Source organism: Saccharothrix sp. AJ9571, assembly GCF_021725495.1.
GTDB lineage: Bacteria > Actinomycetota > Actinomycetes > Mycobacteriales > Pseudonocardiaceae > Amycolatopsis > Amycolatopsis magusensis.
Map to the genome: position 1 here is coordinate 6,981,759 of NZ_CP091382.1, position 57,671 is coordinate 7,039,429.

General features: G+C 69.6%; 51 protein-coding genes and 1 pseudogene (2 of these 52 cut by a window edge). 23 read left to right on the forward strand and 29 right to left on the reverse strand.

Annotated features, from left to right (window positions below; all coding sequences use genetic code 11):
* The 6 genes from L3Q67_RS31960 to L3Q67_RS31985 form a co-directional block, all read left to right on the forward strand.
* On the forward strand, positions 1–108 hold the 3' end of the coding sequence (locus L3Q67_RS31960; protein WP_499185152.1) for a hypothetical protein. Its footprint begins 366 nt before the window's first position; 108 of the gene's 474 nt are visible here — the last part of the coding sequence; the start codon falls outside the window, past its left edge; its stop codon occupies positions 106–108.
* A 111-nt stretch (positions 109–219) separates the two neighbouring features.
* Complete coding sequence (locus L3Q67_RS31965) at positions 220–633, forward strand: ArsR/SmtB family transcription factor (protein ID WP_499191689.1); 414 nt, start codon at positions 220–222, stop codon at positions 631–633.
* Positions 630–1,274: an SRPBCC family protein gene (locus L3Q67_RS31970; RefSeq protein WP_499185153.1), complete on the forward strand. Its 645-nt coding sequence runs from the start codon at positions 630–632 to the stop codon at positions 1,272–1,274. Before L3Q67_RS31965 ends, L3Q67_RS31970 begins: the two co-directional genes overlap by 4 nt.
* A 25-nt stretch (positions 1,275–1,299) precedes the next feature.
* Positions 1,300–1,800: an SRPBCC family protein gene (locus L3Q67_RS31975; RefSeq protein ID WP_499185154.1), complete on the forward strand. Its 501-nt coding sequence runs from the start codon at positions 1,300–1,302 to the stop codon at positions 1,798–1,800.
* A gap of 39 nt (positions 1,801–1,839) precedes the next feature.
* On the forward strand, positions 1,840–2,076 hold the full coding sequence (locus L3Q67_RS31980; protein WP_499185155.1) for a hypothetical protein: 237 nt from the start codon (positions 1,840–1,842) through the stop codon (positions 2,074–2,076).
* Positions 2,070–2,369 carry a response regulator gene (locus L3Q67_RS31985; protein WP_499185156.1) on the forward strand — a complete coding sequence of 100 codons (300 nt, stop codon included), beginning with the start codon at positions 2,070–2,072 and terminating at the stop codon, positions 2,367–2,369. Before L3Q67_RS31980 ends, L3Q67_RS31985 begins: the two co-directional genes overlap by 7 nt.
* A 25-nt stretch (positions 2,370–2,394) precedes the next feature.
* On the opposite strand, the gene L3Q67_RS31990 is transcribed toward L3Q67_RS31985, so the two are convergent.
* The 3 genes from L3Q67_RS31990 to L3Q67_RS32000 form a co-directional block, all read right to left on the reverse strand.
* A complete protein-coding gene (locus L3Q67_RS31990) occupies positions 2,395–2,703 on the reverse strand; it encodes a hypothetical protein (protein WP_499185157.1) in 309 nt (102 codons plus the stop codon).
* Positions 2,700–3,026, reverse strand: a complete 327-nt coding sequence (locus tag L3Q67_RS31995; RefSeq protein ID WP_499185158.1) for a hypothetical protein — start codon at positions 3,024–3,026, stop codon at positions 2,700–2,702. The genes L3Q67_RS31990 and L3Q67_RS31995 overlap by 4 nt, the downstream gene beginning before the upstream one ends.
* A gap of 242 nt (positions 3,027–3,268) precedes the next feature.
* On the reverse strand, positions 3,269–3,409 hold the full coding sequence (locus L3Q67_RS32000; protein ID WP_499185159.1) for a hypothetical protein: 141 nt from the start codon (positions 3,407–3,409) through the stop codon (positions 3,269–3,271).
* A gap of 59 nt (positions 3,410–3,468) precedes the next feature.
* Between L3Q67_RS32000 and L3Q67_RS32005 the strand changes: the two genes are divergently transcribed.
* Positions 3,469–3,750 carry an MDR/zinc-dependent alcohol dehydrogenase-like family protein gene (locus L3Q67_RS32005; RefSeq protein ID WP_499191690.1) on the forward strand — a complete coding sequence of 94 codons (282 nt, stop codon included), beginning with the start codon at positions 3,469–3,471 and terminating at the stop codon, positions 3,748–3,750.
* A gap of 367 nt (positions 3,751–4,117) precedes the next feature.
* Here L3Q67_RS32005 and L3Q67_RS32010 read toward each other — a convergent pair whose 3' ends face one another.
* The 10 genes from L3Q67_RS32010 to L3Q67_RS32055 are packed head-to-tail and all read right to left on the reverse strand — an operon-like array spanning position 4,118 to position 14,491.
* Positions 4,118–5,287, reverse strand: a complete 1,170-nt coding sequence (locus L3Q67_RS32010) for an ATP-grasp domain-containing protein (RefSeq protein WP_499185160.1) — start codon at positions 5,285–5,287, stop codon at positions 4,118–4,120.
* Complete coding sequence (locus tag L3Q67_RS32015) at positions 5,287–6,465, reverse strand: condensation domain-containing protein (protein ID WP_499185161.1); 1,179 nt, start codon at positions 6,463–6,465, stop codon at positions 5,287–5,289. The genes L3Q67_RS32010 and L3Q67_RS32015 overlap by 1 nt, the downstream gene beginning before the upstream one ends.
* On the reverse strand, positions 6,462–7,682 hold the full coding sequence (locus L3Q67_RS32020; protein WP_499185162.1) for an MFS transporter: 1,221 nt from the start codon (positions 7,680–7,682) through the stop codon (positions 6,462–6,464). Before L3Q67_RS32020 ends, L3Q67_RS32015 begins: the two co-directional genes overlap by 4 nt.
* Positions 7,679–8,869 (reverse strand): LLM class flavin-dependent oxidoreductase, encoded by a 1,191-nt coding sequence (locus L3Q67_RS32025; protein WP_499185163.1) that lies wholly within the window; start codon positions 8,867–8,869, stop codon positions 7,679–7,681. The genes L3Q67_RS32020 and L3Q67_RS32025 overlap by 4 nt, the downstream gene beginning before the upstream one ends.
* A gap of 18 nt (positions 8,870–8,887) precedes the next feature.
* Positions 8,888–10,054, reverse strand: coding sequence for an acyl-CoA dehydrogenase family protein (locus tag L3Q67_RS32030; RefSeq protein ID WP_499185164.1), 1,167 nt, complete (start codon positions 10,052–10,054; stop codon positions 8,888–8,890).
* Complete coding sequence (locus L3Q67_RS32035) at positions 9,988–10,758, reverse strand: class II aldolase/adducin family protein (RefSeq protein ID WP_499185165.1); 771 nt, start codon at positions 10,756–10,758, stop codon at positions 9,988–9,990. The genes L3Q67_RS32030 and L3Q67_RS32035 overlap by 67 nt, the downstream gene beginning before the upstream one ends.
* Positions 10,755–11,450 carry a dihydrodipicolinate reductase C-terminal domain-containing protein gene (locus tag L3Q67_RS32040; RefSeq protein WP_499185166.1) on the reverse strand — a complete coding sequence of 232 codons (696 nt, stop codon included), beginning with the start codon at positions 11,448–11,450 and terminating at the stop codon, positions 10,755–10,757. The genes L3Q67_RS32035 and L3Q67_RS32040 overlap by 4 nt, the downstream gene beginning before the upstream one ends.
* Complete coding sequence (locus L3Q67_RS32045; RefSeq protein WP_499185167.1) at positions 11,443–11,703, reverse strand: acyl carrier protein; 261 nt, start codon at positions 11,701–11,703, stop codon at positions 11,443–11,445. The genes L3Q67_RS32040 and L3Q67_RS32045 overlap by 8 nt, the downstream gene beginning before the upstream one ends.
* 2 nt (positions 11,704–11,705) lie before the next feature.
* On the reverse strand, positions 11,706–13,163 hold the full coding sequence (locus tag L3Q67_RS32050) for a class I adenylate-forming enzyme family protein (RefSeq protein WP_499185168.1): 1,458 nt from the start codon (positions 13,161–13,163) through the stop codon (positions 11,706–11,708).
* Positions 13,160–14,491, reverse strand: a complete 1,332-nt coding sequence (locus L3Q67_RS32055; RefSeq protein ID WP_499185169.1) for a nitroreductase family protein — start codon at positions 14,489–14,491, stop codon at positions 13,160–13,162. The genes L3Q67_RS32050 and L3Q67_RS32055 overlap by 4 nt, the downstream gene beginning before the upstream one ends.
* 300 nt (positions 14,492–14,791) lie before the next feature.
* Here L3Q67_RS32055 and L3Q67_RS32060 point away from each other — a divergent pair, with 300 nt between their 5' ends.
* Positions 14,792–14,929, forward strand: coding sequence for a hypothetical protein (locus L3Q67_RS32060; protein WP_499185170.1), 138 nt, complete (start codon positions 14,792–14,794; stop codon positions 14,927–14,929).
* Complete coding sequence (locus tag L3Q67_RS32065; protein WP_499185171.1) at positions 14,929–17,613, forward strand: type 2 lanthipeptide synthetase LanM family protein; 2,685 nt, start codon at positions 14,929–14,931, stop codon at positions 17,611–17,613. Before L3Q67_RS32060 ends, L3Q67_RS32065 begins: the two co-directional genes overlap by 1 nt.
* Here the strand turns inward: L3Q67_RS32065 and L3Q67_RS32070 are convergent.
* Positions 17,567–18,715, reverse strand: coding sequence for a helix-turn-helix transcriptional regulator (locus L3Q67_RS32070; RefSeq protein ID WP_499185172.1), 1,149 nt, complete (start codon positions 18,713–18,715; stop codon positions 17,567–17,569). The genes L3Q67_RS32065 and L3Q67_RS32070 overlap by 47 nt on opposite strands.
* 1,031 nt (positions 18,716–19,746) lie before the next feature.
* Here L3Q67_RS32070 and L3Q67_RS32075 point away from each other — a divergent pair.
* The 5 genes from L3Q67_RS32075 to L3Q67_RS32095 all read left to right on the forward strand — a co-directional run bounded on the left by L3Q67_RS32075 (position 19,747) and on the right by L3Q67_RS32095 (position 26,218).
* Entirely contained in the window at positions 19,747–20,253 is a 507-nt protein-coding gene (locus L3Q67_RS32075; RefSeq protein WP_499191691.1) for a DNA methyltransferase family protein, read from the forward strand.
* A 744-nt stretch (positions 20,254–20,997) separates the two neighbouring features.
* Positions 20,998–23,529 carry an excinuclease ABC subunit UvrA gene (locus tag L3Q67_RS32080; protein WP_499185173.1) on the forward strand — a complete coding sequence of 844 codons (2,532 nt, stop codon included), beginning with the start codon at positions 20,998–21,000 and terminating at the stop codon, positions 23,527–23,529.
* A 704-nt stretch (positions 23,530–24,233) separates the two neighbouring features.
* Positions 24,234–25,103, forward strand: a complete 870-nt coding sequence (locus L3Q67_RS32085; RefSeq protein WP_499185174.1) for a DNA ligase-like domain-containing protein — start codon at positions 24,234–24,236, stop codon at positions 25,101–25,103.
* Positions 25,104–25,169: 66 nt separating this feature from the next.
* Positions 25,170–25,712, forward strand: a complete 543-nt coding sequence (locus L3Q67_RS32090; protein WP_499185175.1) for an RICIN domain-containing protein — start codon at positions 25,170–25,172, stop codon at positions 25,710–25,712.
* 275 nt (positions 25,713–25,987) lie between these two features.
* Complete coding sequence (locus L3Q67_RS32095) at positions 25,988–26,218, forward strand: hypothetical protein (protein ID WP_499191801.1); 231 nt, start codon at positions 25,988–25,990, stop codon at positions 26,216–26,218.
* A 36-nt stretch (positions 26,219–26,254) separates the two neighbouring features.
* Here L3Q67_RS32095 and L3Q67_RS32100 read toward each other — a convergent pair.
* The 6 genes and pseudogenes from L3Q67_RS32100 to L3Q67_RS32125 all read right to left on the reverse strand — a co-directional run.
* Positions 26,255–27,019 (reverse strand): annotated as a pseudogene (locus L3Q67_RS32100) (IS630 family transposase); the annotation flags it as partial.
* 319 nt (positions 27,020–27,338) lie between these two features.
* On the reverse strand, positions 27,339–27,626 hold the full coding sequence (locus L3Q67_RS32105) for a hypothetical protein (RefSeq protein WP_499185176.1): 288 nt from the start codon (positions 27,624–27,626) through the stop codon (positions 27,339–27,341).
* A 114-nt stretch (positions 27,627–27,740) separates the two neighbouring features.
* Complete coding sequence (locus tag L3Q67_RS32110) at positions 27,741–28,625, reverse strand: helix-turn-helix domain-containing protein (protein ID WP_499185177.1); 885 nt, start codon at positions 28,623–28,625, stop codon at positions 27,741–27,743.
* Between the two features lie 9 nt (positions 28,626–28,634).
* The gene (locus L3Q67_RS32115) at positions 28,635–29,477 is read right to left on the reverse strand and encodes an alpha/beta fold hydrolase (protein ID WP_499185178.1); all 843 of its coding nucleotides are present in this window, start codon (positions 29,475–29,477) and stop codon (positions 28,635–28,637) included.
* A 279-nt stretch (positions 29,478–29,756) separates the two neighbouring features.
* A complete protein-coding gene (locus L3Q67_RS32120) occupies positions 29,757–30,038 on the reverse strand; it encodes an iron-sulfur cluster biosynthesis protein (protein ID WP_499185179.1) in 282 nt (93 codons plus the stop codon).
* Positions 30,039–30,109: 71 nt separating this feature from the next.
* A complete protein-coding gene (locus L3Q67_RS32125) occupies positions 30,110–30,310 on the reverse strand; it encodes a hypothetical protein (RefSeq protein ID WP_499185180.1) in 201 nt (66 codons plus the stop codon).
* Between the two features lie 555 nt (positions 30,311–30,865).
* Between L3Q67_RS32125 and L3Q67_RS32130 the strand changes: the two genes are divergently transcribed.
* A complete protein-coding gene (locus tag L3Q67_RS32130) occupies positions 30,866–31,534 on the forward strand; it encodes an alpha/beta fold hydrolase (protein ID WP_499185181.1) in 669 nt (222 codons plus the stop codon).
* Positions 31,535–32,388: 854 nt separating this feature from the next.
* Here the strand turns inward: L3Q67_RS32130 and L3Q67_RS32135 are convergent.
* Positions 32,389–35,295, reverse strand: coding sequence for an ATP-binding protein (locus L3Q67_RS32135; protein ID WP_499185182.1), 2,907 nt, complete (start codon positions 35,293–35,295; stop codon positions 32,389–32,391).
* Between the two features lie 118 nt (positions 35,296–35,413).
* Between L3Q67_RS32135 and L3Q67_RS32140 the strand changes: the two genes are divergently transcribed.
* Entirely contained in the window at positions 35,414–36,583 is a 1,170-nt protein-coding gene (locus L3Q67_RS32140) for an MFS transporter (RefSeq protein ID WP_499185183.1), read from the forward strand.
* A gap of 533 nt (positions 36,584–37,116) precedes the next feature.
* Here L3Q67_RS32140 and L3Q67_RS32145 read toward each other — a convergent pair.
* Positions 37,117–40,737: a S8/S53 family peptidase gene (locus tag L3Q67_RS32145; RefSeq protein WP_499185184.1), complete on the reverse strand. Its 3,621-nt coding sequence runs from the start codon at positions 40,735–40,737 to the stop codon at positions 37,117–37,119.
* A gap of 453 nt (positions 40,738–41,190) precedes the next feature.
* On the reverse strand, positions 41,191–41,508 hold the full coding sequence (locus L3Q67_RS32150) for a hypothetical protein (protein ID WP_499185185.1): 318 nt from the start codon (positions 41,506–41,508) through the stop codon (positions 41,191–41,193).
* Between the two features lie 239 nt (positions 41,509–41,747).
* On the opposite strand from L3Q67_RS32150, the gene L3Q67_RS32155 reads away from it, so the two are divergent.
* From L3Q67_RS32155 to L3Q67_RS32175, 5 genes are all read left to right on the forward strand, one after another.
* Positions 41,748–42,023 (forward strand): HAD family hydrolase, encoded by a 276-nt coding sequence (locus L3Q67_RS32155; protein ID WP_499185186.1) that lies wholly within the window; start codon positions 41,748–41,750, stop codon positions 42,021–42,023.
* Between the two features lie 357 nt (positions 42,024–42,380).
* Entirely contained in the window at positions 42,381–42,647 is a 267-nt protein-coding gene (locus L3Q67_RS32160) for a hypothetical protein (RefSeq protein ID WP_499185187.1), read from the forward strand.
* Between the two features lie 41 nt (positions 42,648–42,688).
* Positions 42,689–43,183, forward strand: a complete 495-nt coding sequence (locus L3Q67_RS32165; protein ID WP_499185188.1) for a DUF2690 domain-containing protein — start codon at positions 42,689–42,691, stop codon at positions 43,181–43,183.
* Between the two features lie 307 nt (positions 43,184–43,490).
* Complete coding sequence (locus tag L3Q67_RS32170) at positions 43,491–47,417, forward strand: golvesin C-terminal-like domain-containing protein (protein WP_499191692.1); 3,927 nt, start codon at positions 43,491–43,493, stop codon at positions 47,415–47,417.
* Positions 47,418–47,482: 65 nt separating this feature from the next.
* Entirely contained in the window at positions 47,483–49,966 is a 2,484-nt protein-coding gene (locus tag L3Q67_RS32175; RefSeq protein ID WP_499185189.1) for an ATP-binding protein, read from the forward strand.
* A 486-nt stretch (positions 49,967–50,452) separates the two neighbouring features.
* Here L3Q67_RS32175 and L3Q67_RS32180 read toward each other — a convergent pair whose 3' ends face one another.
* The 6 genes from L3Q67_RS32180 to L3Q67_RS32205 all read right to left on the reverse strand — a co-directional run bounded on the left by L3Q67_RS32180 (position 50,453) and on the right by L3Q67_RS32205 (position 53,885).
* Positions 50,453–50,977, reverse strand: coding sequence for a hypothetical protein (locus L3Q67_RS32180; protein WP_499185190.1), 525 nt, complete (start codon positions 50,975–50,977; stop codon positions 50,453–50,455).
* Between the two features lie 210 nt (positions 50,978–51,187).
* On the reverse strand, positions 51,188–52,021 hold the full coding sequence (locus L3Q67_RS32185) for a class I SAM-dependent methyltransferase (RefSeq protein WP_499185191.1): 834 nt from the start codon (positions 52,019–52,021) through the stop codon (positions 51,188–51,190).
* 130 nt (positions 52,022–52,151) lie between these two features.
* Positions 52,152–52,355 (reverse strand): hypothetical protein, encoded by a 204-nt coding sequence (locus L3Q67_RS32190; RefSeq protein ID WP_499185192.1) that lies wholly within the window; start codon positions 52,353–52,355, stop codon positions 52,152–52,154.
* A gap of 255 nt (positions 52,356–52,610) precedes the next feature.
* Complete coding sequence (locus L3Q67_RS32195) at positions 52,611–52,817, reverse strand: hypothetical protein (protein ID WP_499185193.1); 207 nt, start codon at positions 52,815–52,817, stop codon at positions 52,611–52,613.
* Positions 52,814–53,446 carry a helix-turn-helix domain-containing protein gene (locus L3Q67_RS32200; protein WP_499185194.1) on the reverse strand — a complete coding sequence of 211 codons (633 nt, stop codon included), beginning with the start codon at positions 53,444–53,446 and terminating at the stop codon, positions 52,814–52,816. The genes L3Q67_RS32195 and L3Q67_RS32200 overlap by 4 nt, the downstream gene beginning before the upstream one ends.
* A 31-nt stretch (positions 53,447–53,477) precedes the next feature.
* A complete protein-coding gene (locus tag L3Q67_RS32205; RefSeq protein WP_499185195.1) occupies positions 53,478–53,885 on the reverse strand; it encodes a hypothetical protein in 408 nt (135 codons plus the stop codon).
* Positions 53,886–55,735: 1,850 nt separating this feature from the next.
* On the opposite strand from L3Q67_RS32205, the gene L3Q67_RS32210 reads away from it, so the two are divergent.
* Complete coding sequence (locus L3Q67_RS32210; protein ID WP_499185196.1) at positions 55,736–56,989, forward strand: serine hydrolase domain-containing protein; 1,254 nt, start codon at positions 55,736–55,738, stop codon at positions 56,987–56,989.
* A 97-nt stretch (positions 56,990–57,086) separates the two neighbouring features.
* A protein-coding gene (locus L3Q67_RS32215; protein ID WP_499191693.1) for a non-ribosomal peptide synthase/polyketide synthase crosses the window boundary here: on the forward strand, positions 57,087–57,671 show its 5' portion. Its footprint extends 17,361 nt past the window's final position; the window shows 585 of its 17,946 coding nt (coding positions 1–585); the start codon lies at positions 57,087–57,089; the stop codon falls past the right edge of the window.

Here is a 57,671-nt window from a genome sequence, read left to right on the forward strand (position 1 = left end):
TTCGAACCGTTGGGGCCTCAGCACAATCGGGCCGATCACGCCGCATGGACGTCGAGCATCGAGCACATCCGCTCCACGCCGGGCTACCCCGATGGCGACTGGCCTTGAAAGCGCTGGGACTGCTACGGTCGCCGACCCGCTCAACCCTGCGCGCTAGCAGGGTCGGCATCAGGATGCCAGCATTTACTTATATAAGTGAAGGCTGGTAGGTTCGTGTTCGTGCACGCGTTCGACATCCTGGGTGACCCGGTGCGCCGGCGCATTTTGGAGCTGCTCGCCGACGGTGAGCGGACCTCTGGCGCGATCACGGAAGTGATCGGGGCCGAGTTCGGACTGTCCCAGCCGGGTGTCTCCCAGCATCTGCGCGTGCTGCGTGACAGCGGCTTCGCCTCGGTGCGGGCTGAGGGTGCTCGTCGGTTCTACGCCGTCGAGCCCGCGCCGCTGAGCGAGGTCGACGCGTGGTTGGGCCGGTTTCGCCGGTTGTGGGAGCAACGCCTCGACGCCCTGGGAACCGAGCTGGCCCGGGGCAGGCGTGCTGCTCGGACTCCGGCCGGTGGGGAGCCCACCCGATCGGCCGGGCCCGGCACCGATGCGGACACGACCGATCCAGCAGCGAAGGGAACAGGACAATGAAAGACGTCTTGGAGGAACTGGCCGCCGCGCACCGGGCGATGGGCAAGGGCAGCGTGCCCGCCGGCGAGGCTTACACCATCGAGGTGCGGCGCCGATACGAAGCGCAGGTCGAGGACGTCTGGGACGCCGTGACCAACCCCGAGCGGCTGCGTCGCTGGTTGAAGCCGGTGGCCGGGGATCTGCGGCTTGGCGGGAAGTTCGAGTTGGACGGTGGTGAGCACGGCGAGATCCTCCGGTGCGAGCCGCCGCGTCTGCTCAAGGTGTCCTGGCTCTACGGGCCGGACGCCGACGCTTGGCCCGGCACGAGCGAGGTGGAAGTGCGCCTGGCCCCGGGCCCGGCCGGCGATACCGAATTCGCACTGATCCACGCAGCGGTCGTCGAGGAGCCCCTCTTCCCGACCTACGGCCCCGGTGCCGGCGGCGTGGGCTGGGACCTGCATCTCCTCGCCCTGGCCCGGCTGCTGGCCGGTGGCGAGACCGCCGGCCACGAGGGGGTGGAGAAGTCGCCTGAAGGGCGCGAGTTCATCCGGCGCAGCGCCGCGGCCTGGGGTGAGGCTCACCTGGCCGCCGGTGGCGAACCGGAGCACGTCGCGGCCGCGGTCGAGGCCACCACCCAGTTCTACGCACCCGGCCCGGCCTGACAATCCCTTCCCACATCTAGAAGGAATGCGTGTTGTGAAGTACACCAACTCGATCGAGATCGCCCTGCCGCGAGAGAAAGTGGCCCAGTTGCTCGCCGACCCGGCACACCTGCCGAAGTGGCTGCGAGGGATGGTGCTGTACGAGCCGGTGAAGGGGAAGCACGGGCAGCTCGGCACCGAGTCGCGGGTCGTGTTGCAGTCGGGGAAGCGGAAGATCGAGTGCACCGAAACGATCACCCGCCGGGAGCCGGAAGACCTGCACGAGCTCCCCGAAGAAGTGGTCGTTCACTTCGGCCGAGAGACCGTCGGGGCGGGCATGTCGAGCGTCGTGCGCGACCGGCTCACCGAAGCCGATCCGGAGACGACGCTCTGGGAGAGCGAAAGCGAATACCGGTTCAACGGCCTGCTGATGCGGCTGGTGGGGCTCCTCATGCCCAGCGCCTTCCACAAGCAGTCGCAACAGCACATGCAGGATTTCAAGGCGTTCGCCGAACAGGGAAAGGACGTCCGCGAAGGAAACAACTGAGCTCGGCCGAAGCCGAGCGCGTAGATGAGCTGGTACTCGATGACCGGATTCGTGGACCGGGTGACTTTGTCGGTGTCGGTGAACCGCGCGGGCGGCCATTCCGCGACCCACATCAGCAGCATCATCGAGGTGCCGGTCACCGCGGCGATGCGCAGGCCGATGCCAAGCACGAGCGCGGCGCCGATACCGAGCAAGCCGACCATAAACAGCCAGTCGGCATCACCGCCACCGCGCAGATCGCCGCCGCGCGGCCCGCGGTCCGGATACTGGTGCTGACCACCTTCGACGACGACGAGCACGTGTACCCGGCGCTGGCCGCCGGTGCGCACGGCTTCCTGACCAAGGACGCGCCGCCGGAGGAACTGCTCGACGCGATCCGCCGCACCGCCGCGGGGGGAGTCGCCGTTCAGCTTGGATTCCATCGATCCACCTTGGGCAACTGTTCGCACTCGGCCAGCAGCCGTTCCACCAGGACGGCCACCTGGGCCGGCGAGGTCTGGCCGAGTCCGGTCACCACCCCCGGCCACGGACCACCAGGCCCCGGCACCGTCGCGATACGGGCATCGTGAAGGGGGAGAAGCCAGCCGGGATCGGTCAGCCGGGTGAAGAACTGCGGAGGTGATGCTGGCTCGACGTGAGCGTGCGCAGCCGCTCGATCTGCGGCTGCCCGGACCAGGGTTCAGCGGCCAGCGCACGCAGTTCCCGGACTACGGTCTCCGGCGGGGCGAACATGCGGTTGAACCAGGTGATGGTTTTCTCGTCGAGCCCAGATACATCGGTGAGTGTCGCTTCGCCGTGGAGGATGTCGCTGGCGGCGTCGCGGACACGCTGATATTCAGCGGCGGGATCGAGGTCGCCAGAAATCCTGTCGCTACCGTTCTTTTCTTCGAGATACCCAATCAACAGGTTCGTATAGTATTTTTTGCGATCCTGCTTCGTTGATGCCCATCGAAGGCCTGGCGCAGGTTGTACGCGGCGCTTTCCAAATAGCGGAGCCCGGTATCGTCGGCCATGGCCCGGGTGAGCAGAGCGCCCGCGGCGCGCAGGCAGCAGAGCACCTTCTCGCCGTCAGAAACTTCCCCGCGAATGTGCTTCGCGACCTCCTCCGAAATTTCGGGAAGGTACTGGCCAGAGGAACGGCTCGACATCGCTCCATTCTGGGCGGCGAGCCACTTTGAACGGAAGCTGACACGCTCTCTCGCATCCAGTTCCGCCTCGCGGCTCACGTCCGTTTCGCGGACACCGACATCGGTGTCCGCAGACTCCTGGCTACCGGGCTGACGCGCTTCGAACCGCAGTGCCGGGGGCAGCAGCGGGGGACCGGGCCACCGCGATAGCACCCGCCCAGAACTGCGCATCGTCCAACGACGCGCGCTGGGGCGCACACTTCGTCTCACCCGAGCAGCGCCGGGACTCTGCCAGCCCCCTGTCGGCACACGGTTCCCCGTCTACAGGCGATGCGGCCGGATCAGTCGGTGGCGCCGTCGGGGCGGAAGAACACCAGGGCAAGGGTGAGCGGACCGGCGCCGCAGGCGACGCCGGCCAGCGCCATGGACAACGGGTCGACATGCCCGAGGCGCGCCTGGGTGAGCAGGGCGCCGACCAGCATGAAGGCCAGGCCGGTTCATCGACTACACCGCCGAGGACGTCATCGCCGCGGCACGCGAGCTGGTTCCGGACGGCTTCGACGGGATCGTCGACCTGGTCGGCGGCACGTCGCTGCGGACGGTCGCTCCGCTGGCCCGGGATGCCCGCGACATCATCGCCATGGGTGATATGTCCGTGCCCGATCTCGGTGGGCGCTTCGTCGAGCGTCGCCTCGGCCGCGGGAACCTGGAGCGGTCCGCCCGGCTGGCCCTCGACGGAGTCCTCGCACCCGTGATCACCGCGGTCCACCCGCTCTCCGACGCCCCGGCCGACCGACGCCGCCGACCGTCCATTGCGAACTGACGATGACCATCCCCGAAGTGCCTGTGACGAACCGAGCCACCCTCTGATTCAAACGAATAATCTACGTCGAGGCACGGGCACGTCAGGATCACTCATGGTGTCCTCCCGTATTCGACCGAGTGAGTCGCCACCGCGGCTTGACGTCGCAACCCGTTGGGTGTCCGGACAGACCGACGATCATGGCCGCCCGCTGAAGGCGCGGTCGAGATCGGTTACGGCATCGTGGATTCTCGGCGCGGCCGCGGTTACGCCGCCGAGGCCACCCGCGCGCTGGCCGTTCGCGCTCGGCTCGCCCGAGGTCCACACGCGTCACCCGCCGCTGGATCCCTCGCGCCGAGGGGCGTTCCCATGAACGCCCCTCGGCGCTTCACGGCTCGGTGCGGATCTCGAAGGTCTTCCGTGCCTCGGTCATGACGGTCTCCAGATCGGCGGCGGATGGAGCCTGGAACAACAGGTAGCCGACCCGCTGGGCCGACGAAACCAGGCCGGCCACCTGGTCACCCACCGATTTGAGCAGGCGCACGCGGATGATGTGCGGGTGTTCGGCGAGCACGTCGGCTCCTTCGATCGCGGTGACCGTGCCCGGCCGGGCCTCGGGGAACCAGATCGCGCCGTGGGCGACGGGACCAGACGGGAGCGCCACCGGATCACCCATCGCCACGGACACCACGGCTTCGTACGGATCGAAGCCGTGGGTCAGGGCCAGCACGTCCATCAGGCAGTCGCCGGGCGTGCGCACGGCCACCTCGATGGCGACCGGGCCGTCGCCGGTGAGGATGAACTCCAGGTGCACGATCCCGCTCCGCACGCCGATCGCCTCGATCACGCCGTGAACCAGCTCGTCGACCGCCGGGTCCAGGTGGCAGCCCGCGCGGTGGGCGACCTCGACGAACTCGGGCGGGCCGGTGGTCTCCTTCGCCGTGACGTTGCCGAAGAGGATGGTGCCCTCGCGGAGAATGCCCTCCCAGCTGTACTCCGGGCCCACGGCTTGCTGCTCCAGCAGCACCTTTCCCACGGCCAGGCGCTCCGGCAGCAGGCCGGCCAGTTCCGCCGTGCTGCCGACGGCCACCACGCCCCGGCTGCCGCTGAGCGAGAGCGGTTTGACCACGACCGGCAGCCGGGATTCCGCCCAGGCGACCGCGTCTTCCACGTTGTCGACCAGCAGGTGGTCCGGCTGGGGCAGGCACGCCGCGGCGAAGTGCGCCCGTTGCAGCGCCTTGTTCCGCGAGATGACCGCGGCGCGCAGCGAAGGTCCTGGCAGGCCGAGCCGATCCTGCACCAGCGCGGCGGCCATGACCTGGGTCTCGGCGAACGCGAGCACGCCGTCCGGCTCCTCCTCACCGGCTGCGGCCTGCGCCGCGGCTGCCCAGTGCTCCTCGGCGGTGCCGGTGACCGGGATGAACCGGTCCACCTCGCCGGCCAGCCGGTCCTGGTGCGCGGTGGATTCGACCAGGGTCACGCGGAAGCCCAGCCGCCGGGCGGCGGCCAGGTACGGTTCGCCGATCCTGGCCGCGCCGACCATCAGCAAGCCACGCATCAACCGGCCACCTTCGCGTTCGTCAGCACCAGTTCGTGGATGCGGCCGAGCAGTTTCCCGACCACCTCGGTGTCCAGACCGCCCGCGCGCAGGCGGAGCGTGCCGGAGGCAAAGGCGCGCAGGTAGAACCGGTGCCCGAAGAGATTGCCCACGGGCTCCACGCGTACGGTGGGCTCGCCCGCTCCGACGGTCGCCGGGCGGCCGGTGATGAAGTTGAACCCCCACACCGGTTCTTCCCATTTGGGGCGCGACGGCCGGAACGCGGCGACGGCGGCGGGATCGTAGGTGCCGAGCCGGTAGGCCTTGAGCGACCGCGTCTGCAGGTCGGCGAGCGCGGCGCGGAAGTCGCCGTCGACACCCGGCCACCACATGGGCACCCACTGGTTGAGGCTGGTCACCAGATCCTGCGTGACGGCGCTGAACCGGTTCGCCGACATCAGCCGCACCGGCACCTCGTCGACCGGTGCGAACTCCCGGACCGCGGTGAGGTAGGCGGTCAGCAGCACACACGAGGCCGACACTTCGGCGCGCGCGGCGATCCGCTCGGTGGCTGGGATGAGGTCCGCCGTGGTCAGGCTGGCCTGCACCGTGCCGGGGCCGTCCGCCCAGGCGACTTCGGCGGGTTCGGACAGCGATCGCCGCCAGTTGTCGACCGCCGCGGCGTTGCGCGCCCGGCTCGCCGGGGCCTGCTGGCGCGCCGCGAGGTCCAGCGGCCCGGTCGCCTCGCCGAGCGAGCCGTCCAGTGCTTTGGTGATGTCCTCGCGCAACACCACCTGGGCGCCCGCGTCGGCGACGATGTGGTGGTTGACCAGCGACAGGCTGGTGGCGTGGCCGTTGTCGGCGACGATCTTGACCAGCCAGCCGTGGTCCTTCTCGATGTCGAGGCCGCCGACCGGGTCGTCGTCGTGGTCCACCACGGTCACCGGCCAGGTCAGCGGCTCGTGATGTTCGGTCTGCATCGGACCGTCCCACTCGGACAGGTCGTAGGTGGTGCGCAGGGAACCGTGGCGTGCCACCACCTTCCGCAGCGCCCGCTGGACCGACTCGACGGTGGTGCCGGGTGGCAAGGACAGCGAGGTGGCGACGTTCGCGTTCGCCGCGCGTTCCTCAGGCAGCGATCGGACGTCCCGCCAAACGGACAGCTGGCCGAAGGTCAGCGGCCCGGACCGTTCCGTCACGCGGCCTCCTCCCGGGTCAGGGCCGGCCGCACCACGAGGAGCAGCCAGCCGAGCAGCGTCGCGCAGAGCACAACGGCGACCAGGTTGGTCCCGGTCCAGCCGAGCGCGTTGAAGATCCCGGCGGAGGTGAGCGAGCCGAGGACGGTGATCGATCCCGCCGAAGCCTCGATGGCGCCCTGCACACGCCCGCCGCGACCGGCCGGATAGGTGCGGATGGTGAAGTCGCTGCCCGCCACGTAGAGGAAGTTCCAGCCGACCCCCACCAGACCCAGCCCGATCGCGTACCCGAGCGCGGAACTGTCCATCGCGCCCCAGGCGGCCCCGGCGAGCAGCAGGCCGGTGCCCACGGCCGCGGTCGGCGCCGAGCCCCAGCGGCTGACCAGCTTGCCGCTGAACAGCGAGGGCGCGAACATGCCGACCATGTGCCACTGGATGATCAGCGCGGTGTCGGCGCTCGAATGGCCGTGGCTCGAACTCGCGATCGGTCCCATGGCCATGAGCAGCGTCATCAGCCCGGAAGCGGAACCCAGCAGTACCAACGCCCGGCGGAAGTTCGGGGTGGTCGCCGCGTCCCGGATGCGCACCGGTTCCTGCTGCTCGGTTTCCCCTTGCGCGGTGCGCGTTTTCGGATGGACGAAAAGGATCAGCCCGACGACGGCGACCGCCAGGAACGCGACGAGCAGGTACGACCCGGCGTACTGGGCGCCGAGCAGGTCCGCGCTCAGCGTGGCCGCCCAGGGGCCGACCACGGCTCCGGCGACCCCGCCGGTGAGCACGATGCTGAGCGCGCGCGTCCGCCCGCCCTCGGGCGCCCGATCGGCCGCGAGGTAGCGGAAGTAGCCCCCGGTTGCCTTGTAGAGCCCCACGATGGCGGTCCCGAGGCACAGCAGCGCGAAGTTGTGGATGAGCACCGCCCACATGGACACCAGCGCGCCGATCGTGGCCGCGAGCGCGCCGGCCAGCAGGATCGTCCGGTGGCCCAGCTTCGCGGACAGGGTGCCCGCGAAGAACGAGGACACCAGCGACACCCCGCCCATGATGGACAGCGGAACGGTCGCCAGCGCCAGCGTCGAAGCCAGGTGCATGCCGACGATCGCGGTGAGCGTCAGGTCGACCGCGAGGCCGCTGTAGTAGAGGAACTGGCAGAAGGTCAGGATGCTCAGTTCGCGGGACCGCACGCGCGGAACGGTCGCGATGTCCGTCTTGTCGATCGTCATCGCCCGGCCTCCGCTTTCCCCGCGGCGGCGATCGCCTTGTCCCGTGCCGCCGCGCTCGCCGCTTGCAGGCGTTCGCGCTGGGCCGCCGCCCAGGCGTTGGACCCGCGCAACGCGGCGACCGATTCGCGCAGTTCGGGCACCACGTACCTGGCGAACAGGTCCATGCCTTGCCGGACCCGGTCGTGCGGTGCCCAGTCCATGATGGACAGCAGGAGGCCGCCGAAGCCGCCGCTGAGTTCGGCGAGCTTGTGGATCTGTGCCGCGCAGTCCGACGGCGACCCGACGATCATGCCGCCGGAGCCGACGGTCGACTCGAACGCCTTGCGGGCCCCGACGTCGGAGGTCACCACGGGCATGCCCATCGTCGCCGACCACAGCTCTCTGCGCTGCCGGAGCCAGCCGGGATAGACGTCGTCGAGCGCCTGCTCGGTCGTTCCGGCGACGTGAACCGGAACCAGGAGGCGCCACTGGCCCCGGTCGGCGGTGCGACCCGCCTCGGTGGCCGCCGAGGCGTAGTGCTCCCACTGCTCGGCGAGCCGTTCGACCATCAGCGGGTGACCCGCCCGCAGCGCACCCCATGGCGGCGCCACATAGGACAGTGGGATCGCGCCGAGACGGCCGGCGAGGCGCATGCCGAACGGTGACTGCGCACTGGCCACGGCCATCGGCAAACCGTCCCGGCGCACCGGGGACAGCTGCGTGCGCGCGTCGGCGAGCTGGAACCAGTCGGTGCTGGTGTTCACGATCTCCCCGCGCAGCAAGGCGGCGACCACCTCGGCGGCCTCTTCGGTGCGCCGCCGGGTGTCGTCGGGGGGAATGCCGAGCATGTGCATGTCCGTGGGCACCGATCCGGCACCGACGCCGAGGATGAACCGGCCACGGGTGAGCGTGTCCAGCTGGAGCGCGCGTTCGGCGACCATGAACGGGTGGTGGTAGGGAAGCGTCACCACGCCGGTGGCCAGGGTGATCCGCCGGGTGCGCTCGGCCGCGGCGGCGAGCACGATCTCCGGGCTGAGGATCGTGCCCCAGCCGGCGGAATGGTGCTCACCGACCCAGAACTCGTCGTAGCCGAGTTCGTCGGCCAGCTCGATCAACCCGATGTCCCGGCGCAGCCGGAGGCCGGGGTCCTCACCTGGCGGGTGCAACGGGGACAGGAAACACCCGAACCGGAAGGGCGCTTGCGCCATTTCGTCTCTGCCTTTCGCTCACAGCCCGGACGCGATCGCGATTCGCTGGATTTGGTTGGTGCCCTCGATGATCTGGAGCAGTTTCGCCTCGCGCAGCCACCGGCCCACCGGATGCCGGTCGGTGACACCCGCTTCGCCGAGCAGGTCCACCGCGTCGGTGGCGATGCGCATCGCGGTGTCGGTGGCGAAGAGCTTGGCCTGCGCGGCGACCTGCCCGAACGGCTGCGCGGCTTCCTTGCGGGCCACCGCCGTGCCCAGCAGCGCACGGGCCGCGGCGAGCTGGGTGACCATATCCGCCACGCGGAACGCGACCGACTGGTGCTCGGCGAGCGAGCCGTCGGACTTGACCGCCGCCACGATGTGGCTGACCACCGCGTCGGCGAGGCCCACCGCGCAGGCGGCGAGCCCGATCCGGCCGTGCTCGAACACGGTGGCGGCCACGAGCATGCCCCGGTTGAGCCTGCCGAGCACGCGGTCGGCGGGGACCTTCGCGCCGGTGAAGGCGATCTGGGCGTTGGGCAGCGCGTGCACGCCCATCTTCCGCTCCGGTTTGCCCGGCTGCACACCCGGCGTGCCGGCGTCCACGACGATGCAAGACAGGCCACCGATCCCGGCGCCGCCGGTGCGGCAGTAGACGCAGTACACGTCGGCGATCCCGCCATGGGTCACCCACGCCTTGGTGCCGCGCAGCACGAAGCCGTCGCCGTCGCGCGTGGCCGAGGTGGTCACGGCGGCCAGGTCGCTGCCCGCGTCCGGTTCGGACATGCAGTTGGCGGCGAGCAGGTCACCGGAGAGCAGCGCGGGCAGCAGCCGCTCGCGCAGCGGCTCCGAACCGTGGACGGCGATGCCCACCGCGGCCAGCACCTGGACGTGCACCGATTCGGCCACCGCGAGCCAGGCCCCGGCGAGCCGTTCGAGCACGCGCAGGTAGCTCCCGTACGGCAGGCCGAGCCCGCCGTGCTCGCGGGGGAACGCGGCACCGACGACGCCCGCCTTCGCCAGTTTCACCACCAGGTCGTGGGGATAGGTGTGCGACCGCTCCGCTTCGGTGACGCGCGCGCCCATCTCTTCGACGACGTGCTCGACTTCGGCGAGCAGATCTTCTTCGGTGGTGACCGTCACCCGCGAGCCTCGTTCCGCCAGCCCGCGGTAGCCGGCCACGCCCTGCTCACCGCGCCGACGCACCAGTCCCAGTACGAGCGCACCGAGAGGTCGGCGTAGATGAAGTCGCGCTTGAGATCGACATCCTCCACAGTGGACCAGTGGTAGCCACCGGGGACGCGTTCGGCCATCAACTGCAGTTCGCAGGCCCGTTCGAGCAGGTGCGCGAACACGGTCGCGTGCCGGATCGTCCGCCCCGCCACCAGCCCGCCGTGGTTGCGCAGCAGCAACGCCGGCGCGTCACCGAGTTCGCGCGCCACCTCGCGGCCCATGCCGATGTCGAGAATGGTGTTGCTGCTGGTGGTGAACCGGCCCAGCCGCCCGGCGAAGAACGCGCCGTCGTGGGACACGGGCCGGATCGGCAGATCGGTGGCACCGAAGACCAGGGTGTGCCTGGCGTGGCTGTGCACGATCGCGCAGACGTCCGGGCGTGCCTGGTAAACCGCCTGGTGCAGGGCCAGTTCCGGCGGCGCGAGCGGCGGGGCCTGCTCGTCGGGGTCGACCGGTGCTTCGATCACGTCGCCGGGTTCGCATTCGTCGAACCCCCGCAGCGCGCTTTTGATCATCATCAGGTCGGCGCCGGGCAACCGGGCGGAAGCCTGACCCTGGTTGAAATCGTCGTGGCCCCCGAGGGACAGCGAACGAGCGGCGAGCGCGACGCTGACCCGCAACTGCCTGAGGGCGGGCGGGAGTCCGGAGTGGATCTCGGCGGAGGTGTCGATGCTCATGGGCGCTCCCCGAGGAAGTGGGTGGTGAACAGGTCGCCGATGGTGATCAGCCCGGGTTCCGCGTGGTGCGCCCAGTCGGCGGCGGCCAGCGCGCCGCCGACCGCGGCACCGAGGTCGCGCACGTCGTGGCGGATGGTCAGCGTCTCGTGCGCGAAGGTGAGTTCGAGCTGGTGCTCGCTGACCGGCAGGCCCGCGCGGTAGGAGCTGATCTCCGGTTCGCCGCCGCCCGCCGCTGAGGACCACACACCGGCCAGCGCCAGGGCGCTCGCGCTCGGCCGGTCGGCCTTGGCGGTGGTGTGCCGTTCGAAGACCGCCGCGTGCGGGGTCCGGGTCGCGGCGGTGGCCAGCCTGGCCGCACCGGCGACCAGCTGTGCCTGGATCCAGTGCCCGACGGACAGGTTCGCGGCGCGCACCACGGGCACCACTTCGGCGAGTTCGCGCAGCGGCGCCTCATCGCGCAGGCCTGACACGCAGCTCACCAGCCCGGCATTGGTGTCACGGCAGAATTCCACGACCCTGTCCAGCCCCGCCGCGGCTCCGGCGTCGATCACCACCGACGGCGGCGAGTCGACCTGCCAGCTCGTCCGGTTCGCGGTGAAGGTCACCGGCAGGCCCCTGGCTTCGGCCGCCGCGGCGATCCGCGAGCCGAGCCTGCCGGTCACCCCGACGATGCCCAGAGCCTGCTCACGCATCGGGAACACCCTGCTCGCGGACGTACTCGGCGATCTTCTCGACCGTGCCCAGCCTGCCGGTGGCCTCTTCCAGATCGACGTAGATGCCGTACTCGGTCTCGATCGCGTCTATCAGCCGCAGGTAGCTCAGCGAGGTGAGCCCCTGCTGGGTGAGGCTTTCGCTCCCGGTGAGCGCGCCGGAGGCGCTCAGCGTGCCGCCGCTGGCCTCGGCGGTCAGCTCGGCGATGCGGGTCTGCAACGGGGATCCTGCCATGCTCAGTCGACCTTCCTGTGCTCCGGAACCGGTTCGCTCCGCCGCGCGGTGATCAGGCCGCGCAACTCGGTCATCCGCAGCTTGCCCAGCGGCGTCCGGGGCAGCGCGTCGAACACGTGCACCCGTTCGGGGACCTTGTACGCGGCGAGCGAAGAAGCGCAGCGGGAGCGCAGTTCCGCCGGTGGTGGCGCGGCCGGACCGCCGACGGCGGCGACGATCGCGGGATCGCCGTTGGCCTTGTCCTCGGCGTAGACCACGGCGTCCTCCACTCCGGTGCAGCCGAGCAGTACGGTGCGGATCTCGGCGGCGTCGACCTTGCGCCCGCCGATGTTGATCGTTTCGGCCCGGCCGAGCAGGAACAACCTGCCGTCTCGGAACTCGCCGACGTCGCCGGTGCGGTAGTAGCCGTCGTCGATCTTGGCGGCCAGCCCGCCGGGCACGTTGAGGTAGCGCGATCCCTGCGAGGAACTCCGCACCCGCAGGTCCTGCCGCCCTGCCTCGGGGGCGGCGAATTCGACGCCCGGCAGCGGATATCCCAGGCCCGCGTCGGCGCGGGGGTCCGGGTCGAAGGTGAGCGGCCCGGTTTCCGCGATGCCGTAGTAGTTGCACACCGCGAGCCCGAACCGTTCCCGCAGCGCGATGAGCGTGGACACCGGGAGCGGCGCCGCCGAAGACAACGCCACGCGCAGTTCCGCCAGTCCGGGTACCGGCCCGTCGCGGCGCAGCAGCGAGTCGTACAGCGCGGGGAACCCGGTCAGGCGCGTGGGTTCGATCTCCCTCAGGAACCTGGCGACCTGGCCGGAGGTCGGCAGACCGGATGGAAGCCACAGCGAGGCACCGGCCAGGAACACCGGCAGGAGGGACGTGTTGAACGCCAAACCGTTGTACAGCCCGGCGAAGCACAGCACCCGGTCGGTCTGCTCCATCGAAGTGCCCGCGACCCAGGCGCGCGCGGCATTGGCGACCGCCGATCCACTGAACTCGATGCAGTTCGGGCGGCCGGTGGAGCCCGAGGTGAACCGGCACACCTCGGTGTCGCCGAGCAGGTCGGGAGCGGCGTCGTGGCTGGGAAGCAGGGTGAAGTCGATCGATCCGGTCAGCGGTGTCGTTCGTACCACGCGAATCCCGCTCGGGAGCGGACGGTCGTGCGCGACCGCGGTCAGCCCGCAACGGGTGATCATCGCGCTCATTTCGGCGTGACCCCATGCCGGATCCATCAGGAACGGCACCGCCCCGGCACGCAGCACGGCGAGATGGGCCGTGACGTAGTCCGGTGAGTTGCCGGAGTAGATGGCGACCCTGGCCGCGGTGCCCCCCGCGTTCCACAGCACCTGCGCCACATCGGCCGTCCGCTCGGCGAGTTCGCGGTAGGTGAGCTGTTCCTTGGCGGAGCCGATCGCGACCGAACCGGCGTGGTCGGTGCACTGGCGGGCGAAGATTTCGGCGAGCACAGCCGTCACCGATCCCCGTGCGCGAGCGCGCGCTCGTCGCGGTCGGCTTTCGTGGTGGCCGTGCCGCTCGCGCCGAACGCCACGAGGTACGGGATCTCCTCGTGACCGGCGAGACCCGCGAGCGCGCGCACGTGGTCGTCGCGGAACCCGCCGACCGCGGTGACCGCGACGCCCGCCCGGACCGCGCCGAGATAGGCGAGGTGCCCGGCCGCGGAAACGCGGAACAACGCGTCCCGGACCGCCTGCGCCTGGGAGTGGCCCGCCGGTAGCGCGGTCGGGACCACCCGGCACACGAGGAAGGCGCGTGCGTGACCGAGGTGGCGCTGGCCGTTGCAGGCCGCCGCCACGGTCGCCGGATCGCCCAGCCGCGCCGAACCGGCGATGTCGATGCCGATCGCGTCGGCCAGCGGCGCGCACTCCCGCGCTGTCGCCGGATCGGTGAGCAGGGTGAACCGGACCGACCGGGTGGCCGCGACGTCGGTGGTCATCGTGGTCGACAGCGCGGACAGGGCGGCGATCAGCCGTTCGGCGGCCAGGGGACGGTCGGCGAAAGAGGTGCACGATCGGCGCGCGGTGGCCAGTTCGGGCCATTCGGTGCCGGTGATCGCGCCGTCGTCGGCGCCCACGGGCACCGGGGCCGCGTTCGACACCGGCCGCCAGGAGATGCCGCCACTGGCCAGTTGCTCCGGAATCATCGACCAGCCAAGGCGTTCCAGATCGTCGGAGGTCGGTTCGGTCGGCCTCGGCCGGGCGAGCGCGGTCCACGCGCCACGGCCCGGAACCACCGAGGGCACGGTGAACGAGACGACCGAATGCACTTCGCGGTGCCGCAGCGCCGAGCCGATGAGCCCGCCGAGGTCAGCGCGCGGCAGGCCGAGCCGGAGCTGGGCGCCGGGCAGCCCCAGCAACGCCGTCGCGGCGTGGCCGGTGTCGAGCTGCGCGTACAGGTAGCCGCGGGCACCGTACTTGCGCATCGACAGCCACGGCCTGCTGAGCACCAGGATGTGCGCCTGGTCCGCGGCACCGTGGGGGAACAGCCGGGTGACCGATTCGGCGGGCACCGGCAGTCGCAGCCGGGACCGGGTGGTCAGGTCGAGGTGGAACACCCCGGAGATCCCGGCGAGGTCCGGCGGCACGCAGAGGACCAGGTCGTAGGGGAAGATCGCGCCGGCCGAGGGAACGGTGCGCCCGGTCGGGGACGCCGGGTCCAGCAGCACGCGCTCCACGGCGGCGATCAGCCGGTCGACCTTCGGGCACTGCGCCGGATCAGGTTCGGCCCGGTTGTGCGCGCGCAGATCGAACAAGCGGAACCACTCCGCCGCCGGGGAATCGTGCATTGATTCCGATATGCCTGGCAGCACTGCCGTGGCCCCCCAATTGTTCATCGTCCGTACGTTCGAACCGCTCCGGTTCCCGGACGCTCGGCCAAAGATCACGCTCCCGACATTAACCCAGGAAATGCGGTGGCGTTACGGTTTCGTTCCGGCAGTTTCCGGCAGTTCCGGCAGCGTCCGGAACCTCTCGGCGATTGCGGAGAAGCCACCCGCCGATTGTTTGACGGACCTCTCGCGGCTGTATACAAAAGAAAACGCGTGATCACGCCTTTGGCTTCTGCTGAACTCACCATGGAGGTTGAATTGAACAAGTACACGAAGAACGCGGCCGTTCCGGCGGACACCAGCGTGCTCGCCGACACCAGCGTCGCGGACACGAGCCTGCTGGCCGACACCAGCGTCGTGGCCGACACCAGCGTGCTCGCCGACACCAGCGTGTGATGAGCGGCCGGGGCGTGGCGCCCGCGACCGGAGCCGTCACGCCCCGGCCTGCCCCTGGCGCGGACGATCGGATCCTGAGCTGCCTGGACCCGCTGCTGGGCCGGGCGGTGGAATCGCTGCGGCGGCGGACCGGGCTTCCTTCCGCACACCCGCTGCTGCGGCCGGACCGAGCGTACCTGCTCGGCCTGGTGAAACCGGTGGTGGCAGAAGAACTCGCGCTGGCTCGCGCGCACGGACGGCTGCGCGGCCAGACACCCGAGCAGCGGTTCGACACCTTCACCGCCGGACTCACCGCGGCCGAACTCTTCCCGGAGTATCCGGTCCTCGCCGACGAACTGACGCGGCACCTGAGCGACTGGGTGCGCGTGCGTGCCGGGGTCGCGGAACGGCTGACCGCGGACGCCGCCGAGATCGGCGATCTGGCCACTCTGACCGGTGCTGATTTCGGCCGGGGTGATCCGCATCGCGGCGGGCAGTCGGTCGCGGTGCTGAGCTGGCCGGACGGTCGGCGGATCGTGTACAAACCGCGCAGCCTCGCCGTCGAGCGGCACTTCGCCGAGCTGATCGGCGAGCTGGCCCCGTACCTGCGTCATCCGCCGCGCCCCGCGTCCGTGGTCGACCGGGGTGGGTACGGCTGGGCCGAGTTCGTCGCGGCGGCGCCCTGCCCGGACCGCGCCGCGGCGCACCGGTTCCATTGGCGCCAAGGCGCGCTGCTGGCCGTCCTGCACTTGCTGCGCGCCCACGACCTGCACGCCTGGAACGTCATCGCGGCCGGCGAGCACCCGGTCTACATCGACCTGGAAGCCATCCTTCGGCCGAGGCAAGCGGGGGAACCGCCCATCGGATCGCTCGCCCGCGCGCAGGCGGACAGCGTGCTGACCACGCAGATCCTGCCCCGCTGGCTGGCCGAGACCGACGAGCACGGCACACACCACCGCGACACCTCCGGCCTGTGCGGGGGCGTCGGCGTCGAGGGCGCGCCCGTGCGCGGGGTGCTGTCGTACGAGGGCGAGGGCACCGACCTGATGCGCCCGGTGCCGCGGGAGGGCTGGGCCGGTCCGACGGCCAACCGGCCCCGGTTCGAGGACGGCACCGAAGTGCCGCTGGACATCGACGCGGTCACCGGCGGTTTCGAGGAGGCGTACCGGGTGCTGATCGCCCGCCGGTCCGCGTTGACCGGGTTGCTGGAGGCGTTCGGCGGCGACGAAACCCGGGCCGTACTGCGTCCCACCCGCTACTACGCCGGACTGCTGGCGCAGGCCCGGACCCCGGAAGCGTTGCGCGACCGGGAACACCGAGCCGCCGTGTTCGACGACGGCCTCCGGGGCGCGGATTCGCGCATCACGCGCAGCGAGCACGCGCAACTGGCCGGCGGCGACATTCCCCTGTTCCACTTGAAGGCGTCGAGCAAGGCGCTGTGTGGCCCGGTGGGTGTCGTGGACGGCGACTACGCCGAAGTGCCGGGGCTGGACGCGGTGCTGGAACGCGACCTCAGCGAAGCCGATCTCGGCCGCCAGCGCTGGCTGGTACGCGCCGCACTGGCGACGGCGCCGGGCGCGCGGCCCGGCCCACCTCGCGCGCGTGCCTCCGCCGAACTCGACGAGTCGCTGCTGCTCGATGCCGCCTGCCGCTGCGCGGACGAACTCGTCGCCACCGCGTTGCACGATCCCCGGGACGGCACGGTCGAATGGTGGTCGCTGCACGAGGAGAACGGCCGGTGGGTGCTGGGTGCGACCCCGCTGGGCCTGGATTCCGGCGTCTGCGGTGTGGCGCTCTTCCTCGCCGAACTCGGTGCCGTCACCGGTCGTGACGACTACCGCGAACTCGCCGTGGAGACCGTGGCCGGCCTGGTCGATCCGGCCAACGCCGCGCCGGAGAGCGCGCTGCGTGCGATGCCGATCAGCCGGTACCGCGGCCTCGGGTCGGTGGTGCACACGGCGCATCGGCTCGCCGGATTGTTCGAGGTGGACGAACTGTGGTCGGCGGCGAGGCCGCTGGCGGACTTGTTGTTCTCCTGCGCGGAAGAGGCCACCGACCTCACCTACTCCGCCGGCCTCGCCGGGGCTTTGCCGGTGCTGGCGGCGATCCATCGGGCGCCGACCGCACTCGCGGAACGGCTGGCCCGCGCACCGGTACCCGCCGGGGCAGGCGTGGGAACGGGCGCCGCCGGACGGATCCTGGCACTGGCGGAAATCGCGGACTCGGCACCCATCGGCCTCGGTCCACTGCTCGACGCACTGGCCGACGCCCCGGCCGGGATCGACTGGTACCGCGGTGCGGCGGGCATCGGCTCCGCCTGCTTGGCGGTACTCGGCTCGGCGGCACCGCGTCCGTTCCACGACCAGGCCGAGCGGCAGCTTTCCCTGGTACTCGAACAAATCCGCCGCGAGCCGCCGACGGACAACGACTCCCTCGCACACGGTGAACTGGGCGTCGCCGAGTTCCTGCTCGCGGCCGGTGACCGGGAACTCGGCGCCGGGGTGGCCGTCTCGGTGGCCCGCCGGGTGCTTGCGGGCACGGCCCGCTCGGCCGCGCCGACCGGGGTGTGGACCCCCGGCCTGTTCGCCGGTGCGGCCGGTCTCGGGTACGGCCTGGCGCGGGCGGCCCGGCCCGATCAGGTGCCCGGAATCCTGGGGCTCACGCCGAGTGCGAATGCGCCCGCGACAGTGAGCGCACCAGGTTGAGCGCCCGGAACTCGCCGTCGTCGGTCTGGGTGAGCAGGCCGAGCCTGGCGAGCCCGCGCAGCGCCGCCGCGGCGGCGGGCTCGGGCAGGCCGCAGCAGTTGCGCACCATCTCCAGCGACAGGTGCTCGTGCCCGGCCGTCATCGCCAGCACGCCGGATTCCAGCGGGCTCAGCGAATCGATGGTGTGGGCGATGGCACTGGAGAAGTCGGTGTCAGGCCGATGATCGGTGAGGCGGAACGGATCGTGCCTGGCGATCTGGACCAGTCGGTCGGCTGGGTAGATGCCGAACCACTCGGCGGCGGAGACCACCGCGGCCGGGATGCCGTCCAGCGCCCGGCAGATCTCCTCCATCGCGGCGAGCGCGCCATCGGTGAGCGGTTCGTCGAGACGCCGCAGGCGCATCCGGGAAGCGAACAGGTGGAGCGCGTCGTCGATGCCGAGCGGCAGCAGCGGCGCCACGTGCGCGCCGCGTGGGCCGTAGCGGACGCGGGAGATGATGAGCAGGCGCAGCCGGGGGCACTGGAACAGCAGCCGGTCCAGTTCGCGCTCGGCCGACCAGCGCGTTGCCGGTTCGTCGAGCACCAGCAGGGTGCTGTCGTCGCCGATGAGCGCGGCGACCTCGTCCGGGCCGACGTCGTCGTCCGCGCCGACCCACACCACCGGATCGGTCACCCTGGCCGCCACCTCGACGGCGACCGCGGTTTTGCCCACCCCGGCGATGCCCACCAGGGAAAGCCACCGCTGCTCCCGCGCGTTGATCGCCCCGGTCAGCAGTTCGATCACCGATTCGCGCCCGGTCAACGCGGTCTCCGGAACCGGCGGCGCCAGCGAGCCGCTGCCCGCCAGCCGCGACATCCGCAGGCCTTCCCAGCGGGCGCGCTCGGCGGCCTCCACCTCCAGCGCCCGCGAGATCAGCATCAGCGTCTGCCGGCGCGGTTTGCGCACCTTGCCCTGCTCCAGATCCCGGATCGTCCGCTCGCTCACCCCGGATTTGGCGGCCAGCCCGGCCTGCGTCACCCCGCGCCGCGTCCGCGCCACCGCCACCGATTCGCCGAGCCTGCCCAGCGCGTCGGACAACCGGGACTTCGACTTGTGGTGCATGATCCCCCTAAGTCAGGCGGAGACGAATCCGCGAAGCTGCGCTGATGAAGTTGTCAACACGCGGAAATCCGGTCGGTTGACCGGTTTCTCGCGCATGCGCCCACAGTGCACCCCCAGTGCTGGTCCTGCCTCGGCCCGACCTTGAACCTTCCTGAGGCGGGGCGGTGGTGTCAAGGGATTCGCCACGGCCCGCTGGCGGGTTCGGCGGAATGGCCGGACCTCTGCTCCGGCCGGGTGACGCCACGGGATGGATATTCGTCATTTCGGGTGTCTCGCTTGCGGAATGTGGGTGAATCCCGGTCCGAAAATCCATTGCGGACGGCTTGGTTCCTTCGGTGCACCCCCAGTGGTCCATTGTGGACGATGTGCTGCCGCTCCAGCCAACTGAGACGGCATTCTTGCCATCCGCGAGGGTCTGCGCGATCCTGGACCGGCCCGAACGAGCTAGCGGATGCGCGGCTTTCGCATGAGTTCCCGGCGGGAGAGCATGCCCTTGACGTACTTCTCGTGATCCTGGCCCGGCCGTGGCCCAAGACCTGTTTCGGGCTGGAGCGCGTCTGACCGGAAGCGTGGAACGCCTCCAGCAACCGTCCAGCTGTCCGGCGACGCACCCGTAGGACTTTGGGACGGCATCCACGAAGTCATCACCAAGCGCGGCTACACGGTGGACCGTGACGACTGCGGCGACGCCTACGGCCGGACGATCTGGAGTGAACGACGCGTGAGTGTGCGAGCAGACATCGATCCCGCGCAAGCGGCCAAGACGCTCACGCACGAACTCGCTTACATCCTCTGCGACCACGAAACCCGCACCGACGCGCCCGCCGCCTCGGCGAAGTCGAAGCGGAATCGGTGGCCTGCATCGTCGCCGCCGTCTGCGGCCTGGACACGCTGGCGTACTCCGTGCCCTACGTCGCGGGATGGGCTGTCGACCGCGAGACCGCCCGAGCCTCCGCGCAACGGGTGCTCGCCGTCGCCGACACCCACCCGCCGGGCATCCAACACCGCTCACCAACGACGTCGTGGCCTCCATGGGTGCGTGGAACACGGACGAGTTCATCGAATACGCCCGCCACACGTGGCGATCAATAATTCGCGCACGGCCGGAAACCACGCACCTGCTCTACCCCCTGATCGCCTGGCTCTTCGACAACGCCGAAACCGCCGTGCACCCACACGCGCACGCCGTCGCACAGGCCGCCCTGCGTAGCAGCCAACCGGACTTGACCGGCACCGACCGGCGCTTCGACACCGACTTGCTCGGCGACGTCCTCATGACCCTCCGGCTCAAGTCCGCCCTGCAAGCCCGCGGCCAGTTCTACACACCCGGCGACGTCGCCAAGCTGATCGCCCGCATGTCCGACCTGGACGGACGCAGCACCATCCTGGAGCCGATGATGGGCACCGGCGGCATGCTGCGCGCCGCCGCCGAAGTCCTCCGAGAACGCGGCCACAACCCCCGCAGCGTCCAGTGGGTGGGCTGCGACATCGACGAACTCGCGGTCGCCTGCGCCACCGTGAACAGTATGATCCGGTGACTCGGCACCGACATCGTCTTCCACGCGGGAAACGCGCTGGCCCCGGGCTGGCAGAGCCGTGCGCTCGCTCAGCGGGAAGAGCTACGCCGGCTGGGCGCAAATATTGCGCTCGACGTGCATAGGATTGCCCTCGTCCGATCGATCCAGTGGCTTGTCGCAGATCGTCGACCTGGTAATCGATCTTCCGGGTTGACCGGCAGGCTGGTCCCGAGTGCCCGGCGGACCAAGCCGAGCAGCCGATAGACCTGCCGCATCCTGTTCCAGGCAACGGATGCTCCAGCAGCGCCGCGGCGTAGGCGGCGATGTGATCGCCATAGCCCGCGGCGCGGCGGTGCAGCGCGTCGAGGTCGCGCAGGGCGTAGGTGGTCAGCTCCCTGAACAGGTAGGCGATGTCCAGTGAGAGGCGGTGCTAAATCGCCTGGGGCACGGGAAACGCCGTGGAGCTTTATGGTCAGACATCCGAACTCAACAGGTTCGACGCCACGGCACGGGTGGACTCGTTAAGCATCTGAGGTACTCCGTGGGAGGTAAGCAGCACGTTAGGGTCGACGGCTCTCATGCTGATACTGGACCGGTCTCATCTCGTCTGCCTGATGCTGTTCTTGGTCGATCGGACGTCGCGCCCGTGCCTGAATGGCTACGATCAGAGCCGGTTGGTGGGGCTGTTGCAAGCGATGCTAAGATCATTTAGGCTGTAGAATTCGCCAAATTCGCTGAACTTCGATGTGCTGGAGGACCTGCGAAATGGACCTGTACCTCACCCGTGCCGCAGAAGGTGCAGGTCGAGACGATTTCATTGATGTCGTGCGCGCCCGGACCCACAATCTTCGTGACGTCTCGGTCCAAATCCCCAAGGGCTGTTTGGTGGCGTTCACAGGCCTCAGCGGGAGCGGCAAGACTTCGCTGGCGATCGATACGCTGCACACGGAGGCGCAATTGCGCTACCTCGAAGGGCTTTCCCCCTTCGTGCGCCAGTACATTCCGCAGCGGACTCGCCCGCAGGTCGACCAGATACTGGGTCTTAGCGCGACCCTCGCCGTGGACCAACGTCGCGCCAATCACAATCCGCGCTCGACGGTGGCCACGATAACCGGGATCAACAGCCATCTTGGCCTACTCTACTCTCGATTGCCTGAGTTGCGCGGAAAGGGTGACGCGCCGGTGCTCACCGCGGCGCACTTCGACCACCACAGCGCGGAAGGTGCGTGTCCGAGCTGCCACGGTGTCGGTGGGGACTGGAAGTCCGCGCCGGACCTGATCGTCACCCAGCCCGAGCGTCCGCTCTTCGATGGGGCGTCTCCGTGGTTCGCCACGTGGCACTCGACCGAGCACCACTTCGTTCCAGCGCTGGCGGAGAAGCGCGGAGTAGACATCAACCTGCCGTGGCAGGAACTGCCTGAGAGCTTCCGTCACGAGGTGTTGTGGGGTACCGGAACTGAAGTAATCGAAGCGAATTTCACTGCGAAGAGCCGCTCCAAGACCGGGTACTGGTCGTTCAACGACAGCCAGCCCATGATCGGGGCCGTTGCAGAGGTGGAGCGGGTGTTGGCCAACGCGTCCACGCCCAAGGCCAAGCAGCGATACAGGGCCTACGTGCGCAAGACTCCTTGCCCGGAATGCGGTGGTAGCGGCTACGGGCCGGCGGCACGCTCGATCAAGCTTGGGGGTCACACCTACCAAGAACTGGTCGAGCTCGAGGTGAAGCACGTGCGGGAGTGGACACTCGCGATCACCACGGAGCTCGACGACGCCCAGCGCGACGTGGGCGAGCCTCTGCTCGCTGCGCTTACCGCTCGTCTCGACCTGCTCATGCGCCTCGGTGTCGGCCACGTGCAGCTCGGACGCTCTGCCGGATCCCTGTCCGGAGGTGAAGCGCAGCGGACCCGGCTGGCGGCGCAGCTGGCGACAGACCTGACTGGACTGATCTTTGTCCTCGATGAGCCGGGTGCCGGTCTGCATCCGGCCGATAAGGCACACCTGCTCGAGATCGTCCTCGGACTGTGCAAAGCGGGCAACACAGTGTTGCTTGTCGAGCACGATCCCGAGCTGATCGCCCGCGCGGACTGGGTAGTTGACATGGGACCTGGCGCCGGCAGCGAGGGCGGGCGCGTGGTGGTGTCAGGCCCTCCCGTCGAGGTCGCCGCCAGTGCCGAGTCGGTGACCGGTCGTTACCTGCGCCCCCAGTCCGGCGGGCGTGCGGCGCGCACTCAGCGCATGCCAGACGATCGGACCTCCTGGCTTGAACTTCGCGGCGTGCAGGTGAACAACGTGGCCGTTGACACCGTGCGCATTCCGCTCGGGCACCTCGTCTGTTTGACGGGCGTAAGTGGAAGCGGGAAAAGCAGCCTGCTGCGCGATGCCCTCGGCGGCGATGTTAAGCGAGTGATGGACCGCGAACCGGCGCAATACACCGACGCGATACTCGGCGCACGGGAATTGGGCTGGGTGACGGTCATCGACCAGGAACCGATCGGTCGGACGCCGCGTTCGAACCCTGCTACGTACACCAAAGCGTTCGACGCGATCCGCAAGCTTTTCGCAGCAACTGATCGTGCGCGAGAGATCGGCGCTAATGCGTCGTCGTTCTCCTTCAACTCGAATAAGGGACGTTGCCCGGCTTGTGAGGGCTACGGGCAGAAGCTGGTGAATATGCACTTCCTACCCGATATATGGGTACTGTGCGACGTCTGCGAGGGCCGGCGGTTCACCCAGGAGATCCTTGACGTCACCTACCGGGGTATGACGATCAGCGACGTTCTGGAGCTGTCGGTCGCCGAAGCGGTCGACAGCTTCGACGAGCCGCGCCAACTAACCGAGACCCTCGAGGCGCTCCAACGAGTCGGCCTCGGCTACATGCGTCTCGGCCAGAGCGCGACCGAGCTGTCCGGGGGTGAGGCCCAGCGACTGAAACTTGCCACGGCTATCCAACGCGGTGGGCGAGCAAACCGTAACGGTCTGGTGGTAATGGACGAACCGGTCTCGGGTCTGCACCCGGCGGACGTCCAGAAGATCATCGATGCGTTCGACCTGCTCTTGGCCGCTGGAACGAGCGTAGTGATCGCCGAGCACGACCTGCACGTAGCTGCTTGGTCCGATTGGCTGATCGATCTCGGCCCAGGCGCGGGCGCGGACGGTGGCCGTATCGTAGCCGAGGGCCCGCCCGATCAGGTGGCCGAAGGGGAAGGTTCTACTGCAGCTTACCTGTCCCAGGTCATGGCCGGGCGGCCTCTATTCGATTTGAATGAAGGTGAGCTTCCAACTGCAACTGATGGCTGAATTTCAGCTGATCCAGTAGTTGATGGGGTTGCAGAAACGAAGGCGTTACCGCGTAGCGGTTCTATGGCGTGGCCTGCGGATCTTTATCATGATCGTGTGCAAATGCTGATGTGTGGTCGGACGTGGTGAGCTGACGGACAAGGCCCGGGCGAGGATCGCGCCGTTGCTGCCCGCGCAGAGCGGGCAGCAACGGCGGGCGGTGGCGTAGCCACTGCCGAGTAGAGCCATTGCCGAGTAGAGCCTGGAGGACGCGCTGGACGGTGAACGTCGATGACCCCGGTCTGCACGGTTGAGCACCATCCTCCTGATCCTCACCTGGGCCACCAGTGCAGTGTCCGGCGCCGATAGCGTCGAACGCACCCGCCGTTCCTCGTCGATGTCGGCCAGCCACAGGATCAGGGCAGCGTCGACCACCGGATCGTCGGTGAACCTGCCGTGCCCGTGCCTCATGCCAGTTTCATCGCCGCACCTCCGCCCGGTGTCACACCCCGCTCACACAGGCCCCGGCCACTGCCCGGGTGACGCACGGATGGTGCTCGTTGCGGCACGGACTATCCCCTGACCTGCGCTGATCCCGTGTCCGGTCCACTGGACACGACGATGGCGAGGAGGGCCGAGGTGGGCAAGCGCGGGAGCGAGGTGCCGGTGGCGGTGCCGCCGATGCTGGCCGAGGACGCCGCACCCTGCTTGCAGGGCCGGAGCGGGTGTTCGAGTGGAAGTGGGACGGCTGGCGCTGCTGCCTGGCGGTCGCGCCGGACGGCACCACCCGGCTGACCAGCCGTAACGGCAATGACCTGACCAGCTACTTCCCCGAGCTGGCCGGGACGCTGCACGACGCGTTGGCTGGGCAGGCCGGGGTGTTCGACGGGGAGATCGTCGCGCTCAACGAGCACGCCCGCCCCGAGTTCGGCCGCCTGCGGCGCTGCCGCACCAGCACCGGTACCGCCCGGCTCGCCCAGACGGTGCCGGCGCACTTCTTCGCGTTCGACCAGCTGCAGCTCGGCGGCGATTCTCTACTGGCTGCTCCGTACCCGCAGCGGCGCGCTCAGCTGGACGACCTGCCCCTCGCCCCCGGCGGGCGGGTGATGGTCCCGCCGTCCTACGCCGACGTCGACCCCGACGACATGCTCAAAGGCCGCCGCCGACGCACAACTCGAGGGGATCGTCGCGGCAACACGCCACCCCCTCCACCCCTACCGGGATTGTGCACGGTCTGTTGTCCACCGTCCAGGGGTCGACCGTGCACAACCGATCGGCGCTACACATCAATGGCTCGAACCGGTCAGGAGGAATTTCATGACCCAGAGATCCGTGTCACCGACAGCGCGCCACGTCGTTGTCGCGAGTCCGCTCGGCGACTTGAGTCGTTCGGAGCACCAGGAACTCGAACTGGGCGCATTTCGAAGACGCGCTCGCGGACCGCCGCAGGGGTAGCAGCGAAGACGACAGACGACCCACCGACCGAATGCATCCGGCGATCCCGCAACACCTCGACAAGAGGACCATTGGTTCGACCGGGAGCACCGCATCCCCGGTCGCGCATCGAGAACGTTTTAATGATTGTCTTGCCGTAATCCGGAGGCTGTGCGCGTTTCGCTTTGCGCGGCCGGACGACTCACGTCACCAAGGAGCAAATCACCATGAAGCGACTCCCCAAATTGGCACTCGCCACGTGTGGCGCCTTCATCCTCAGTATGATTCCCACCGTCGCGACAGCGCAGGCCGGCACTGTGTCATCACCATTGGAGTCTCCCGCAGAGGTGGTGGCGGCTCCTTCCGCCGCGGCTGCGTACTCTGTGATGAACATCAACAGCGGCAAGTGCCTACTCGTTCGCGGTAACGCCGACCTCGCCCCCGCTGTCCAGTTCACCTGCGCGAACTACGCAGACCAGCACTGGGGTTTTGTCGACAAAGGCGGCGCTCGCTACCAACTGCGCAACGTCAACAGCGGCAAGTGCCTACTCGTTCGCGGCAATGTCGACCTCGCCTCCGCCGTCCAGTTCACCTGCGCGAACTACGCAGACCAATACTGGCAGCTCATCGACAAAGGCGGTGCACGCTACCAACTGCGCAACGTCAACAGCGGCAAGTGCCTACTCGTTCGCGGTAACGCCGACCTCGCCTCCGCCGTCCAGTTCACCTGCGCGAACTACGCAGACCAATACTGGGGATTCGTCGCCTGAACCGGCCCGGCGGTAGCCGGTAGAAGCGCGAACGGGAACGCCTCAGCCCGTTCCGGAGCTACCTGGCCGGATGGGGGTTGTGGTCGGCAAGACCGCCCCCTGCACGGTCATGGCACTGGCGGAGGCGGCCGTGCTCGGTCCTGACCAGCCGGCCGCCGCGGTCGACACCGCTCCTAGCCGGAGCTGACACCGGTGGTGCGGCTCGGTGCGGTTGAGGCCGCACCGAGCCCTCCGCTGAACCGTCGCGGAACGCCAAGAGGATCAGCTCGCGGTACGTGCCCGGCCAGCGGTCGGCGGACTGGCGCAAGCACGCGCTCGTCCGCAGCCACACCGCCCTGATCGGCGCTTGGCGCCCCGGATCCGGGCAGCGCACCGACCGGCTCGGCGCGCTCCTGCTCGGCGCCCACACCCCCGCCGGCGACCTGGTCTACATCGGCGACGTCGGCAGCATCGACGACGCCGGCCTGGCCCACGCCCAGCGCATCCTCCGCGAGCTCTTCACCTGAGCGCCCCTCCCGGGGGACGCGGCTCAGATCGGCCGCGTCCCCCGGGAGATCGGTGAGCGAGCGGTGGACGCCCCGGCGGAGCAGTTTCACGGTGATCTCGGCGAAGAAGCGCTCGACCAGGTTGAGCCAGCTTGAGCCGGTTGGGGTGAAGTGGAGGTGGAAGCGTGGATGTGAGCAGCCATGTTTTCACCGCCGGGGTTTGTGCGTGGACAGGTTGTCCAGGATGACGTGCACGTCCAGCTCGGTGGGCACGGTCTTGTCGATGGTGCGCAGGAACGCGAGGAATTCCTGGTGCCGGTGGCGGCGTTTGACCGCGCTGATCACCTGACCGGTGGCGATTTTGAGGGCGGCGAACAGACTGGTGGTGCCGTGCCGGACGTAATCGAAACTCTGTCGTTCGGGCACGCCGGGCATCGGCAACACCGGTGCGGACCGGTCCAGTGCCTGGATCTGGGACTTCTCGTCCACGCACAGCACCACCGCCTTGCCCGGCGGATCCAGATACAGCCCGACCACGTCGCGGACCTTGTCCACGAACAGCGGGTCCTTGCTGATCTTGAAGGTGTCGACTTTGTGCGGCTCGAGGCCGAACGCCCGCCAGATCCGCGACACCGCCGACTGCGTCATCCCGGTCTGCGCCGCCAGTGACCGGGTCGACCAGTGCGTCGCGTTCACGGGCTTGGTTTCCAGCGTGGTCACGACCACACGCTCGACCTGGTCGTCGGTGATCGTGCGAGGCCGGCCAGGACGCGGTTCGTCGGACAAGCCGTCGAGTCTGTCGCGGACGAACCGCGCCCGCCACACCTGAGCCACGGTGCGGTGCCTGCCTGCCGCTGCCGGCGGCAGAGGCTGTGCCAGTGGCTAGATCGCGGACCAGCAGGTGAGTGGGTAGGTGCAGAGGACGACGGTGGCGATACTCAGCACGGTATCGAGGGCCGAACCAGGCGACCGGTAGGGGTAGGCGATGACGACGCGCAGGGCGTTGTCAGTAAGCGGAGTCTGTGTCGATCGGAGCGCCGCCGCAGTGCAGTGCCACGCTTTCCAGCAGGCTCAGTTCAGTCGGCAGAAGCCGGTTGGACGCGTGCGCCCGGGGCAGGAGCGTTCAGCGGCATGAGCGCGCTCAGATGGGGTGCCAGTTGTGGTCCGCGTCGCGAGGAGGTGGCTGGGCAGCCAACCCGTTCTCGTCCAACGCGTTGAAGACGTGCAGGCCGCCGCTGTCGGTTGCCAACCACAGGCCGGTCGTCAGCCACGCCTCGTGTACGTCACGGGTGTCGGCTACGTTCTCCGTCACGAATCGACATGAGGTCGCCGATATCTGCTGCAACGTCTCATGCTCGATTGCTGCGAGCGCGGGGTGCGCCGCTCGCCGCCATTCCAGCGGCCACTCCACCGAGTTGGGCGTGCCCATTCAGTGGAAGACCGAGATCACCTCACTCGATCAGGATCCGACGGCCGACTGGCTGGTCGGGTGCGACGGTCTCGTCGGAGTGTGGGTGGGGTCGGCTTGTCGGGGGCGGGCTGTTCAACGACGTTGGGGGATGCGTTGGGCGGCTGTTGCAGGTCTGCGGCGGGTTGGTGATGAAGTCGGCCACGCGACGTCGTCGATGGCGAGCCAGGGCGCGACGGCCACGGTCGAGGGTGTGAGCCCGGTGAACGCCTTGACCTCGCGGTGGAGGTGGGACTGGTCGGCGTAGCCGCTCTGGGCGGCGACGCCGGCGGCGGTGTGACCGGCTGCGAGGAGGTGGGCGGCGTGGTCGAACCGCACCAGTCGGATGGCGCGTTTGGGGCTGATTCCGAGCTGGGACCGGAAGCGGGACCACAGGCGCTTGCGGTCCCAGCCGACCTCGCCTGCCAGGCTGTCGACCTGTACCAGTCCTCGGCTGGTGAGCGTCCGCCGCCAGGTGTGGGCGACCTCCGGTTCGACCGGCGTGCGGGCGCGCAGCCGTTGGCCGACGACCTCGGCTGCGATAGTGAACCGTTCGTCCCACGACGCGGCGGCGCGCAACCTGTCCTCGACCCGCCCGGCGTCGCGGCCCCAGACGTCCGCCAGGGGTGCCATCGTCCCGCTGAGATCGGGTGAGGCGTCGAACACCGCGGCCGCCACGTCCGGCTCCAGCCGGATCTGGAGGCATTCGCCCACGCAGCCACCTGCCCGCAGATCGCCGGGCATGAGCCCGATGACGACGCTGCCGCGCTCGTGCCTGTCGCGGCTGCCGCAGACGACGCCTTCTCCCTCGCTCAGGTCGATGAGCAGGGTGACGGATGGGTGCGCGACCATGGTGATGTCCACGGGGACGGGGACACGCTGGCGGAACCCGGCCATGCTGATCCCCGGTAGCCGATCCGACCGGCGCGGGACCGCGATGTCCATGTTTGTCCAGTCCGGCGGTGCCCCGGTAGACAGCATACGACCAGTCTAGGCATCGGGGGCCATCGGCGGGGTGCCAACGGTCCGTTGCCGCGAGGTCCAACCCAGCAGCAGTTCGCTGGTCGTCTCGGGCGCTTCGAACATGGGAAGGTGCCCAACGCCGGACAGCAGCTCGATCCGCGCGTGGGGAACCGCCTCGTACTGGTGCACCGACGACGGGTCCCAGCGGGGGTCGGCAGCCCCGAAGATCGCTAGCACCGGGACGCCGAGGGCGGCGAGACGATCGGGCACGCTGCGCTCGGCGAGGTAGGCGACGTTGCGGCGCGATAGCGTCCTGAACGCGTGGTACGAGGTGCGCTTGAAATCGGCGACCGTGTCGTCGGGTATGTCCACCGGGCGAGCGGTCGTTGCCAGGATTCCCTTGCGGATCATCGCATCCGAACGCCTCGGCCAGATCAGCGGGCCGAATGGCGGTCCCAGCAGGATCCGGAGGATCAACGGTTGAGGAAGCAGCGCGTCGAGATGCGGGCCGCAGCTGATCAGCGCGACCGACCGCACCAGGTCGGGGCGCTGCTCGGCAAGGGCGGTGGTGACGTAGCCGCCACTGGAGTGCCCGACGACGGCGGCGTGACGCAGGCCGAGGTCGTCGAGAACCGCAGCCACCCGGCTCGCCTGCACGGGCACCTCGTAAGACGGTGGGGGCGGGGACTGGCCGCAGCCCGGGAGGTCGACCCGGATGACGTGGTGGTGGCAGGCAAGTGCCGGGACCACCGGGCTCCACGAGGCACCCGAGGCCCCCGATCCGTGAATGAGCACCAGCGGCGGCGCCTGCCGCGGACCGTCGTGCACCACGTGCATCCCCTGCGAATGCTCAACACCGTTCTCACACATGCGAGGATGGTGCACGGCCGCCGACCACCAGTCTTGGACAAATGTCGTCGCACGATTGACGTTGCGGGGTCAGCCACCGCGTGCTCAGCTCCGGCGAGCACCCGAAAGCCTCTGCTACCAACCAACACGGCTAGCCTGGATGCGCGCGGGAACACCACCAACTACCACCGCGTCAGTGGTAACGCGGTGAACTTGACTGGACGCGCCTCCACCCCCTGCGGGCAGTGAGGCTCCACTGTGACGTGCGCGTACCCCGTTCAACGCCTGAGCTCGGGCATCTCAGTGTGGGGAGCTGACCATGAACGTGAAGTGCCCGTCGATGTCCTTGCGGGCGTCGAGGACCTTGTCGGTGAGGCGGACCCGGGTTTCGCGGGCCAGGAACACCTGGGTGCCCGCCGCGTCAACGACGTCGTCGCCAGGGGCCGGGTGAGCGGTGATCTCGACGGACAGCGGGGCGCCGTCCTCGGGAAGACCGTCCAGCGTCATGCGCAGGCCGCCCTCCAGTTGGAGGTTCTGGGCGGTGGTGAGCTGTTTGATGGCTTCGGAGGCGGATTCAGTCATGGTGAACATCGAGGTTTCTCGCTCCCTTCCGCGTAGCCGGCGGAATACCACCGACTGTACGCGGCCCGCGATCAAACCGGGCTGTCCGTCGTCGCCCACGCGGCTGCCTGCTCCTGGACGAATTCGGTGAAGGCGCGGGGCGGGCGGCCGGTCAGGTCGAGCACCGCGGTGCTCGACCTGGTCTTCCAGCCTGCTTTGATGCCGTCTTCCCCGGGCGGCGAGGGCGGTGGCGAACCCGGCGGGTATGCCTGCCGCCGGTACTCGGTCGCCACTCAAGGGAAAGGTCTGGCGACCGCCACACCACCTCGCCGTGCAACCGCCGTTGCGGCGTGATGCTGTCTTGGCTTACCTGCCGAGCTGGCCACTCGGTGCGGCCGGTCAGCTTGATGCTGCGGAATGCCGGCATGGTTTGCCCGCTGAAGCCTGTGGCTCCAGTATTTCCGCGGAGCTTGCCCGGGCCCTATCCGCGGACGACTTCGGCGCACCGGCCGGCAGGTCCATGGCGTCGATGACCATCGCCGCGTCGGTGGCGTTCTTCAGGGCCTGGAGGCAAGGACCACAGAACGTGACCGGCTCCCCGTTCGGTAAAACTCCCCGGCGCCTGTTAGGCGCCCGATTTCTCTTTGCATTTTCCGACGCCACGCCGTCCTGGGACGTCGAATGCGAAGTCGGCTGCTCCGTTTGGGTGGATCCGAGGTGGCGGGCGAAGAAATGGTGCGCACCGGGTCTGGTTGGAGCGTCCATTGAGTAAGGGCACGCAGTGCCGGCGCTCGCCGAGCGGCGGCTTGTCCCCGGGTTACACCCGAGCGCGAATGAGAGGTACCCGCATGGCCGCCGAGCGTATTGAGGTGTGCACCTACGGGGGTTTCACCTATTCCTGCCGGGTGGTCGAGAACACTGGGGCTCTCACGGACCCGATCGTTGTAATTGGCGGCGCCTACCAGGATATGTACGCCTTCCATCGGATTGAACGCCGATGGTGGCAGGCGGCCACCTTGGTCGTTGTCGAACTTCCCGGCGCGGGCACGGCCGATGTCCTGCCCGCGTCCTACGACTTCGGCTTCCTCGCCGCGGCTCTCGGGCACATGCTGGCTGAACTCGACCTCAGGCGGGTCAACCTCGTCGGGGTCTCGTATGGCTGTCCTGTCGCTTACCGCTACGCACAGGTCAATCCCGCGGGCGTGGCTCGGCTGATCCTGTGCGGTTTCAGTCCTTCACTGCCGACCGAGAGTCTCGGCTTGCTGCGGAGCATGGTCGACGCCCTGGAATCCGGTACCCCCGACGAGTGCGCCCACCGCGCTGGTGAATTGCTCGTCCGCCAGGACCTGGCCGTGTTCGTGACCAACCGCGACGAGGTGCTGCCTTTCTGGGTTCCCGCACGGGAATCGGGCCCAGGCTCGAGGGCCACGGCGACCGGCGGTTCTCGTGTGGCCGGTGGTCCTGACGACCACGGATGGGCTCGCACGATCCACTTATCATTACTCCGATCGCAGTAACAGTCGATCGGCTGAAAGGATGATCACGACTACGTCATATTACCCAGTCGCAGTACTTTGGGTAGAACTTCCGCTGCCGAACCACAAAGGCGGATAGTCAAACCCTTGGTGCCCGGAGTCGGATCGACGGGCGTTTGTGCCACTCGGGCGTGGAGGGTGACATGGGAATATGTGAATAATTGCCGAAAGTGCTTCGGAATACGTTGAAACTGACCAGTGTGTTGCACGCGAATCATCGCGAACTGCGGCACGGTCACGACCGGGCGGCACAGTGACGCAAGCGCTGCCGGGCCACGTCCCAGCACGCCGACACGGATGGACAAGCTGAGCGGTGGCCGCTGGAAACGTCGACTCGGAAAGCCGACCTGTGGCCGCCACAGACCGGGCAACAGGGGGAGTTGGACACCTCCCCTCTGGAGACGCCCCAACCTCGCCCTGCCCTGGCCGAACACCTCGGCGAGGACTGCGGCGATCAGTTGATCTTCGGGATCCCCAAGCAGGTGAACTTGTGGTTGTCAGTCGCTTAGAATCCGGGTTATTTGCCACCGCAGGCCTCGCACGCGCAGTGAGCGCCGGATTGTCGGACTGAAGCTGTACGAGGGTGTGGACCCGGACGGGCTCGGGCAGCCCGGACGCGCTCGACCAGCTGGCCGTGCTCATCGAGGTGATACACGGCCTCGGGCCCGTTGCACTGCGCCTGCGGTGCGACAACTGCGTGAACGATCAAGAACGTGCGGTAGCGCGGTCGGGATTTTCGTCTTGACGATGTCACGCCTTCTCGAATTCTTTCACGGAGGACACGAGCGTGGTGAGCAGGCTGATCGGGCGCCGATCAGCAGGTGTGTGACAACTGCTCAAGCGCCTTCGCCCGGCGTGCCGGAGCTGTGCTGAGACGCCGCTGCGGCGTGGTCGCCGCCTTGCTGGGCGAGCAGGCCGAGTTCGACGACAACAGCCGGATGGCCCGGCGCTCGCTCGGCCCGGCGGTACCACTTCTCGGCTTCACGCAGGTGCTCTTCGGCTTCGGCGAGGTCGCCGGTGCGACGGGCGGTCAGGCCTAGGCCGGTGATGGCGACCACCTCGGCGGGCTTGAAACTGTGTTCCACGGCGAGTGCCCTGGCCCGCTCGTAGAAGCGGCGCGCGGTGTCGTGGTCCCCACGCAGCATCGCCAGCTTGCCGAGCCCGGACAGCCGGTCCGCGGCTTCGGCCCACATGCCCAGCTCGTCGGCCAAGCGGAGCCCGTCGCGGTGCAGCCGCTCAGCGGTGTCGTGGTCTCCGATGGCTTCCGCGAACGCGGCCCTGGGGTAGATGGTGAGCAGTTCGCCGCCCAGGTCGTCGAGGGCGCGGAATTGCGCGAGTGACTCCTCGGCGAGGTCTGCCGCGGTCGGCAGGTCGCCTCGGGCGATGGTGTGATGAGCACGCAGGCTGGTGGTCACGGCTGTGCCCCAAGCGTGTCCGAGCGAGTGGAAGCCGGCCGAGGACTTCGCTGCCAGTTCTTCGCTGAAGTCCAGAGCACCGACGTGGTGCAGGACGTAACCGAGGAACCACTGTCCCATCGCGAGGCCGGGCGGATCATCCGTGCCGCGGAAGGCGTCCAGCGCCTGACGGGCGCGGGACACGGCGTCGGAGTCCGCACCGCGCAGGATCGCGATCCCGGCTTCCCAGCACCGGACCCGCGCGCGCAGCTCTGAGGGCGTGTCGCCCGGCACGGCGAGCGCGCGGGCGGCCCGGCGGCCCACCTGCCGGACCCGGCCGCGCAGCAGCAGGTACCAGGCCAGCGCGTCGACCAGCCGAAGTGCCACTCCGGCGTCGCCCTGCTCGGCCGCGTTCTCCAGTGCGCAGTGGAAATTGCCCTGCTCGGCGTCGAGCCGGGCGAGGCACGTTCGCTGTTCCGGTCCGAACAGTCCGGGCGCGACCTCCTCGGCGACTGACAGGTAGTAGCGGCTATGCCTGTCGCGCAAGGAGTGCGTCTCGTTCGCTTCGGCCAGTCGTGTGCGGGCGTACGCGGCCACCGTGGCCAGCAGCCGGTAGCGCCGGTTCGCGGTGACGACCACCATGGACCGGTCGACCAGCCGCGCCAGCGTTCCGGCGATCTCGACGGTGCCGTCGCTGTCGTCCGCGCAGATCGCCTCGACCGCGGCGAGCTCACCGCTGTCCAGCACGGAGAGTCGGCGCAGCACCGCCCGTTCCGCTTCGGTCAGCAGCTCCCAGCTCCACCCGAGCAGGGCGGACAGGGTGCGCTGCCGGGCGGGTGCGCCCCGGTTCCCACCGTCCAGCAGGCGGAACCGGTCGTCGAGGCGGGCCAGCACGCCGGGCACGCCCAGAGCCCGCGTCCTGGCCGCGGCCAGTTCGAGTGCCAGTGGGAGTCCGTCGAGCCGGCGGACGAGATCGGCGACCACCGCGGCGTTCGACGTGTCGACGGTGAAGCCGGGATCGGCATCGGCGGCGCGGGCGTGGAACAGCCGCACGGCACTCGCCGCCCGCACGCGTTCGGCCCCGGCGCCCGGCTCGGGCAGTTCCAGCGGCGGTACCGGGCGCAGCACTTCACCGGGAATGCCCAGCGGTTCCCGGCCGGTCGCCAGTACACGCAGGCCGGGTGCGGCCGCGAGCAGCGCCCGCGTCAGGTCGGCGGCCGATCCCGCCACGTGCTCGCAGTTGTCCAGCAGGAGCAGGATCGACCGGTCGCGGAGAAACGCGGAGAGCCGTTCGAGGTGATCGGCGGCCGTGTGCGCGGGCAGTGGTCCGAGCAGCGTGTTCTCCCGCAGCCCCAGAACGGTCATCACGGCTTCGGCGACCTCGTCGCCTGGGTGCGTGCCTGCCAGTTCCACCAGCCACACGCCGTCGGGGAACGCGTCCGCCAGCCGCTCGGCGACGGCCAGGCCCAGGCGGGTTTTGCCGACACCGCCCGTGCCGGTGAGGGTGACCAGCCGCGCGGTACCGAGAAGCGCGGTGACCTCGGCGATGGCCTCGTCGCGGCCGACCAGCTCGGTGACTTGAGCGGGCAGGTTGGTCCGGCGCCGGGGTGGGGGAGCGGCCAGTGTCGGGTCCCTGGCCAGGATCGCGCGCTGGAGCGCGGCCAGTTCCGGCCCGGGATCGAGGCCGTGCGCTTCGGCCAGTCCGCGCCGGAATTCGTCGTAGGCCTGCAGCGCCTCGCCCTGGCGTCCGGTGCGGTAGATCGCCCGGAGCTGGGCGGCGCGGAGCCGTTCGCGATGGGGGTGGCGGTGCACCCATTCCGCCAGTTCGGCGAGCACCAGGTCGTGTTCGCCGAGGTCCAGCCGGGTTTCGGCGAGCTCTTCGACGGCCGCCAGCCGCTGCTGGACCAGCCGCTCGGCGACCGGCTGGGCGAACGGCTGCCCGGCGAAGTCCGCGAGCGCGTCGCCCCGCCACAACGCCAGCGCCTCGGTGAGCAGACGCCCGCGCGGCGCCGGGTCCTCGGTGGCGCGCGCCTCGCCGAGCAAGAACTGGAACCGGCCGGCGTCGATCGATCCGGCCGGTACGCCGAGCCGGTAGCCACCCGAAGTGAACTCGATCAGCTCACGCCCGAGCACACGGCGCAGCCGGGACACCCGGACCTGGAGCGCGTTCGCCGGGCGCGCGGGCAGCGCGTCCGGCCACAGATCGCCGATCAGCCGCTCCACCGGGACCGGCGCGCCTTCGTGCACCAGCAGCACGGCCAGCAGCGCACGCAGGTCGGCACCCGGCACGGCGACCGGCGCACCGTCGTCCCGCCACACCGCCAGTGGCCCCAGCACCCCGAACCGCACGGGCCCACAGTACTTCCCGGCACCGACAGCGAGCCCCGGAAAGCGAACGGAAAGCAGCCGGACAGCGGGCAGCGGGAACCTCGGGACGTCGATCACCGAACGAGGAAGACGGACGAAATTGGACAAGCGGAACGCACTGTTCGGGCCACTGTTCCCACTGGCGATGGCCCTGTTCGCGGTGGGCACGGACGGCTTCGTCATCGCCGGCCTGCTGCCGCAGATCGCGGCAGACCTCGACGTCGGCGTGGCCGCGGCCGGGCAGCTGGTCACCGTGTTCGCACTGGCCTTCGCGGTGTCCGCGCCGGTGCTGGGCGCGCTCACCAGCGGGCTGGACCGGCGCCGCGCGCTGCTGCTGGCACTGGCGGTCTTCGTGGTGGGCAACGCGGTCACCGCGCTCGGCCCGGACTACCGGACCGTGCTGATCGCGCGGGTGCTCACCGCGGTCGGCGCCGGGATGATCGGGGCCGCCGCGTTCAGCGCCGCCGCGGCGATCGCGCCGGAGGAACGCCGGGGCCGGGCACTGGCCGTGGTGATGGGCGGGCTCACCCTCGCCATCGCCTTCGGGCTGCCTGCGGGCACCCTGATCGGCAGTGCGGACTGGCGGCTCACGCTGTGGGCGGTGGCCGGCCTCGGAGTGGTCGCGGCGGCGGGCATCGCGATCGCGCTGCCGCCGATCAGCCTGCCCGCCGACACCCTGCGCGCACGGCTCGCCCCGCTGCGGGAGCTGTGGGTCTTCGGCGTGCTCGCGGTGACCACGCTGACGCTGGCCGGTACGCACGTGCTCTACACCTACATCAGCCAGGCGGTGGCCGGGGCCACCAGTGGTTCGACCACCGCGCTGACGGTGATCCTGCTCGCGTGGGGGGTCGGGAACATGATCGGCAACTCCGCGGCCGGACGGCTCGCCGACCGGTATCCCCCGGAGCGGGTCGTGCTCGGCGGACTGGCCGCCGCCGCGGTACTGCTGGCGGTGAGCCCGCTGGTGGTCGGTGCTCTGCCGGTGACGATCGGCTGGGCGCTGTTGTGGGGTGTGTTCGTCTCCCTGCCGGTGGTGCCCCAGCAGAGCCGGTTCGTCGCGCACGCACCCAGCGCCTCGGCGATGCTGCTCGGATTGAACAACTCGGCGATCTACGTCGGCGTCGCCCTCGGCGGCGCGCTGGGCGGCCTGCTCCAGCACCAGTTGACACCCGCCCGCCTCGGCTTGGTGGCCGCGGCGATCAGCCTTGCCGGGTGCCTGGTCAACCTGTTCACGACTCGGCGAAACCACCCCGTCGTCATCTCGGCCTGACCTAGAGCCAGGAGCAGGCCCGTCTTCTGGGACTTCTGCGGGGGCGGCCGGTTCGACCGAACCACCGGTGCGGGGGCTGCGCTTCATCGGGATTCGACGCGCAGCTGCGTGAGCAGAGCGCGGCCGGGCTGGACGAGGGGGCGTCGATCTCGCCCAGGTGCGCCTGCGCGGCTCTTGCAGTGACACCCAGTCACGACGGGCGATGTCGACCATCGCCAGGTCGTCCAACCCGGCCAGGATGTTGTCTATTGGCAATTTTGGAAGCTCGCACTCTAATGAGTCAACCATCGCATCGAGATGTCTGGCGCCGGATATAGGAAAACCAGGAAGCAAATTGCTCAGGCGCTTGAAATCTCGGTGAGCACGGTCCTTCGCTACCTCGCCTATCCCGACAATATCGAGGCACTGAACTGCTCCTTCTGGCTAGTGCACGAGCGACTTTCGGTGCCCCTCCAGCACGGCGGAAACCCCGCTCTCGGCGCGGCACCGGCAGGACCGCCCGAGGACATCCAGGCGGGTTCGCCGGGCACCGGTCAGCCGATGCGCATGGCCCGGATGATCGTCTGCTCCACGGTGTTGCCGTCGCTGTCGACGGCTTTCGCCCGCAGTGCGGCGAAGCCGGTGGCCGGGTTCGCCACGGTGGCGGTCCAGCCGGCCCGGTCACGGCGCAGTTCCGCGCGCTGCCAAGTGGTGCCCTCGTCGTAGGACACCTCGACGTGGAGGTGCCGCACCGACGGGACCCCGTCTTGGCGGGTGACCCGCACCGGGAACGTGAACCGGCCCGCCGGGACCAGGTTGTCCAGGCCGGTGTCCGGGGCGAAGCCCACCGCGAGCAGCGGGAGCTTCCTGCCCTCGTCCGCCGAGGACGAGCGGAACGTCCAGGACCCGCTCACCGCCGTCGAGGTGGTCCAGTCGGGGTGCGTGCGGGTGACGTCCGCGGTCAGCCGGTAGGCGGCGTCCGCCTCCGGCACGGTGAAGAGTCCGTGACCGGGCCGGGAATCGGTGCCGACCAGGGTGCCGTCCCGGTACAGGCTTGTGGCCCCCTGGTCGATGCCGCTTTCGGGATCGGCCAGGCGGGGGTGCCCGGCGCCGTCGGCGAACAGCGGGACCAGCAGGTCCAGCGCACCGGCGTTCCGCCAGGCCCAGGGACGGGTGCTGACGTAGGTGTCCGGGGACTCGCCGGCGAAGCCAGGCCCGAAGACCGGCTCGTTCCAGCGGACTTCGTGCTTCTCGCCCGCGGTGAGGTCCACCGTTTCCCCTGAGTCGCCGAGCGCCCTGCTGTGCCGGTTCAGCTCCCAGGTGCCCGGGGTGAAGTGCTCCACCCGTTCAGCGGACTTCGGGGCCGGCCGCGTGGGGAAGTAGATCGGCCCGCCGTCCACGAATCCCCTCGCGCTGGCGGAGTCGGTCCCGCTGCCGTGGTAGGCGGTCTTCACCGCGGCCAGGTCGGCGAGCGCCACCTCGTGGGTGGTGGAATCCGGGACCCGGCCGGGATGGGTGAGCAGCACGGAACTGCGTAGGCGGCTGCTCTCGCGCAGCGCCAGTCCCGCTTCCAGCCCGCCTCGTGCGGCCGCGGCCTCGAACAACTGCCCGGTGCGGCGGGAGAGGACGACGAGGGGCAGCGGCGCCGGTGCCTTCAGGTAGGACAAGCCCCGTCCGCTGAGCGCGACAGCCTTCGCGCCCGCCGAGTGGAGCGCGTCGACGCGCCGGTACGCCTCCTCCGCGTCCAGCGCGGGTGGAAGCTCCAGCACCACCAGCTTACCGTCCACATCGGACGGATCGCTGCCGTCGCCGCCATGGGTGACGGGGAGCCGGGTGAACTCGGGCAGCGAGGCACCGGGCAACTTCCGGGTCTCGACCTCGAACCGCTCGGGCGATTCGGCGAACAGTTCCACGCCCAGTTCCTCGAACAGGGACGACACGGTGTAGCTGAACGAGGGCGCCGAGACCGCGGGATGCGCGTGGACGAACATCCCCTCGAAGCGCGGGTCCCACTGGTGCTGGTACCCGGTGTCGGACCGGCCGAGGTCCCTGATGTGGTGCCCGGTGTTGATCATGCCCCAGGAGGACCGGACGCCGGGCTGGTCGAGGCCGACGGTCACCTTCTTCGCCAGCCTCCCGTCGAGCGTGAGCTCGGTCCGGCGGTCGATCGTCAGTTCCGGGTGGGTGACGATGGTGGCCGAGTACCGCTGTTCCTGATCGACCGTGATGAACGTGCCGGAGATCCCGTAGCGTCCCTCCGGCAGCAGGCCCAGCCGCCCGGTCGAGCTGAAGTGGAGCTCGCCGTCGTCCAGGTTGATCAGCGCCAGGAGGGACTGACCGGGCACGGCGCCCGTGCGGTCGAGCACGTTCACCGTGACGTCGTGCCGCAGCTTTTCCTTGTTGACCCCGATGAGCGCGCGGACGGACACGCTCCCGTCCGCTGTGGACGCGACGAGGCTGCCGCCGTGGGCGTTGGGCGGGGAGTCGCCGGGGTGCACCGTCAGGTCCACCTTCGCCTCGCCACCGGCCGGGACGGTCACCGAGTCCGCCGAGAGCGCGACGAGACCGGCCGGTGCCGGGGAACCGTCGGAAGCGGCCAGGTCGAGCGCCAGGTCGAGCGTCACCTCGGCGGGGCCGGGATTCCGGTAGGTGACCGCTCGCAGCACCGGTTCGGTCGCGCCGACCGGCAGCGGAACGTTGGTCACCGCGGGTGAAGCCTGGATCGCCTGCGTGGTGGCCTTGCCGGCGTCGAGCAGGCCGGAGCCCACGGCGAACGCACCCAGCGACGGCAACGGCTTCGAGGAGCCGATCAACCCGGCCTTGAGCTGTTCACCGGTCCAGTCCGGGTGTCGCTGGAGCAGGATCGCGGCGGCACCGGCGGTGTGCGGTGTGGCCATCGACGTGCCCGACACCGAGGTGTGGTGGTCGTCGACCGGCTGGCCCAGCGTGGTCCCCGCCGCGCGGGCGGCGACGATGGAACTGCCCGGAGCGGCGATCTCGGGTTTCACCGCGCCGTCGAGCCGGCGCGGCCCCCGACTGGAGAAGCCGGAGAGTCCGCCCGTCTTGGTCACGCTGCCGACCGCCAGCGCGGCGTCGGCGGCGGCCGGTGAGCTGACCGTCTCCTCCGCGCCCGCGTTGCCGGCGGCGATCACGAACAACGTGCCGTGCTCACGGCTGAGCCGGTTGACCGTCATCGAAGTCGGGTCGGTGCCGTCGGTCGGATCACCGCCGAGACTGAGGTTGACCACCTTCGCGCCGACGTCGGCGGCCGCCCACTGCATGCCGGCGATGAGGTCGTCGGTCTGCCCGCCACCGGAGCTGTCGAGGACCTTGCCGACGGCCAGCCCGGCATCCGGGGCGACGCCCCGGAACCGGCCGCCGGAGGCCGCGCCGGTCCCGGCGATGGTCGAGGCGACGTGCGTGCCGTGTCCGTGGCCGTCCTTGGTGTCGGGTTCGACGGTGAAGTTCCCGGTCGCGCCGATCTTGCCCGCGACGTCGGGGTGGGCCGGGTCGATCCCGGTGTCCAGCACGGCGACCGTGACGTCCTTGCCGGTGTGCCCGCCCTGCCAGGCAGCCGGCGCGCCGACCTGCGGCACGCTCTGTTCCAGGTCGGCCTGGACGCGGGCGTTGAGCCAGACCTTGCGCACGCCACCGGAGAGCGCGCCCGGTCCACCGCTGATCGCCTGCCAGGTCAGGTGCGCCGCGGCCTTGTCCCCGTTGACGGCGGTGTACCCGGGGAGCACGCGCTCGACGCTCGCCCCGGCCGGAGCCGCCGACGCGCTCGGGCCCTCGCCGGTTTCGAGCAGGAGCGGGATGGTGCCGGTCCCGGCGTCGTGGTAGCCCTGGCGGACCAGCCCGGTGATGTTGAACAGTTCACGGTCCAGCTTGCCCGAGGCCACCATCGTGGCCGCTCGTTCCGGGAGCAGGTACTGGTCGAGGTGCCGCCCGTTCTGCCTGGCGAAGCGGAAAGCGCCCCCGGGGGTGCCGGCGTCGAGCTGCGCGGACCACCGGTCGCCCGCCCGCGCCGCCAGGACCACGTCGCCGGTGATCAGCGTGACGCGGTGCTCGTCGCCGGTGGTGACCGGTCCGGAAGCCGCTGCCGTGGTTCCCGCCGTCACCAGTGACGTCGTGACGGCCGTGGCGAGCAGTCCCGCCACCCACATTCGTCCGCGCATCGAACTCCTCATCGTCGGAGAAAGCACGGGCGGCCGGCGGGGGCTGACTCACCTGGCACTCGTGCAGCCGACCCCGTGCTCCGGTCCTCTCATCGAGAGACTCCTGCGGCCGGAGGGTCGTCAACCCGTTGTATCGAAGAAGAAGAGGCGTCGAGACTCTTTCAGCGGAGCGTGAAATCGCAGTCCGGCGGCAGCGGGATCCGCCTCGCCGAGAAGGTCCGCCAGCGCGACGACATGGTCGCCGCCGTGAGCAAATTGTGGCCTATGGCCGTCCAGTTCAGTCGGGCGCGAAACGCAATAATCTCGGCCAGTTCCCGCGTGCCCTCGGGCGGCTCACTGACGCGAGCGCCCGCGTGAACGCCTGCCCGGCTTCGCGCTGCGCTGTCTCCAGCGAGTCGGCCTAACCGGTCTCCAGTACGTGGCCCCCGGGACCCGCCCGGTGAGGCCTCAGAACTATCGGGAACAGTCAGGGCGCCAGAGAACCGGGTTGGCGATCACCAGCAGGGGTGCGGTGGGGCTGTCCGGGTGCGGTAGTTCGAGCATTTCGTTGGCGACCTCGACGACGGTTCCGGTGCGGTGCCACACGGCTTCGCCGTCCGGGTTGACGCGCACGCTGGCGGCGTCACCCTCGGCGCAAAAGATGAGGATGTCCTCTCCCGCGGGTGCCCAGCGGCGGATGGCACAGATCGCGACCACCTCGCCGGCTTCGTTGCGGGGATGCCAGAATTCCCGGCCCGCGGCGATGAGGCGGTGCAGTGTCTCATCGCTCATGCGTGTGTGTCCCGGAATCGGTGCTCGGCGGCCTGCGGTGGCTGTGGGGGTGCGCGGCCCGGGCAGGCGGTGGGTGGGGGAGCAGTGGCGGGGAAGCCGGGCGGGATGTGCCAGTGCGGATGTGGGTTGGCCAGGATCCGCCACAGCGCCCGGTCACCGCGGAATTCCTGGCGGCCGTGCAGCCATCAGCGGTTGTGCACCACGAGGCCGTCACCGGCACCCAAGAGCACCGTGTGGGTGTGCTCGCTGATGAGGTGGCTCAGGGTGCTTACGGCGACGACCACGCGAGCCGGCCGGAGCTGGTGAAGATCGCGCAGGGACGGGCGCGGGAGCGAATCGGCAGCCGGTTCGACAACGCCGGCACCGTCCTGATCGGGGACACGCCGAACGACGTGCAGGCCGCGCTGACCGCGGGCGTGCGGGTGGTCGCGGTGGCGACGGGAAAAGAGCTCGGAGGACGAGCTGCGGGTGGCTGGCGCGGCCGTGGCCCTGCCCAGCCTGGAAGGTGCGGCTGAGGTTCTGCGCGAACTTGGTCAGCATGGTTGACAACACACTCCGGCCTAGTGTGTCGCCGACCCGGAGGTTCATCGCCGAGCTGGCGGCCAAGACTACGCAGAACGGCGACCAATAGCGTTTCCGTCGCCGAGCCGGATTCGCTGCGCCGGGCCCTCGACTCCTGCGCGCCCGTACCAGCGGAACTCGAGCTGGACGCGATGATCGCGCCCGCTTCGTGCGCGCCCCATCGGACCTGACATCGCGTGACCGGTCGCTGGGCAATGTCCGGTAGATGTCCGCCTCGCGCCCTCGATACCTCGATCCGCGCGCCCCAGAATGTGATCGGGCGCTAAAGCCCGGACCTGGGGGTAACACAAATGGAGAAGAAAAAGTGGCTGGCTGCTGCCCTGGTGGCGTCCGGCTTGGGTTTGGCCTTCACCGGCAGCGCGCAGGCGGTGCAGCCGCGGTTCGCGGCCGAGATCTCGGTGGACGCCGTGTGGTACTACCACAGCTCGTGGCCGAATGAGAACGCCTGCCGTTCGACCGGGAAGTCCTACGTCGACCACGGGCTGGCCCGGGCCTGGTTCTGCGAATACTCCCCGCATCCGCAAATCCCGCTGTGGAACCTCTATCTGCTCGACTGAGCGGTTCAGCCATCGTCGGAAACAATTCTTCGGAGGATTCAATGCAACGTAGGCTCATCACCACCGCTGGGACGGCGATCGCCGCGCTGGCCGCCGTGGTCGGCGCGAGCGCACCTGTCTTCGCGCAGACATCCGAAGCATCACCTGGCCCCGCCTCCCCGGCCTGTTACGGGGAAACCTGTGAGGGCCAGAACCCGGTTTCCACGAATTGCACGAGCGGATCGGTCTCGCTCGCCAGTATCGTTCTGCTCGGGGCGGGGGCCAGAGAGTTCCTCGTCGACCTCCGCTTTTCCTCGTCGTGCGGGACGACCTGGACCAGAGTGACCGACATCAACCAGCCGGATTGCTACTACTCTTTGACCGCCTGGCACGAAGGCATCAACAACAGCACCGGCGCCAAGACGCGTACCGCGTCCGTGAGCAGCGGGGACGCGTGTTCCGCGTCCACCACGACGATGAGCAAGGCGGGCAAGTCGACCCGGGCGTGCGGGCACAGCAGCTGGGAAGGGCTGGATCGCTGCACCGTGTGGAAGTAGCGCGTTCCTGATCCCCGGCGAGTGATCGCCACGTCGCTTTCCTCCGGCGCTCAATCCGGGCGCCGGAGTTTCCGGCTCCGTGCAGTGGTCTGCCCGAGGAGTAGCTGTGCGAAAATCGCTCGCCTTGTTGTTGTGCGTACTTTGCTCGTTGTTGCTGATACCGGGTGGTGCGATGGCCGCCCCGCCCGAGGTGGATCTTCCGGCCCCGGCCCCGGAAACCGCCTCCCCGGGCAGCGTTCCACCCGCTGAACGCGCCGCGATGCTGGGGGGTGGCTGGGATCGGTCCGCGGACCGGGCAGTGACCACGATGGGCGACGCCACCGGCTTCCACGTGCTGGTGGCCGAAGCCCGAACTGGCTACCAGTGGCGAACGGCTGCGTCGCTGTCGGAGCCGGGTTTCGACACCGACGCGTGGATCGGCAACGCGTGCGTGACGGCGTCGGGGGACCGCGCCGTGGTGGTCTACGCGCCGCGGACCTTCACCAACAAGGCCGTGCTGGCCGAGCGCGGCGGCTTCACCGCGATCGTGGACCTGGCCGGCGGACCGGTGCGCAAGCTGCCGGTGCAGACGAGCCTGGCGTACTTCAACCCCGGCTGCGGTCCCACCGAATCGGCGCTGCTGACCCAGGGCGGTAGCGAGGATCTGACCGCGACCAGGTTGCTGAGGCTGGACACCGTCTCCGGGGAACTGGCCGCACCGATCGAAGTGCCGGGGCAGCTGACCTCGGCGGTGCCGACCACGGAAGGCATCGTGGCGGCCGATTCCAGCGCCGTGGTGCGCGTGGACCCAGATGGCAAGCGGACCGTGGTGGCCCCGGCGAAGGGCGTGCCCTACCGGCTGGCTGCCGACGCCGACGGGGGCGTTGTCTACGCACAGGCCGAGGACCAGCACAAAGCCACCGTGCGCCGGGTGGACCTGAAGGCGGGCAACGCGGTCACCACCCTGGCGGACGGGGGCCGTACCGAGGTGAGCGTGAGGTCGGGCCGTGGGGGTCGGGTGTTCGTGACCGGTGCCGGAGCCGCCCGGGCGGCCACTCCCTCGGTCGCGCTCGTCGGCGTCCCCAAGGACGCGACGATGTCGCTGTCCGGCGAACTCGCGGTCACCTCGGTGCTGCGCGCCCAGAACCCGGACACCCGGGTGGCGCCGGCCGACCCCACCGCGGCGCAGCGGATCGACATCACGGCCACCGCGCTGGCGACGAACAAGTCGTTCACCGCCTCGGTGACCCCCACCGGAGGCGGCGAGAACGGCGGCGCGGCGAGTCCGGCACTCGGCCAAGTCTCGGCCACCGCCGGGAACCCGAACGACCCAGCCGACGGCGACCAGCGCTCCTGCTCGGTGGCCCGCAACGATCCGCGCAACCAGGCCATGCAGCCGAAGCCACGCCAGGTCGAATGGGCGGTCAACCAGGCCGTGCGCAACGCGCTCACCGTTCAGCGTCCGGCCAATTGGAAGAACCTGGGCATGCCCGCCTACACCCCGCAGGGCCTGTTCCCGCCGACCACGCTGAACGGCGGCGGCTACGTGCCCGCGCAGATCCTGCTCGGCATCGCCACCCAGGAGTCGAACACCTGGCAAGCGGCGAAGTTCGCGGTGCCGGGGGTGACCGCGAATCCGTTGATCGGCAACTACTTCGGCATCGACTACTACAACGACGTCGAGGGCGACGACTGGACCATCCGCTGGGACAAGGCCGACTGCGGTTACGGCGTCATGCAGATCACCGACGGCATGCGTCTGGCGGGCAAGGAACGGCCAGGGGAGACCGCGCTGCCGTATGACCAGCAGCGGGCGATCGCATTGGACTTCACCGCCAACATCGCGCGCGGCCTGCGGATGCTGCAGGACAAGTGGAACCAGACCCGTGCGGCCGGGCTGACCATCAACAACGGCAGCGCGGACCGGCTGGAAAACTGGTTCTTCGCGGTGTGGGCCTACAACTCCGGCTTTTACCCGAACCCGGGCAACGGCGGCCCGTGGGGTGTGGGCTGGCTCAACAACCCGGTGAATCCGCACTACCCGGGTGACCGCATGCCGTTCATGGAGGAGTCCTACGCCGACGCCGCGCACCCGGAGGACTGGCCGTACCCAGAGAAGGTGCTCGGGTTCGCCGGACACCCGATCGAGCTGATCGAAAGCCCCGGCACCCTGGTGCACGCCTTCCGCCCCGCGTGGTGGCTCACGGCCAACGACCGGTACAACGTCAAACCGCCGAAGGCCCAGTTCTGCGACAGCAGCAACCAATGCGTGCCGGGCGGGCAGTTCCCGCCCCAGGCCGACGAGGTGCTGGGCGAACCGGCCGGGCCGTGCGCGCACAAGAACAGCGCGGGACTGTACGACCTGAAGTGCTGGTACCACCAGAACTCCACGTGGAAGGCCGACTGCCAGGACACCTGCGGCCGGGAACTGCTGCGGTTCGACCCCGGCTACGCCTACCAGGACGACGCCACGAACTACCCGCCGGTCTGCTCGCTGTCCGGGCTCCCCGCCGGCGCGCTCGTGGTGGACAACCTGCCGCAGAACGTGCCGTCGATCCGGCCCGGCTGCACCAAGCCGCCCAGTTCGGGCACGTTCGGATTCACCTTCGGGCAAGCCGCCGACGGCAACTACCCCGGCAAGATCGACGTGCACCAGATCGGGGCGGCCTACGGCGGGCAGTTCTGGATGAGCAACACCCACAACTCCGCCGAGCGGGAAGCGGTGGGCACGTGGACGCTGAACCAGGCCCGCACCGGCCCGATGAAGATCATGGCGCACATCCCCGACCCGGGGGCGCGCACCCGGCTCGCCGAGTACAAGGTCAACGCCCAGGGCGGTGAGCGCAAGCGGCTGATCGACCAGTCGGCGGGCAGCGGGAACCGCTGGGTGAGCATCGGGACCTTCATGTTCAACGGCACCCAGCCGAGGGTGAGCCTGAGCAACCGCACCGCCGACGGGGACAGCACGGTGCGGATCGCCTGGGACGCGGTCGCGTTCATCCCGGTCACCGGCCAGTACCACGAGGAGGCGGTCGAGGCGGCCGCGGTCTACGACGAGGACCAGAACATCGACACCGCCGCGCCGGCCTCGTGGCTGGCCGGGCCGATCGCCAGCGGCGCCACGCTGCACCAGTGGGGCCGCGACTCCGCCAACGGCATCCTGGCCGCGACCAATCTCGGCTCGGCGACGAGGCAGACGATCAGCCGGTGGAAACAGCAGGTGGAGGCGGCGGGACCGGATCCGGTCAACCATCCGGACGGCAACAGCGCCGGGACCTGGATCGGGTTCGCACAGCCCTACACCGACCGGCCGACGAGCAACCAGCGGCCCGCCTCGTTCGACGACGTGAACCGGCTGAAGATCCGGACCAAGGCGACCATCTCGTTCGTCACCGGGGACGATGCCAGGATCATTCCCGGCACCGAGTTCGCCGAGTACGAGCACCGCACCGGCAACTCGCACCTGCCGCCGTTCCTGGTGGAGTTGTTCGGCTCGCTCGAGCAGGACTACGGGATCACCCGGCCGGATCTGAGCTATCGGATGGTCGACCTGCACGTGCACGACGGGGCGTGGCGCTCGGCCGACCCGAGCCGAGACGGCAAGCTGCCCGGGCGTGCCTACGCCGAGGGCAGGCGGGCGCCCGAACTGACCGACGCCTCCGGGGCGGCTGCGCCGAACAACGCCTCGTGCGTGCGGGCGCAGACGACCGGCGGCGGATCGACCGGGTACCGGCCGATCCTGAGCCAGTCCGGTCCGGTGAACGCCGCGACCGCCTGGCGCGACCGCATCAAGGGCGACGGGCGGCTGCCCACCGCGCTCAAGGACCTGGCCGATGACGTCTGGGAGCTGTTCTTCAACGCCGGGGCGATGTCCGGGGTGAGTGCGGCGATGTTCAACGACGCCCCGCCGATCTGGCAGGAACTCAACTTCCTGGCCTGCGTGGACGGCACCGTGCGGAAGCTGGACGCGTGGACCCCGATCCTGCGGGCCAGCTGGATGCCGGACAACTACCTCTACCACCGGGGTCTGGCGATCAACCGGGACGGGGCGCGCACCGGCAGCGCGGCGCCTGTGCTGCGGGGTGACTGGTTCAACTTCACCAAGTTCCCCGGCACCGCCCCGGACACCGCATACGGGCCGTGCCGCGGCATCGGCCAGCACGAGCGGGCGGGCAACCCGTGGGAAATCACCCCGGTCGTGCCGACCGATCCGGGGGCGAACCCGCCATTCGCGCGATTCTGTTCGAACGCCTGAACCGACGGCGTGATTTGTGGCATAGTTCCCCCCGTTCGCGAGCACGCGTGCGGGGGGACTGGTCCATGTCGTCACCAGTGGGGGAGCCGGCACTGGCGGCGCTGTTGCGCGGCTGGCGCGACCGGGCGCTGCTGACCCAGGAGCAACTGGCCGCGCGGACCGGGCTCAACGTCCGGAGCGTGCGGCGCCTGGAAGCCGGGGAACTGGTCCGGCCGCGCAGTGCCTCGGTGCGGGCGCTGGCAGACGCCCTCGGGCTCGACGACACCGAACGCGCGAGCTTGACCCGGGCCGTTTCCGGAACCTCGCCTGTCCGGCGGACGGACACGGTGCCGAGGCAATTGCCCGCCCCCGTCAGCACGTTCGTGGGACGCTCGCGGGAATTGGCTCTGCTGACCGAGCCCAGCCCCGAGGGCGCCATGGTGGTCACGGCCATCGACGGCATGGCGGGAGCCGGCAAGACTTCGCTGGCCGTGCACGCGGCGCACTGGCTGTCCTCGCGCTTCCCCGACGGCGATCTGTTCGCCGACCTGCGCGGTCACGCGCACGGCACGACCGCGGTGGACCCGGCCGACCTCCTCGCCCGCCTGCTGGCGGTCCTGGGCGTGGACGGCGACTCGATCCCGGCGCACCTCGACGACCGCTCGGCGCTCTACCGCAGCCTGCTCGCCGACCGCCGGATGCTGGTGGTGCTCGACAACGCCGCCGACGAGGCGCAGGTCCGGCCGTTGCTGCCCGGCTCGGGCGGTTGCCGCGTGTTCGTCACGAGCCGACGGCGGCTGGTTGGACTGGACGGGGTGACCACGGTGTCGGTCGGGGTCATGCCGACCCCGGACGCGATCACGTTGTTCACCGCGGCCGCCGGCGGTGAACGCGTCGAGGGCGCCTCGCCGGAAGCGCTGGCGGAACTGGCCGGCCGCTGCGGGGCGCTGCCGCTGGCCCTGCGCCTGGCCGCGGCCCGGTTGCGGGCCCACCCGTCCTGGACGGTGCCGCACCTGCTGCGGCGCCTCGACGCCGGGCACCGCACGCTGACCGAGCTGCGCGGCGGACAGCAGAGCGTGCTCAGCGCCCTCGAACTGTCCTATCAAGACCTCAACGCCGAGCAGTCGCGTGCGTACCGCCTGCTCGGCCTGCACCCGGGCGCGCACGTCACGCCGGAGGCGGCGACGGCACTGCTCGGCACTTCGGTCGCCGCCGCGTCGGAGTTGCTCGACGAACTGCTGGAAGTGCACCTTCTCGAGGAACCCGTGCCCGGTCAGTTCGCCTTCCACGACCTCATCCGCGTGCACGCCGCCGAAGCGGCCGAGCGCGAGGAGGCCGACGTCGTCCGGCGAACCGCCCTGGATCGCCTGCTCGAGCACTACGGCCGGACCGCGTCGGCGGTGATGGACCACCTGTACCCCTACGAGGCCGACATGCGGCCGCAACTGCCCCACGCCACGGCGGAGACACCGGAGGACGCGGCCGGGTGGCTGGACGCCGAACTGCCCAACCTGCTCCCGCTCGCCCGAGCCGCGGCCGAGCACGACTTCGCCGCCCACACCCGGCACCTGGCGGGCACCTTGCACCGCTGCCTGCGCACCCGGGGTCGCTACTCCGAAGCCGAAGGGCTGCACGAGCGGGCGCTGTCCACCGCACGCGCCGCCAGGGACCGCCTGGGCGAGGTGGAAGCCCTGCTCGGTCTCGGTGAACTCGACAGCCTTCGCGGGCACCACGAAGCCGCCGCTGAGAAAGCTGCTCGCGCCGTGAGCCTGGCCCGCGCCATCGAACACCGGCCAGGTGAGCTGCGGGCCCTGATCAGCCTCGGGTTCGTGAAGCTGGAGTTGATGGAGCTCAAAGAAGCGGCCGACCACTACGCGGAGGCGCTGGACCTCGCCCGCGCACTCACGCACCGCACCGGTGAGCTGGACGCCCTCATCGGCGCGAGCCACGTCGAGCGGGTACTCGGCAAGGATGGCCAGGCCGTCGAGTATCTGACCTCGGCGCTGGACCTAGCGCGCGCGACGGGCCACCACACCAGCGAAGCGCGGGCGCTCAACGGCCTCGGGTACGTCCACCTCAAACGGGACGAGCCAGGCCCGGCGACCGATCGGTTCACGCGGGCGCTGGAGTTGGCTCGCGACACCGGGTACCGCGTGGGCGAGCTCAGCAGCCTCGCCGCACTCGGCGATCTGCACCACCTGGCAGGGCGGCACCAGCAGGCACATGAGTGTTTCCAGGACATCGCCGACCTGGCCGGTCAGATCGGCAACCGGAACTGGCAGTTCGAGGCCATCCACAGCCTGGGCAGACTCCAGTACGACGCCGGGAATTTCCCCGAGGCCCTCGATCACCACGTCCAGGCGCTGGCGCTGGCCACCGACCTGGACCAGCCGAGCGACCAGGCTCGCGCCCACGACGGGCTGGCCTGTGCCCACCACGCGCTCACCCGGCACGAGCAAGCCCGGCACCACTGGAGCCAAGCCCTGGACATCCTCAAAGCGCTCGGCGTCGAGGAAACCGACGAGCGCGGTGTGGACGTCCGGAGCCTCCAGGCACGCCTGGCCGGCTAGCGGGGCTTGGTCGGCCCCTCGCCGGCGACGATCCGCAAGATCGGGTCACGCGCCCAAGGCCACTGATCACGAGCCGGACGAGCGCTGGCTTGCCGACGACACCGGGCGACTCTGGGGCCTGCGCGCTCCTCACCTCGATATCCGGCGAACAGTCCGGTGACCCTGTTGTGACCTCGAACGCCGTCGTTCGCAGCGCGGCCGCAAGGCGGTGGCCGGGCGCCCCGGTGGAGGACCGAGCGGTGTTCCCGGCGGTGGTCTGTGTGCTGACCAGTGGGTGTTCTTGGCGTCGTGCTGGTCAGTGCCGGATCGACCACGGACGCGATCTCGATGTCGTCGAACCGGCAAGCGCCAGGTCACCCTGAACGCCCAGCCCGTCCGTGGCACCCAAGCTCACGCCGTACGCCGATGTGGCGCCGTACTCCCTGGCCTTCGGTAGCTGGCTGACGCGGTAGCCGGTCTGGTCAGCGGCTCTGGCGTCGATGTTGGTCAACCCGTGCCGGGTGGCGCCACTGCGGTCCGGATCGCTCCGGATCCGGTGGGAGGTGGGTGATGAGGGTGTCCCAGTGGCCGTCGGGGTCGCGTTCCCGTTCCTGCTATCGGCATTGTTGGGGCCCAGTAGCGCAGGGGGTGGCGGGAGCTGGGCCAGAGCGCACCGGTGTCGTCGAAGGGATCAGGGTGTTCGCCTTCGCGGATGCGGCGGATGATTTCGGTGTAGACGGCGTTTTCGGTGAACGGGTTGGCGGCGACGGTGTGCCAGTGGGGTGAGGCCAGCACGCTGGCGATGGTGATGATTTCCGGGTAGCAGACGGCGTGGGCGGCGGTGATTGAACCGGCCTGGGAACTGTCCGCTCGTGGATTCGCGGTTCCGGCACCAGCATCCGGGCCAGCAGCAACGACACGTCGACCGCCGTCGTGCCCATCGGGGTTGAACAGCACCGCCGCAGCCTGATCGGCGCCGGGAACGGTGCCAGCCGGCGGAACGGGCCGGGCCACGAGCGGCTGGTCGGCCACCTCCTTCCGGGATCGGGCTCGCGCTCTCGCGGACCACTGGTAGACACCTGACCTGGCGTTGATCCCGCCACGCCCTCGTTGCGGACCTCCCCTTGCTGCCGCGCTGCGGCAGGCCCGCCGACGGCCGGGAGCTGCTCACCGCGACCGCGGTCGCCGCGCGGCGGCGCGAGCTGGGCGCCGATCTCCTGAGGCCCTGGCTCGAACGCTGAGTTAGGACGCGATCACCAGTCGGTAGCCGACGTCGAGCGAATCTTTCTTGAGAATGGCACCGTGGCGGTGGTGCCACGAGCCGGAGCGCAGATCGTCGGCCAGCCGGGCGAGAGCCGGCTTCACGACAGCGTCGGGCAGTGACGCGACACCGGACATGCCAGCGCGTACCGCGGGATCGAGGTAGTGGTGTGGTCGGCGCCAGTACGCGGCGAGGAAGCCGTCGGTGCAGTCGGCGGGAACGTCGATCGTCTGGACGGTGATGCGCCGGCCGAGGTTGGCCAGTCCATCGACCACGGTGTCGAGCGTGGCCAGCCCCCGTTCCCGCTCGGCGATCTGTGGCAGGTAGTCAGTGACCAGCCAGTACCGCGCCATGATCTCGACATCCCAGGTGAGCACCACCTGCCGGCGCGAGACCCGGCACAGTTCGGCCAGCCCCGCCGCCGGATCACGCCAGTGGTGCACGGTCAGCACGGCCAGCGCCGTGTCGAACTGGCCGTCGGCGCAGGGCAGCGCTTCGGCGACCGCTCGGACCGCGGGCGCCGATCCGGGTCGCCGTTGGCGCAGCATCGTGGCTGACGGCTCGACCGCCAGCACACGCCGATCCGCTGGCTCATACGATCCAGCCCCGGCACCCACATTGATCACAGTGATGGCGTCACCGAGCGCGGCGTCCAGGCGCTGCCCGATGCGAGGGTCAGGCTGCCGCATCGCGGCATAGCCACGCCCGAGCACTCGATATGGGTCAGCCACTGTTGTCACCGACCACTCCCTCCGATCAGACGAGCAACTGGCATTCTCCCGCGACGTTACATCCAGCAAGGAGGCTTCCGGCACTTTCAGGTCGGTGGCGGTTGCGACTGCCGCGGAACTTGCACGCGGCTGGTGTCGGTAGCCGGCGAGCCAGCGCAGGTTCGCCAGCCAGGTCGGGTCGTGGCCGGTGACCAGCCGGTAGCCCCAGCCGACCTCATGGAGCAGCCGGCGATGCCGACCCGGTGATCGACGCGACGGTCCCGCTCACCTCGATCAGCGAGGCGGCGCGCAGGGTCCAGTAGTTCGCGCGGCCCTCCGGGAGCTTGGTGAGCCGGTACTGCTCGACGAACGCCCGGCCGGCGTCGGTGAGCAGAACCTCCGGTGCGTCGTCGGCGACCGGCTCGGGGGCTGCCTGCACGAGGCCGAGGCGCTTGGCGACGGCGAGGTGGTCGTTGAACCCGAGAAAGGAGCCGAAATGCGCGTAGACGTCGCCGTCGGGCCGGGCGGCTCCGACGACGGCCAGAACGTGGGTCCAGGAGCTCGTCGTGTTGCTCCGCGTGGGTTCACAGCGTGCTGTCCTCGATGTTGTCGGCGATGCCGCGCAGCATGGCCACAACCTCGTCACGGTCGCGGTGGGAGGACCACTCGACGAGCCCGTCGTGGCCGACGAGCACTACGAGGTCCGTGCGGTCGAGCAGGTGTTGGGTGACGGTCGGCATCGCCTTCCTCCGGTCAGCTCGGGCTGCGCGGACTCGTTGTGCGCGGGGTCGCTCGCGTCGCTCTTCGAACTGAACGGCCCGGCGTTCAGCTCGGTCGTGGCCAGGTCGACCTCCTCGGTGCGGTCGCGCCAGGCGTAGCTCCACTCGCTGCGCACCTTCATCGAGCTTGCTTCGGTTTCGAGCGCCCGGTTTCGAGGTCGCCGATCTTCGAGGGAGTGCAGCCGAGCAGCCGGGCAGCGTCTTCGCGTCCAACGTCCGCGTGCAGGCGCAACTTGCGGAGCCTCGCGGCCAGTTCGGCCGACGTTGAGCGGGTTGCGCGTTTCCCATGTGGTTCCTGTTGTTGCTGAATCGGTGTGGGATCAGAGGTTGCGGAGGCCGGATCGGAACTCGGTGCATCAGGTCGAGGTCGGGCGCTTCGGCGGCCCGCTGACGGGGGAATGGCGACGGCCGTTGCCAGGACGGTGCGGGTATCTCCGCCCACGTGACTCGCCCCGGCGTTTCCTGATAGGCCCCACTTCTCGTACCCCAGCCGAGCCGAGGCGGCGAACTGGGCCAACACGGCCCCGCGGCAGGGCGCCGGAGGCGGGCGTCCGCGTACTCGAGCCTGAGCGCGCACCTGGAGCCCGGATTTCTCACCATCGTGGTGAGCGACACGGGTCACTGGCGTGACGGGCCGCCACGCCTCTCCGGTGGGCGCGGGCTTGCCGATGATCCGCGCCTTGGTGCCTGAAGCGGCGGTCACCAGTACCTCGACCGGGACCACCGTGCGTATGGTGTGGCCCTGGGTCACCTCCTGACCTCGGGACAGGAGCCATTCGCCCTCACCAGGGCTCTACCTCATCAAGATCGAGCGGCACCGCGGCCTGCACCACGAAGTAGGCTCGGCGTGCCTCCTCGGCGGAGGCGCGCCTCAGCCGTCGCAGATCGTCCTGGTGCACGTGCAGGGTGTGGCGCCGGACCGAGGTGCCGGCTGGCGTCCTGCCGGTGTACTCGTTCTGGGAAACCAGCAGGTTGCACACCACCACGCCATCACCGATCTCGTCTCCGACCTGGACCCAGATGAACGCGGACTCGTTGATGGCGTGGTCCTCGCCGTCCCGCCACGCCCGCCCGGAGTACCCGCGGGACTTGGCCGTCTCGCGCAGCTCAACCAGCCGCTCACGCGCCAGCGGACGCAGATCGAGCTCGCGTGTGCGCCTCCGGTTCGCTCCCCACCGACGAATGCTCATACCTTGACCCGTTCTCGCCACCCAACAAGCACGCCCGCCCGTCTGACCGCCAGGGACCGCCGTCACGGGGTGAGCATGCATCCTGATGATCAGATTGCCAGGGACCACTACCCGGAACCACCGAAGTAGCGGAGAGGACGACTCCGCCCAACCCGCCGGCGCCGCGCCTGGATCCGGCTCAGGGTTTGCCGGATGTGCCCCGGTGCGGCTCGTACCGGAAGCACACGGATACCGGATCCGCTCAGATTGATCCGTTCTCGCAGGTCAGCCTAACGGCGGCGGCGAGGCCGCTGGTGATCGAGGCGCGGATTCCGCTGAAGATGCCGAGGTGCGGTTCGGCAGCGAAGTCATGAGCCGGGATGTAGATCCTCGGCGAGCGAGCCAAGGCGACTGAACAGGCGTTTCAAGGGCCCTTCTTGATCCTGAATGATATTCCGCCTGTCCTGGTGATCCTTCTGTCGACGTGCTCCGATTGCCGAGGTCACCACCTCTTTTGTTCGAGCCAGTTCCCTGCGGCATGCTGGTGGTCGAAGGCAAGTTCGTCGTTGGTGACCCCCGGTGGAGGTACCTGATGGCCTTCGCCGATTCGCTCGACTCGAGCCCCTTCGCGATCGAAGCTCCGTCGTTCGGGCGGTCACGGTGATCATGGGCACGGTCGTCGGGCTGACGTTCCTCTTCGGCTTCGGCAACATGCTCAACCTGGCGTTCCGGCTCGGCATACCCGTCTGGGTGGCGCCGCTGGCACCCGCGGTCGACCTGCCGATCCTGGGATTGCTGCTCGGTACCCGGCACCTCGTGCTCGCCGCGCGAAGCCATCGGGCGGTAGTACCCAGCCGAGTGCCCGGTGCGCACGGGGTGTGCCCGACCGGCCGGACGCCGCGGCGTGGCACCTGCAACTGTCCGGGCCCGGACAGCCTGTCTTTGCCGGCCGCCTCGGTGGTAGGGCCGGGCCATGCTCACAGCGCTGGCTCCTCATCGGCTATGGACCTTGTTGCGCGAAGCGATCGACGCGCTGGACGGGGCGAGTCTGCGGGGGCTCTTCCGCTTGCTCTTCTGTGCGGGGCGCAGCGCCCACCGGTGAGAGCCGGAGGACGGAACCGATGCGGCCGAACGGCCCCTTCTTGATCCGCGCCTCCGTCGGATGTTTTAACCGGTGTTCCGGTGGGAATCACTGCTCATTGCTAATCATCCGGAATTCGCGTCGTTCGTCATTCACGTGAGTGAACAATAGGCGCGGCCTGTGCATTCACAAGAGTGTGACGGAGATCCATTACTACTCCCGAGTAGGGTGTAACACTCCTTCAAATCGGCCTTGGCCGTGGTGTGCTTTCGGTGAACATCTGCGGGCATCTTCGGGTAGGCTCTCGCTCCGAGCTTGAACATTGTTCTCAGTCAACTCTCAACTCCTGGCGAGCTGGCTGTCTTCCGGTTCAGGCACATGAAGAGGTGCTCGCACGCGGTCAACCAGGAGGTTCGTGTATTGGCGGCGTGTCAATTCCCATGTTTTCTCCCTATATTGCGATCATGGCGGAGGTGTGTGATGGCTGGGCATTTCATTGTCGCGACATTGCGGCTCTGGCTGTTTCGAATATGTGATATCCCCCTTTTGGCGGTATGGATCGCGGCATCGCCGGGGGAGCGTGTAGAAGTCTCTTGGCGAGAATGATTGCGCAGTGGCCTTCGTGGTGGCCGGTGATCATTGGTAAGTATGCGAACTCTGTGTGGATTGGATAGTCCTGAAAGGCTCTTCTGTGTTTTCGTCAGCAGCAGACGACCGTGGTCAAAGGTGCAAGGAACGGGGGCGTGGCGGTCCGGAGGCCGCCGACCACTGTGTTGATCATCTTGGCCCGTTGCTGAACAAGCTGGTCGAGCGACATCACGTACCCGGCGCCCAGTTGGCCGTCTACCACCGCGGCGAGGTGGCCACCGCGCACGCGGGAGTGACGCACTGGCCGAGCGGGCGCCCGATGACCGCTACCACCACCGTGCCGGTGGGCTCGATCACCAAGGCCTTCACCGCGACCCTGGCGATGGTGCTGGTCGCCGAGAGCGATCTCGACCTGGACGCACCGGTCGGCGACACCCTGCGCGGCCACGGGCTCGAGCGGGTGACCTTGCGGCACCTGCTCGGCCACACCGGCGGGTTGCCCTCGGACCCCGCCGAGCACTGCGGCGGCCCGCGGGCGCTGTTGACCGCGCTGGCGCCCGACGCGCTGGTCTGTGCGCCCGGCACCGCTTTTTCCTACTCCAACATCGGTTACGCACTGATCGGCCTGCTGATCGAAGAGGTTACCGGAATGTCCTGGCAGGAGGCGGTCACCGGCATCGTGCTCCAGCCGCTGGACCTGCACGCCGCCTTCGTCGGCGGTCCCGGGCCGCGCCCCACCGGTGACGGGCACGTGGCGATCTCGGACTCGCAGGTGCGGGTGGTCGAACAGTTGCTGTCCCCGGTGCTCATGCCGGCGGGTGGGCTGGCGCTCAGCGCCGGGGACCTGGTCGAGTTCGGCCGGGTGCACCTGGGCAAGCCGGGTCTGCTCGACGTGGTGACGGCGAGCGAGATGCACACCGCGGGCCCCGCGGAGCCGTTCGGCCTGGCCGACGGCTGGGCGCTGGGCCTGGCGTGCTTCCGCGGCCCCGACGGCGAGTGGCACGGGCACGACGGCACGGCCGACGGCACGTCATGCCACCTGCGCATCGACGGCGATGGGCAGACCGTGGTCGCGCTGACCACCAACGCCGTTGGCGGCACCGCCTTGTGGCGCGAACTGCTGACCGAGCTGACCGCGTTCGGCATCGAGGTCCCGGACTACCGGGCCCGCAGCGCGCAAGCGTGCCGGATTCCTCTGCCGCGCAGCTATTTCGGCTGTTATCGCAACGGGGACATCGAGTACGTCGTCGGCACGGACCCGGCCGGTGCCGCCTGCCTCACCGTCGACGGTGACGTCCACTCCGGCCTGCACCTGTACGACTGCGGGACCGTGTCGCTGCCTGATCCCGCGACCGGCGTGCGTACCGACTGCGGGCGATTCCTTCGGGATGCCGGCACCGGAGCCGTCACCGCGATGCAGGTCGGTGGTCGTCTCGCCCGGCGTGCCGGGTTCTGACGCCGGCAAGACCTCGCGCTACCCCTCTCCCTTTCGCCGCGCTCGAGCGAGCCCGGCGGTCCTCGACGTGTGCCCGGAAGGCCTCCGATCCATGACAGTGCAGGACACCGCAAGAGAAACCACGGCACTACCGCAGCTGTTCGCCCGCCAGGTGGCGCGGACACCGGATGCGATCGCGGTGACCGGCGCCGCCTCGCTGACCTACCGGGAGCTGGACGTCAGGGCCAACCGCCTGGCGCACCGCCTGCGAGAGCTCGGCGTGCGGGACGAGGATCGCGTGGGGCTGCTGGTGGAGCGATCGGCCGAGGTCGCCGTCGCGGAGGTGGCGATCGCCAAGGCCGGCGCGGTCTACGTCCCGCTCGACGCCAGGGCTCCGGAAGCGCGGCTGCGCCGGGTGCTGGCTGAAGCGGGGATCTCCGTACTGGTGACCGATCGGGGCCAGCCGGGACTTCCCGGCGTACCACACCAGTTGGTGACCGATCCGACGCTGGCGGCCGAGTCCGCGGAGGATCCCGGGCTTGCCGTCCACCCCGACCAGCTCGCGTACGTCATGTTCACCTCCGGCTCGACCGGCAAGCCCAAGGGCGTCGCCGTGCGGCACCGCGATGTGGCCGCGCTGGCGGCCGACGCGCGGTTCGCCGGGGACGCGCACGAGCGGGTGCTGCTGCACTCGCCGCCCGCC

What these genes read in the sequence shown, in the direction of transcription:
- L3Q67_RS32175 (WP_499185189.1), top strand. Translation starts at nt 47,483, where the DNA reads ATGTCGTCACCAGTGGGGGAGCCGGCACTGGCGGCGCTGTTGCGCGGC.
- L3Q67_RS32010 (WP_499185160.1), bottom strand. Translation starts at nt 5,287, where the DNA reads ATGCGTGGCTTGCTGATGGTCGGCGCGGCCAGGATCGGCGAACCGTAC.
- L3Q67_RS32150 (WP_499185185.1), bottom strand. Translation starts at nt 41,508, where the DNA reads ATGAGCGATGAGACACTGCACCGCCTCATCGCCGCGGGCCGGGAATTC.
- L3Q67_RS32025 (WP_499185163.1), bottom strand. Translation starts at nt 8,869, where the DNA reads ATGGCGCAAGCGCCCTTCCGGTTCGGGTGTTTCCTGTCCCCGTTGCAC.
- L3Q67_RS32040 (WP_499185166.1), bottom strand. Translation starts at nt 11,450, where the DNA reads ATGCGTGAGCAGGCTCTGGGCATCGTCGGGGTGACCGGCAGGCTCGGC.
- L3Q67_RS32165 (WP_499185188.1), top strand. Translation starts at nt 42,689, where the DNA reads ATGCAACGTAGGCTCATCACCACCGCTGGGACGGCGATCGCCGCGCTG.
- L3Q67_RS32130 (WP_499185181.1), top strand. Translation starts at nt 30,866, where the DNA reads ATGGCCGCCGAGCGTATTGAGGTGTGCACCTACGGGGGTTTCACCTAT.
- L3Q67_RS32145 (WP_499185184.1), bottom strand. Translation starts at nt 40,737, where the DNA reads ATGCGCGGACGAATGTGGGTGGCGGGACTGCTCGCCACGGCCGTCACG.
- L3Q67_RS32080 (WP_499185173.1), top strand. Translation starts at nt 20,998, where the DNA reads ATGGACCTGTACCTCACCCGTGCCGCAGAAGGTGCAGGTCGAGACGAT.
- L3Q67_RS32205 (WP_499185195.1), bottom strand. Translation starts at nt 53,885, where the DNA reads ATGAGCATTCGTCGGTGGGGAGCGAACCGGAGGCGCACACGCGAGCTC.
- L3Q67_RS32055 (WP_499185169.1), bottom strand. Translation starts at nt 14,491, where the DNA reads ATGCACGATTCCCCGGCGGCGGAGTGGTTCCGCTTGTTCGATCTGCGC.
- L3Q67_RS31980 (WP_499185155.1), top strand. Translation starts at nt 1,840, where the DNA reads ATGACCGGATTCGTGGACCGGGTGACTTTGTCGGTGTCGGTGAACCGC.
- L3Q67_RS32160 (WP_499185187.1), top strand. Translation starts at nt 42,381, where the DNA reads ATGGAGAAGAAAAAGTGGCTGGCTGCTGCCCTGGTGGCGTCCGGCTTG.
- L3Q67_RS32070 (WP_499185172.1), bottom strand. Translation starts at nt 18,715, where the DNA reads ATGCACCACAAGTCGAAGTCCCGGTTGTCCGACGCGCTGGGCAGGCTC.
- L3Q67_RS32195 (WP_499185193.1), bottom strand. Translation starts at nt 52,817, where the DNA reads ATGAAGGTGCGCAGCGAGTGGAGCTACGCCTGGCGCGACCGCACCGAG.
- L3Q67_RS32170 (WP_499191692.1), top strand. Translation starts at nt 43,491, where the DNA reads ATGGGCGACGCCACCGGCTTCCACGTGCTGGTGGCCGAAGCCCGAACT.
- L3Q67_RS31970 (WP_499185153.1), top strand. Translation starts at nt 630, where the DNA reads ATGAAAGACGTCTTGGAGGAACTGGCCGCCGCGCACCGGGCGATGGGC.
- L3Q67_RS32000 (WP_499185159.1), bottom strand. Translation starts at nt 3,409, where the DNA reads ATGCTGGTCGGCGCCCTGCTCACCCAGGCGCGCCTCGGGCATGTCGAC.
- L3Q67_RS32035 (WP_499185165.1), bottom strand. Translation starts at nt 10,758, where the DNA reads ATGAGCATCGACACCTCCGCCGAGATCCACTCCGGACTCCCGCCCGCC.
- L3Q67_RS32120 (WP_499185179.1), bottom strand. Translation starts at nt 30,038, where the DNA reads ATGACTGAATCCGCCTCCGAAGCCATCAAACAGCTCACCACCGCCCAG.
- L3Q67_RS32020 (WP_499185162.1), bottom strand. Translation starts at nt 7,682, where the DNA reads ATGACGATCGACAAGACGGACATCGCGACCGTTCCGCGCGTGCGGTCC.
- L3Q67_RS31975 (WP_499185154.1), top strand. Translation starts at nt 1,300, where the DNA reads ATGCGTGTTGTGAAGTACACCAACTCGATCGAGATCGCCCTGCCGCGA.
- L3Q67_RS32075 (WP_499191691.1), top strand. Translation starts at nt 19,747, where the DNA reads ATGGGTGCGTGGAACACGGACGAGTTCATCGAATACGCCCGCCACACG.
- L3Q67_RS32045 (WP_499185167.1), bottom strand. Translation starts at nt 11,703, where the DNA reads ATGGCAGGATCCCCGTTGCAGACCCGCATCGCCGAGCTGACCGCCGAG.
- L3Q67_RS32105 (WP_499185176.1), bottom strand. Translation starts at nt 27,626, where the DNA reads ATGGGCACGCCCAACTCGGTGGAGTGGCCGCTGGAATGGCGGCGAGCG.
- L3Q67_RS32090 (WP_499185175.1), top strand. Translation starts at nt 25,170, where the DNA reads ATGAAGCGACTCCCCAAATTGGCACTCGCCACGTGTGGCGCCTTCATC.
- L3Q67_RS32110 (WP_499185177.1), bottom strand. Translation starts at nt 28,625, where the DNA reads ATGCTGTCTACCGGGGCACCGCCGGACTGGACAAACATGGACATCGCG.
- L3Q67_RS32065 (WP_499185171.1), top strand. Translation starts at nt 14,929, where the DNA reads ATGAGCGGCCGGGGCGTGGCGCCCGCGACCGGAGCCGTCACGCCCCGG.
- L3Q67_RS32115 (WP_499185178.1), bottom strand. Translation starts at nt 29,477, where the DNA reads ATGTGTGAGAACGGTGTTGAGCATTCGCAGGGGATGCACGTGGTGCAC.